Origin of the sequence: Streptomyces lasiicapitis (assembly GCF_014646335.1) — a bacterium.
Lineage (GTDB): Bacteria > Actinomycetota > Actinomycetes > Streptomycetales > Streptomycetaceae > Streptomyces > Streptomyces lasiicapitis.
This window is the reverse complement of record NZ_BMNG01000018.1, coordinates 170,995-225,686: the sequence shown is the minus strand read 5'-3', so window position 1 is coordinate 225,686 and position 54,692 is coordinate 170,995. Positions and strand designations below refer to the sequence as shown.

At 71.5% G+C, this 54,692-nt stretch carries 44 protein-coding genes (1 of these 44 running past the window's edge); 18 read left to right on the top strand and 26 right to left on the bottom strand.

What is annotated here, in order from left to right:
• Window positions 1–264, top strand: a 264-nt coding sequence (locus tag IEY91_RS42125) for a hypothetical protein (RefSeq protein ID WP_229697424.1), incomplete at its 5' end; no start/stop codon positions are given.
• 122 nt (window positions 265–386) lie between these two features.
• Here IEY91_RS42125 and IEY91_RS34700 read toward each other — a convergent pair.
• The gene (locus IEY91_RS34700) at window positions 387–1,394 is read right to left on the bottom strand and encodes a stage II sporulation protein M (protein ID WP_189177007.1); all 1,008 of its coding nucleotides are present in this window, start codon (window positions 1,392–1,394) and stop codon (window positions 387–389) included.
• A gap of 144 nt (window positions 1,395–1,538) precedes the next feature.
• Here IEY91_RS34700 and IEY91_RS34695 point away from each other — a divergent pair, with 144 nt between their 5' ends.
• Window positions 1,539–2,600 (top strand): RDD family protein, encoded by a 1,062-nt coding sequence (locus IEY91_RS34695; RefSeq protein ID WP_189177006.1) that lies wholly within the window; start codon window positions 1,539–1,541, stop codon window positions 2,598–2,600.
• Between the two features lie 158 nt (window positions 2,601–2,758).
• Here IEY91_RS34695 and IEY91_RS34690 read toward each other — a convergent pair whose 3' ends face one another.
• Together IEY91_RS34690 and ahcY are read right to left on the bottom strand one after the other, a co-directional pair.
• Window positions 2,759–3,382 carry a hypothetical protein gene (locus IEY91_RS34690; RefSeq protein ID WP_164324351.1) on the bottom strand — a complete coding sequence of 208 codons (624 nt, stop codon included), beginning with the start codon at window positions 3,380–3,382 and terminating at the stop codon, window positions 2,759–2,761.
• A gap of 263 nt (window positions 3,383–3,645) precedes the next feature.
• Window positions 3,646–5,100, bottom strand: coding sequence for an adenosylhomocysteinase (gene ahcY, locus IEY91_RS34685; RefSeq protein WP_164324349.1), 1,455 nt, complete (start codon window positions 5,098–5,100; stop codon window positions 3,646–3,648).
• Window positions 5,101–5,468: 368 nt separating this feature from the next.
• Here ahcY and IEY91_RS34680 point away from each other — a divergent pair, with 368 nt between their 5' ends.
• A complete protein-coding gene (locus IEY91_RS34680; RefSeq protein WP_189177005.1) occupies window positions 5,469–7,604 on the top strand; it encodes a fructose-specific PTS transporter subunit EIIC in 2,136 nt (711 codons plus the stop codon).
• A 107-nt stretch (window positions 7,605–7,711) separates the two neighbouring features.
• On the opposite strand, the gene IEY91_RS34675 is transcribed toward IEY91_RS34680, so the two are convergent.
• The 7 genes from IEY91_RS34675 to IEY91_RS34645 all read right to left on the bottom strand — a co-directional run bounded on the left by IEY91_RS34675 (window position 7,712) and on the right by IEY91_RS34645 (window position 15,561).
• Window positions 7,712–8,686 (bottom strand): cation diffusion facilitator family transporter, encoded by a 975-nt coding sequence (locus tag IEY91_RS34675; RefSeq protein WP_189177004.1) that lies wholly within the window; start codon window positions 8,684–8,686, stop codon window positions 7,712–7,714.
• A 106-nt stretch (window positions 8,687–8,792) separates the two neighbouring features.
• Complete coding sequence (manA, locus tag IEY91_RS34670) at window positions 8,793–9,944, bottom strand: mannose-6-phosphate isomerase, class I (RefSeq protein ID WP_164324345.1); 1,152 nt, start codon at window positions 9,942–9,944, stop codon at window positions 8,793–8,795.
• A 104-nt stretch (window positions 9,945–10,048) separates the two neighbouring features.
• Window positions 10,049–11,227: an SIS domain-containing protein gene (locus IEY91_RS34665; protein WP_164324343.1), complete on the bottom strand. Its 1,179-nt coding sequence runs from the start codon at window positions 11,225–11,227 to the stop codon at window positions 10,049–10,051.
• Between the two features lie 135 nt (window positions 11,228–11,362).
• On the bottom strand, window positions 11,363–11,539 hold the full coding sequence (locus IEY91_RS34660; RefSeq protein ID WP_189177003.1) for a Trm112 family protein: 177 nt from the start codon (window positions 11,537–11,539) through the stop codon (window positions 11,363–11,365).
• Between the two features lie 296 nt (window positions 11,540–11,835).
• Complete coding sequence (locus IEY91_RS34655; RefSeq protein ID WP_164324341.1) at window positions 11,836–13,200, bottom strand: phosphomannomutase/phosphoglucomutase; 1,365 nt, start codon at window positions 13,198–13,200, stop codon at window positions 11,836–11,838.
• Window positions 13,201–13,332: 132 nt separating this feature from the next.
• Entirely contained in the window at window positions 13,333–14,949 is a 1,617-nt protein-coding gene (locus tag IEY91_RS34650; RefSeq protein WP_164324339.1) for an L-lactate permease, read from the bottom strand.
• Window positions 14,950–15,183: 234 nt separating this feature from the next.
• Complete coding sequence (locus IEY91_RS34645; protein ID WP_164324337.1) at window positions 15,184–15,561, bottom strand: DUF3499 domain-containing protein; 378 nt, start codon at window positions 15,559–15,561, stop codon at window positions 15,184–15,186.
• Between the two features lie 310 nt (window positions 15,562–15,871).
• Between IEY91_RS34645 and IEY91_RS34640 the strand changes: the two genes are divergently transcribed.
• A complete protein-coding gene (locus IEY91_RS34640) occupies window positions 15,872–16,339 on the top strand; it encodes a metallopeptidase family protein (protein WP_189177002.1) in 468 nt (155 codons plus the stop codon).
• A 233-nt stretch (window positions 16,340–16,572) separates the two neighbouring features.
• On the opposite strand, the gene IEY91_RS34635 is transcribed toward IEY91_RS34640, so the two are convergent.
• The 3 genes from IEY91_RS34635 to IEY91_RS34625 all read right to left on the bottom strand — a co-directional run bounded on the left by IEY91_RS34635 (window position 16,573) and on the right by IEY91_RS34625 (window position 22,257).
• Complete coding sequence (locus tag IEY91_RS34635) at window positions 16,573–18,066, bottom strand: DUF5719 family protein (RefSeq protein WP_189177001.1); 1,494 nt, start codon at window positions 18,064–18,066, stop codon at window positions 16,573–16,575.
• Window positions 18,063–21,788 (bottom strand): glycosyltransferase family 2 protein, encoded by a 3,726-nt coding sequence (locus tag IEY91_RS34630; protein WP_189177000.1) that lies wholly within the window; start codon window positions 21,786–21,788, stop codon window positions 18,063–18,065. The genes IEY91_RS34635 and IEY91_RS34630 overlap by 4 nt, the downstream gene beginning before the upstream one ends.
• A 205-nt stretch (window positions 21,789–21,993) precedes the next feature.
• Entirely contained in the window at window positions 21,994–22,257 is a 264-nt protein-coding gene (locus IEY91_RS34625) for a WhiB family transcriptional regulator (RefSeq protein WP_016642094.1), read from the bottom strand.
• Between the two features lie 807 nt (window positions 22,258–23,064).
• Between IEY91_RS34625 and IEY91_RS34620 the strand changes: the two genes are divergently transcribed.
• The 3 genes from IEY91_RS34620 to IEY91_RS34610 all read left to right on the top strand — a co-directional run bounded on the left by IEY91_RS34620 (window position 23,065) and on the right by IEY91_RS34610 (window position 26,105).
• Entirely contained in the window at window positions 23,065–23,568 is a 504-nt protein-coding gene (locus tag IEY91_RS34620; protein ID WP_164324332.1) for a cysteine dioxygenase, read from the top strand.
• A 33-nt stretch (window positions 23,569–23,601) separates the two neighbouring features.
• A complete protein-coding gene (gene cofD / locus IEY91_RS34615; protein ID WP_164324330.1) occupies window positions 23,602–24,558 on the top strand; it encodes a 2-phospho-L-lactate transferase in 957 nt (318 codons plus the stop codon).
• 113 nt (window positions 24,559–24,671) lie between these two features.
• Window positions 24,672–26,105 carry a coenzyme F420-0:L-glutamate ligase gene (locus tag IEY91_RS34610; RefSeq protein ID WP_268240943.1) on the top strand — a complete coding sequence of 478 codons (1,434 nt, stop codon included), beginning with the start codon at window positions 24,672–24,674 and terminating at the stop codon, window positions 26,103–26,105.
• Window positions 26,106–26,182: 77 nt separating this feature from the next.
• On the opposite strand, the gene IEY91_RS34605 is transcribed toward IEY91_RS34610, so the two are convergent.
• The 3 genes from IEY91_RS34605 to IEY91_RS34595 all read right to left on the bottom strand — a co-directional run bounded on the left by IEY91_RS34605 (window position 26,183) and on the right by IEY91_RS34595 (window position 30,080).
• Window positions 26,183–27,193: a DNA-3-methyladenine glycosylase family protein gene (locus IEY91_RS34605; RefSeq protein WP_189176998.1), complete on the bottom strand. Its 1,011-nt coding sequence runs from the start codon at window positions 27,191–27,193 to the stop codon at window positions 26,183–26,185.
• Window positions 27,194–27,401: 208 nt separating this feature from the next.
• The gene (gene manB / locus IEY91_RS34600) at window positions 27,402–28,484 is read right to left on the bottom strand and encodes a mannose-1-phosphate guanylyltransferase (RefSeq protein ID WP_164324285.1); all 1,083 of its coding nucleotides are present in this window, start codon (window positions 28,482–28,484) and stop codon (window positions 27,402–27,404) included.
• Between the two features lie 96 nt (window positions 28,485–28,580).
• Complete coding sequence (locus IEY91_RS34595; protein WP_189176997.1) at window positions 28,581–30,080, bottom strand: peptidoglycan recognition protein family protein; 1,500 nt, start codon at window positions 30,078–30,080, stop codon at window positions 28,581–28,583.
• A 159-nt stretch (window positions 30,081–30,239) separates the two neighbouring features.
• Between IEY91_RS34595 and IEY91_RS34590 the strand changes: the two genes are divergently transcribed.
• The 4 genes from IEY91_RS34590 (at window position 30,240) to IEY91_RS34575 (ending at window position 36,379) form a co-directional block, all read left to right on the top strand.
• Window positions 30,240–30,992, top strand: coding sequence for a TIGR03089 family protein (locus IEY91_RS34590; protein WP_189176996.1), 753 nt, complete (start codon window positions 30,240–30,242; stop codon window positions 30,990–30,992).
• A gap of 181 nt (window positions 30,993–31,173) precedes the next feature.
• On the top strand, window positions 31,174–32,538 hold the full coding sequence (locus IEY91_RS34585; protein WP_373288089.1) for an LCP family protein: 1,365 nt from the start codon (window positions 31,174–31,176) through the stop codon (window positions 32,536–32,538).
• Window positions 32,539–32,774: 236 nt separating this feature from the next.
• Complete coding sequence (locus IEY91_RS34580) at window positions 32,775–34,577, top strand: LCP family protein (protein WP_189176995.1); 1,803 nt, start codon at window positions 32,775–32,777, stop codon at window positions 34,575–34,577.
• Between the two features lie 140 nt (window positions 34,578–34,717).
• A complete protein-coding gene (locus IEY91_RS34575) occupies window positions 34,718–36,379 on the top strand; it encodes an LCP family protein (RefSeq protein ID WP_189176994.1) in 1,662 nt (553 codons plus the stop codon).
• A gap of 65 nt (window positions 36,380–36,444) precedes the next feature.
• Here IEY91_RS34575 and IEY91_RS34570 read toward each other — a convergent pair whose 3' ends face one another.
• A complete protein-coding gene (locus IEY91_RS34570) occupies window positions 36,445–37,515 on the bottom strand; it encodes a glycosyltransferase family 2 protein (protein ID WP_491583874.1) in 1,071 nt (356 codons plus the stop codon).
• 137 nt (window positions 37,516–37,652) lie between these two features.
• Between IEY91_RS34570 and IEY91_RS34565 the strand changes: the two genes are divergently transcribed.
• Window positions 37,653–39,131 (top strand): LCP family protein, encoded by a 1,479-nt coding sequence (locus tag IEY91_RS34565; RefSeq protein ID WP_229697422.1) that lies wholly within the window; start codon window positions 37,653–37,655, stop codon window positions 39,129–39,131.
• 39 nt (window positions 39,132–39,170) lie between these two features.
• Here the strand turns inward: IEY91_RS34565 and IEY91_RS34560 are convergent, their stop codons facing one another.
• Window positions 39,171–39,719, bottom strand: a complete 549-nt coding sequence (locus tag IEY91_RS34560) for an acyl-CoA thioesterase (protein ID WP_164324275.1) — start codon at window positions 39,717–39,719, stop codon at window positions 39,171–39,173.
• A gap of 128 nt (window positions 39,720–39,847) precedes the next feature.
• On the opposite strand from IEY91_RS34560, the gene IEY91_RS34555 reads away from it, so the two are divergent.
• Both IEY91_RS34555 and IEY91_RS34550 read left to right on the top strand, forming a co-directional pair.
• Window positions 39,848–41,206 carry an LCP family protein gene (locus tag IEY91_RS34555; protein WP_164324273.1) on the top strand — a complete coding sequence of 453 codons (1,359 nt, stop codon included), beginning with the start codon at window positions 39,848–39,850 and terminating at the stop codon, window positions 41,204–41,206.
• Window positions 41,207–41,392: 186 nt separating this feature from the next.
• Entirely contained in the window at window positions 41,393–42,574 is a 1,182-nt protein-coding gene (locus IEY91_RS34550; RefSeq protein WP_189176992.1) for a dipeptidase, read from the top strand.
• A 51-nt stretch (window positions 42,575–42,625) separates the two neighbouring features.
• On the opposite strand, the gene IEY91_RS34545 is transcribed toward IEY91_RS34550, so the two are convergent.
• Window positions 42,626–43,024, bottom strand: coding sequence for a VOC family protein (locus IEY91_RS34545; protein ID WP_164324270.1), 399 nt, complete (start codon window positions 43,022–43,024; stop codon window positions 42,626–42,628).
• Between the two features lie 101 nt (window positions 43,025–43,125).
• Here IEY91_RS34545 and IEY91_RS34540 point away from each other — a divergent pair, with 101 nt between their 5' ends.
• Window positions 43,126–43,641, top strand: a complete 516-nt coding sequence (locus IEY91_RS34540) for a CGNR zinc finger domain-containing protein (protein WP_164324268.1) — start codon at window positions 43,126–43,128, stop codon at window positions 43,639–43,641.
• Between the two features lie 113 nt (window positions 43,642–43,754).
• Here the strand turns inward: IEY91_RS34540 and IEY91_RS34535 are convergent, their stop codons facing one another.
• Window positions 43,755–45,080, bottom strand: a complete 1,326-nt coding sequence (locus IEY91_RS34535; RefSeq protein ID WP_189176991.1) for a UDP-glucose dehydrogenase family protein — start codon at window positions 45,078–45,080, stop codon at window positions 43,755–43,757.
• 240 nt (window positions 45,081–45,320) lie between these two features.
• On the opposite strand from IEY91_RS34535, the gene IEY91_RS34530 reads away from it, so the two are divergent.
• Window positions 45,321–46,478, top strand: a complete 1,158-nt coding sequence (locus tag IEY91_RS34530) for an acyl-CoA dehydrogenase family protein (protein ID WP_164324264.1) — start codon at window positions 45,321–45,323, stop codon at window positions 46,476–46,478.
• 61 nt (window positions 46,479–46,539) lie between these two features.
• On the opposite strand, the gene IEY91_RS34525 is transcribed toward IEY91_RS34530, so the two are convergent.
• The 4 genes from IEY91_RS34525 to IEY91_RS34510 all read right to left on the bottom strand — a co-directional run bounded on the left by IEY91_RS34525 (window position 46,540) and on the right by IEY91_RS34510 (window position 50,565).
• Window positions 46,540–47,478 (bottom strand): alpha/beta fold hydrolase, encoded by a 939-nt coding sequence (locus IEY91_RS34525; RefSeq protein WP_189176990.1) that lies wholly within the window; start codon window positions 47,476–47,478, stop codon window positions 46,540–46,542.
• A 174-nt stretch (window positions 47,479–47,652) separates the two neighbouring features.
• Window positions 47,653–48,867, bottom strand: a complete 1,215-nt coding sequence (locus IEY91_RS34520; protein WP_229697421.1) for a dipeptidase — start codon at window positions 48,865–48,867, stop codon at window positions 47,653–47,655.
• Between the two features lie 4 nt (window positions 48,868–48,871).
• The gene (gene purE, locus IEY91_RS34515; protein ID WP_164324261.1) at window positions 48,872–49,405 is read right to left on the bottom strand and encodes a 5-(carboxyamino)imidazole ribonucleotide mutase; all 534 of its coding nucleotides are present in this window, start codon (window positions 49,403–49,405) and stop codon (window positions 48,872–48,874) included.
• Window positions 49,402–50,565: a 5-(carboxyamino)imidazole ribonucleotide synthase gene (locus tag IEY91_RS34510; protein ID WP_164324259.1), complete on the bottom strand. Its 1,164-nt coding sequence runs from the start codon at window positions 50,563–50,565 to the stop codon at window positions 49,402–49,404. Before IEY91_RS34510 ends, purE begins: the two co-directional genes overlap by 4 nt.
• Before the next feature lie 243 nt (window positions 50,566–50,808).
• On the opposite strand from IEY91_RS34510, the gene IEY91_RS34505 reads away from it, so the two are divergent.
• Window positions 50,809–51,357 carry a GtrA family protein gene (locus IEY91_RS34505; protein ID WP_164328471.1) on the top strand — a complete coding sequence of 183 codons (549 nt, stop codon included), beginning with the start codon at window positions 50,809–50,811 and terminating at the stop codon, window positions 51,355–51,357.
• Between the two features lie 52 nt (window positions 51,358–51,409).
• Here IEY91_RS34505 and IEY91_RS34500 read toward each other — a convergent pair whose 3' ends face one another.
• Both IEY91_RS34500 and IEY91_RS34495 read right to left on the bottom strand, forming a co-directional pair.
• Window positions 51,410–52,726, bottom strand: coding sequence for a sensor histidine kinase (locus IEY91_RS34500; RefSeq protein ID WP_189176989.1), 1,317 nt, complete (start codon window positions 52,724–52,726; stop codon window positions 51,410–51,412).
• 106 nt (window positions 52,727–52,832) lie between these two features.
• Complete coding sequence (locus IEY91_RS34495) at window positions 52,833–53,510, bottom strand: response regulator transcription factor (protein WP_164324255.1); 678 nt, start codon at window positions 53,508–53,510, stop codon at window positions 52,833–52,835.
• Window positions 53,511–54,018: 508 nt separating this feature from the next.
• Here IEY91_RS34495 and IEY91_RS34490 point away from each other — a divergent pair.
• Window positions 54,019–54,692, top strand: partial view of a peptide MFS transporter gene (locus IEY91_RS34490; protein WP_164324253.1) — the beginning only. 817 nt of this gene lie beyond the right edge of the window; the window shows 674 of its 1,491 coding nt (coding positions 1–674); the start codon lies at window positions 54,019–54,021; its stop codon lies beyond the right edge, outside the window.

The following is a 54,692-nucleotide window of genomic DNA, read 5'->3' as shown; positions in this document are numbered from 1 at the left end:
AGGAACGGACGCTTCCTTTGTACTCACCCTCTCGGGCTTTCCTCCGGGCGCTTCCCTTCGGTATTTCGTGTTTCCAACTCTACCAGATCCGTTTTCCGTTCCGTTCCCGGTTCGGATTTCATTTCCGGTGGCCGTTGGAGGGCCTTTGCCTTTCGGCTGATCCGACTTTATCAGAAGTTTTCCGCCGGTCTGACCGGCTCAACATTCCGAGTGATCGGGAGTGGCTTCTCGATTAATGAAATTCAAGAAGCAGGCAGATATTAACTGCCGCCGCTGGAGCTGTCCAGCTCTAGGCAACTGTTCGAATCTACCTCCCCGGTCTTGCCATGTCAATGACTTTTCCGGGGCGACGAGGAGACTAGCAGGTCACAGGCGACGTGCGCACATCACGCCGCAGTGGGGACCGCGGCGCTCCGCTCGGCCTCGTCCACGTCGCCCGTCTCGCCCGCGCGCGCGGCGCGGCCGCCGAGGACGTAGACGTACGCGAGAAAGGCGAGTTCGGCGGCTATGCCTATGCCGATGCGGGCCCAGGTGGGGAGGCCGGAGGGGGTGACGAAGCCTTCTATGGCGCCGGAGATCAGGAGGATCAGGGCGAGGCCGATGGCCATGCCCAGGGCGGCGCGGCCTTCTTCGGCCATGGCTGTGCGGCGGGTGCGTGGGCCCGGGTCTATGAGGGTCCAGCCGAGGCGGAGGCCGGTGCCGGCGGCTACGAAGACCGCGGTCAGCTCCAGGAGGCCGTGCGGGAGGACGAGGCCCAGGAAGGTGTCGAGGCGGTCCGCGGAGGACATCAGGCCGATGCCGACGCCCAGGTTGAGCATGTTCTGAAAGAGGATCCAGATGACCGGGACGCAGAGGAACGCGCCCAGGACCAGGCACATCGCCGCTGCTTGCGCGTTGTTCGTCCATACCTGGGCCGCGAAGGACGCGGCCGGATGGCTGGAGTAGTACGTCTCGTACTCCCCTCCGGGGCGGGTGAGGTCCCGCAGTTCGGAGGGGGCGGCTATGGAGGACTGGACTTCGGGGTGGGTGCCTATCCACCAGCCGAGTACGGCCGCCAGGGCGATGGAGAGCAGCGCCGTGGGTACCCACCAGTGACGGGAGCGGTAGACCGCCGCGGGGAAACCGTGGGTCAGGAAGCGGGTGGCATCTCTCCAGGAGGCGCGGCGCGTGCCTGTCACGGCACTACGCGCGCGTGCCACCAGTTGAGTGAGGCGGCCGGTCAGCTGTGGGTCCGGGGCGCTGGACTGGATCAAGGAGAGGTGCGTGGCCGTGCGCTGGTAGAGGACGACCAGTTCGTCGACCTCGGGGCCGGTGAGGCGGCGCTGGCGGCGCAGCAGGGCGTCCAGGCGGTCCCACTCGGCTCGGTGGGCGGACACGAAGACGTCGAGGTCCATCGGGTTGGCTGCTCCTCGGCTTCTTGTACTGCTTCTCGTACTGCGACTAAGGATTGAGACGGCTACGGCGACCACGGCGGCGCGATCCACGGTCAGCTTGGCAGACTGGCGGTTCCTGGGGCGGCGGAGGGAAGGGCGGCAGGCGTGAGTGAGCTGGTGACCGGTGAGGCGGTGGCGCTGGAACTGCGTCCCGCGAAGCTGCCGAGCCGTGCGCTGGCCGTGCTCATCGACATGGTCGTGGCCTGGTCCGTCTATTTGGCGGTGACGCTGGGGCTGCTGGCCGCGGCCGGTTCGCTCGACGACGCGGCTGTCGCCGCGATCGCGGTGGGGACGTTCGTACTCGTGCTTGTCGGGGTGCCGATCGCCGTGGAGACCCTCAGCCACGGGCGGTCGCTCGGGAAGCTGGCGTGCGGGCTGCGTGTGGTGCGGGACGACGGCGGGCCGATCCGGTTCCGGCACGCGCTGGTGCGCGGGGCGGTCGGGGTCGTCGAGATTCTGCTGACGTTCGGGGTCATCGCGTGCATCGCGTCGCTGGTGTCGGAGCGCGGGCGGCGGCTCGGGGACGTGTTCGCGGGGACGCTCGTGGTGCGGGAGCGGGTGCCGACGGGGCGTATGGCGTACGTGCCCGCGCCGCCGCCGTGGCTCGCGGGGCGGTTCGCGGAGCTGGATCTGTCCGCGGTGCCGGACGGGCTGTGGCTGGCCATCCGTCAGTACCTGACGCGGATGGGGCAGTTGGATCCGCAGGTCGGCTGGGCGATGGCGGAGCGGCTCGCGTCCGACGTCGTGGCGCGGACCGGGGCTCCGGCACCGGAGGGTGTGCCGCCGGCGGCGTTCCTTGCCGCTGTGGTGCACGAGCGGCAGGCCCGTGAGACGCGGCGGGCCTTCGGGGCGCAGGGAGTTGGGATGCCGGGTGCGGCACCTGGGGCGCCCTACGCGCCAGGTGCGCCAGGGGTGCCGAGTGGGTCGGGCGCGCCCACGGGCCGGCCCGGTGCGCAGGCGGGACCGTTCGCCCCGCCGGGCGCCGCACCTGTCGGCCCGCCCGTGTACGCGTCCCCGACCCCGCCTGCGACACAGCCCCCGCAGCCGTCGCAGCCCGCCCCCGGATCCGGCACACCCGCCCCAGCGGCTCCCGCCCCGCCGAGGCCCACCACCCCCGCGCCCGAGGAGCCCGCACAGCCCACGACGGGCTTCGTCCCGCCCGCATAAAGCCGCAAGCCCCGCCCTCTCGGCCGACCGACTGGTCACACCCGACAACCGGCCGCCTCGCCGCGCCTCGCAGCCAGCCGCATCGCAGCCAGCCGCATCGGCGCCCCGCTCGACCGGCAGACCCGTCACGCCCCACAACCGGCCGGTCCGCCCGCCTCTCAGCCCTCCGAGCCGAACGCCGACGGTGGCGACTCGAGGTTTTCGAGCTCGATGCCGGGTGCCGCGAGGACCACGTCGCCGGTGAGGTGGACGGTGTGCTGCTCGCCCGTGTCCAGGGCTGTGACCTGGTATTCGTCCACGGTCAGGGGGCCGTTGTCAGTGGCGTGTGCTTCTCTTTTCAGCAGGGCCCAGGACTGGTCGAGGGTGCGGGGGGCGAGGACGGGGTCCGTGAAGGCGACCAGGCGTACGCGGGTCGCGGGGGAAGCGGGGGCGAGCCGCAGCAGCCGGGCGGTGGCGACGAGGAAGGCGGGGGATGTGCCGGTGACGGCGTGAGCGGGGGCATTGTTCTCGGTGGCGTGCGCGCCGGAGGGGTCGGAGCGGACCCAGGTGACGCCATCGAGGGCGGCGGCGCGCACCTGCCAGCCGGAGGCGTGCAGTTCGAGACGGATGGGGCGGCCGAGTTCGTCGAGGGTCAGGTCGACGGAGCCCGAGTGGTCGCCCGAGGGGGTGGTGCGCTGGGCGACATAGCGCCAGCCGGAAGGGCCTGGCGCGCACTGGAAGTGTTCTTCACCGAGGGGGGTGTGATCGTGCGGATCGTGAAGCGAATACCGGCCGCGGGGCATGGTGCGTGGTCCTTGTCGGGGGACGTGGAGCAGGGCTTCCTGACGGGGCGTCGACCGAGGGCGTGACCCGGCGACCGGGCGGGGCGGGGTCACTACCGCGTGACCTGCGCTGGACCGCTGCCGCGCGGCCAGGGCGGGCCACTACGGGGGCAGGCCCCCGCCGCGGTGGGCGAGGGCCTGCTGGAGGCGTACTGCCGGGCGGCCGGCGGGCGTGACCGGGCCCCGTGGCGGGGGCCGGGTCGCGGCGACGGCCGGTGCCGGGGTCAGTAGCGGTAGTGGTCCGGCTTGTACGGGCCCTCCACCTCGACGCCGATGTACGAGGCCTGCTCGGGGCGGAGCGTCGTGAGCTTCACGCCGAGCGAGTCCAGGTGCAGGCGGGCGACCTTCTCGTCGAGGTGCTTGGGGAGCACGTAGACGTCGGTCGGGTACTCGTCGGGCTTGGTGAACAGCTCGATCTGGGCCAGCGTCTGGTCCGCGAACGAGTTGGACATCACGAAGGACGGGTGTCCGGTCGCGTTGCCCAGGTTCAGCAGGCGGCCCTCGGAGAGGACGATGAGGACCTTGCCGTCAGGGTGCTTCCAGGTGTGGACCTGCGGCTTGACCTCGTCCTTGACGATGCCCGGGAGCTTCGCGAGGCCGGCCATGTCGATCTCGTTGTCGAAGTGGCCGATGTTGCCCACGATCGCCTGGTGCTTCATCTTGGCCATGTCGGCGGCCATGATGATGTCCTTGTTGCCGGTCGTGGTGATGAAGATGTCGGCCGTCTCGACGACCTCGTCGAGCGTCGTGACCTGGTAGCCGTCCATCGCGGCCTGCAGGGCGCAGATCGGGTCGATCTCGGTGATGATCACGCGGGCGCCCTGGCCGCGCAGGGACTCCGCGCAGCCCTTGCCCACGTCGCCGTAGCCACAGATGACCGCGGTCTTGCCGCCGATGAGGACGTCCGTGGCGCGGTTGATGCCGTCGACGAGCGAGTGGCGGCAGCCGTACTTGTTGTCGAACTTCGACTTGGTGACGGCGTCGTTGACGTTGATCGCCGGGAACAGGAGCTGCCCGTCGCGGTGCATCTCGTACAGGCGGTGGACGCCGGTCGTGGTCTCCTCGGTGACGCCGCGGATCTCCGAGGCGAGCTGGGTCCACTTCTGCGGGTTCTCGCCCAGGGTGCGGTGCAGGGTCTGGAGGATGACGCGGTGCTCGTCGGACTCGGCGGTCTCGATCGCCGGGACCTTGCCGTCCTTCTCGTACTCGACGCCCTTGTGGACGAGGAGGGTGGCGTCGCCACCGTCGTCCAGGATCATGTTCGGGCCGCCGGTGGGCGAGTTAGGCCAGGTCAGAGCCTGCTCCGTGCACCACCAGTACTCCTCCAGGGTCTCGCCCTTCCAGGCGAAGACCGGGATGCCCTGGGGGTTGTCCGGGGTGCCCTTCGGGCCGACGGCGATGGCGGCCGCGGCGTGGTCCTGGGTGGAGAAGATGTTGCAGGAGACCCAGCGGACCTCGGCGCCGAGGGCGACCAGGGTCTCGATGAGGACGGCGGTCTGCACGGTCATGTGCAGGGAGCCCATGATGCGGGCGCCGGCCAGCGGCTGGGCGGCGGCGAATTCCTTGCGGATCGCCATGAGGCCGGGCATCTCGTGCTCGGCGAGGGTGATCTCCTTGCGCCCGAACTCGGCGAGGGAGAGGTCGGCGACCTTGAAGTCTTGGCCGTTGGCGGCAGTCATTCTGAGCTGCTCCTCGTGGTAGATCGAGGGTGGGCATGGCTGACCTGCGGCGTCGGGGCACAGAGGTGCACCGGCGCGCGCAGTGCAGTCCGTCGGAGGCCCTCTCTCCCTCGGCCGGTCCAGGTACGGACCGCCCGACCGCCATCAGCAGCGACGTCTGGCACTGTCACGAATCTACACCGATTGGCGCAGCGAGCCCCAGCCCGCCCCTGCGCGGACTGTGGCCGAATCGAGCACCGAACAAAGGTCGTGAGACCCGCACGAACCGGGACCTTTGCGCTTTGGAACCTGTCCTCGTCTGTTGCAGGATGCCTGGAGATCGGGAACATATGCGCGATCTTGTTTGGCCAAGGCGTTAGGAGATCCACGTGACCAGTCCGGCCGACCCCCCGGCAGGCGGGGGCCCCAGCGGGCAAAAGCGGCTGAAGCTGCTCGCGGTGACCGCCTGCCCGACGGGCATCGCCCACACGTACATGGCGGCGGAGAAGCTCCAGCAGGCCGCCGACGGTCTCGGCATCGACATGAAGGTGGAGACCCAGGGCTCCATCGGCGCCGAGAACGTACTGACTGACAACGATGTCAGAGATGCCGACGGCGTCATCATCGCGGCTGACAAGGACGTCGATCTGGCCAGGTTCGCGGGCAAGCGCGTGTTGTCCGTCGGGGTGTCCGAGGGCATCAGCAATCCGGAGCGGCTCATCGAGCAGGTGCAGGGCGCGCCGGTGCACGGCGGCAGTGGCGGGGGCGGAGGCGGTGGCGATGCCGCGCAAGCGTCGACCGGTGACGGTGGCCGGGAGCGGAGTGTGGCGTACAAGGCGCTGATGAACGGCGTCTCGTACATGATCCCGTTCGTCGTGGTCGGCGGTCTGCTGATCGCGATCTCGCTGTCGCTTGGCGGGCACACCGACCCCAAGGGCGGGCTCGTCATCCCGGACGACTCGTTCTGGATGCATGTGAACGAGATCGGGGTCATCGGCTTCAAGCTGATGGTGCCGATTCTGTCGGGGTACATCGCGTACGCGATCGGGGACCGGCCGGCGCTGGTGCCGGGCATGATCGGCGGGTGGATCGCCAACACCGGTGAGCTGTACGACTCCGAGGCGGGGGCGGGCTTCATCGGGGCGATCGTGACCGGGTTCCTGGCCGGGTATCTGGTGCTGTGGATCAAGAAGGTCGAGGTCCCGAAGTTCGCCCGGCCGATCATGCCGATCATCGTGATCCCGATCATCGCGACCAGTGCGCTCGGGCTCTTCTTCATCTACGTCATCGGCAAGCCGATCTCGTGGGTCTTCGAGCATCTGACGGACTGGCTCAGCGGGATGACGGGCACGAGCGCGATTCTGCTCGGCGCGATCCTGGGGCTGATGATCGCGTTCGACATGGGCGGGCCGGTCAACAAGACGGCGTTCCTGTTCGGCGCGGGGCTCATCGCGACCGGCAACCAGACGGTCATGGGCATGTGCGCGGCGGCGATTCCTGTGATGCCGCTCGGGCAGGGGCTCGCGACACTCATCCGTAAGCGGCTCTACAGCGAGCAGGAGCGGGAGACCGGGCTCGCGGCCTTGTTCATGGGCATGTTCGGGATCTCGGAGGGTGCGATTCCGTTCGCGGCGGCGCGGCCCGCGCAGGTCATTCCGGCGAACATGCTCGGTGGCGCGGTGGCCGGTGCGGTCGCCGGTCTGGCGGATGTGAAGGACGCGGTGCCGCACGGCGGGCCGATCGTCGCGGTGCTGGGCGCGATCGGCGGCGTACCGATGTTCTTCGTGGCCGTGGCCATTGGCACCGTCGTCACGGCGCTGACCACCGTGACGCTGGTGGACATCAGCGAGCGGCGGCGGCGTGGTGAGCCGCTGGTCGGCGGGGCCGGTGGGCCGGGTGCGGGCGAGCCGGTGCTCGCGGGAGCCGGTGCCGCTGTCGCGGGCGGTGGCGTCGGCTCGGGGGCGGGTTCGACCGCGAAGTCCCCTGCCGCGCCCGCTCCTTCGGCGCCTGCCCCCGCGCCTTCAGCCTCCGTGCCGCAGGCGCCCGCCGACGCGGCGGCTCCCGGTGGCGAGGTCCTCTCCGGCTACCTGACCGAGCAGACCGTCAAGGTCCAGCTCGCGGCCGACGAGAAGGAAGCCGCGATCCGGGAGATGGCGGGGCTGCTCGCGCGGACCGGCAAGGTCGGCGACGTAGAGGAGTTGGTGCGGACCGCGCTGCGGCGCGAGGCGCAGGGCACCACCGGCCTCGGCGAGGAGATCGCGATCCCGCACGCCAAGACGGACGCGGTGACGGCTCCGGTCGTCGGCTTCGCGCGGTCCGCCGAGGGCATCGAGTGGGGGTCGATGGACGGTACGAAGGCCAAGCTGATCTTCATGATCTCCGTGCCGGAGGCTGCCGCGGGCGACGAGCATCTGCGGATTCTGGCGCTGCTGTCGCGCAAGTTGATGGATGTCGGGTTCCGGGAGCGGCTCGTGGCCGCGCCCGACGAGGCGGCGATCCTGGAAGTGCTGCGCGAGGTGCAGTGAGCTCGACGAGTGCGACGCATGCGTACGTATGCGTACGCATGTGAAGGGCCCCGCACCACATAGGTGCGGGGCCCTTCACGTACAAGCGCTTGCGGCGGAAACAGGCCTCAGTGGTCGCCCTCCGTCGAACCGCCGGGCGACTTCGCCGGGTTCGTGCCCGCGGCTGCCGCTTCCTCGCTGTATATGTCCGGCTCGAGGTAGATGACGCGGGCGATGGGGACGGCCGCGCGGATGCGGTCCTCGGCGGCGTTGATCGCGTCGGCGATCTCGCGGGCCGTGTCGTCGTGCCGGACTGCGACCTTGGCGGCGACGAGGAGTTCCTCGGGGCCGAGGTGCAGCGTACGCATGTGGATCAGGCGGGTGACGGTGTCGCCGTCGACCAGGGCCTGCTCGATCTTCTCGACCTCTTCGGTGCCCGCGGCCTCGCCGAGGAGCAGCGACTTGGTCTCGGCCGCGAGGACGATCGCGATGAGGATGAGCAGGACACCGATGCAGAGGGTGCCGATGCCGTCCCAGACGCCGTCGCCGGTGGCGAGGGCGAGGCCGACGCCGCCGAGCGCCAGGACCAGGCCGACGAGCGCGCCGAGGTCCTCCAGGAGCACGACCGGCAGCTCGGGGGCCTTGGCGCGGCGCACGAACTGCGTCCACGTGAGCTTGCCGCGCAGGGCGTTGGACTCCTTGATGGCGGTGCGGAAGGAGAACGACTCCGCGATGATCGCGAAGATCAGGACGCCCACCGGCCAGTACCAGTGCTCGATCTCGTGCGGGTGCTTGATCTTCTCGTAGCCCTCGTAGATGGCGAACATGCCGCCGACCGAGAAGAGCACGATGGAGACCAGGAACGCGTAGATGTAACGCTCGCGGCCGTACCCGAAGGGGTGTTGCGGGGTCGCCTCGCGCTGGGCCTTCTTGCCGCCGACGAGCAGCAGGCCCTGGTTCCCGGAGTCGGCGAGGGAGTGCACGCTCTCGGCGAGCATCGACGACGAGCCACTGAAGAGGAACGCCACGAATTTCGCCACCGCGATCGCGAGATTGGCGACGAGTGCCGCCACGATCGCCTTTGTTCCGCCTGACGCACTCATGTGTGCCCGATGTCCCTTCGCCTTGCGTCACTACTCGTCGCCCGGGCGCTGGTTTGCCCGGCCTTTGCGGTGGGTCATTGTTGCAGCACCTGAGGCATGCGGGGGGTCAGGCCACCACAGTGGCGCGGAAAACAGTGCCGGTCCCGGACACTTCGGCCTTTTCCCCCGCGGGGACGAAGGCGGACTGGCCGGGCGTCAGGGCGATGTCGCCCGCGCGGACCGCGCCCGCAGTGCACAGCAGGATCTGCGGGGTCTCGGCGGTGAGGTCGTGCGCGGCGCCGCTCTCGGGCAGGACGAAGCGGGAGAGGCGGAACTCGTCGATCGGCGTCTCGTAGACCTCTTCGCCGTCGGGCGAGGCCTCCGGGCGCAGCACGCCGGGGTCGGTGGCCTCGAAGCGTACGACGCGCAGGAGTTCGGGTACGTCGACGTGCTTGGGGGTCAGGCCGCAGCGCAGCACGTTGTCCGAGTTGGCCATGATCTCCACGCCCAGGCCCTGGATGTAGGCGTGCGGGACGCCGGCGCCGAGGAACATGGCCTCGCCGGGCTGGAGTTGGACGTAGTTGAGCAGCATGGCGGCGATGACGCCGGGGTCGCCGGGGTAGTGGCGGGCGACGGCGGCGTACGGGGCGTAGTCGCCGCCGAGGCGTTCGGCGGCGGTCGCGGCCTCGGCGACGGTCTTCGCCATGTCGTCGGGGTCGGCGCTGAGGACGGCCGTCAGGACCTCGCGCAGCGCCGCCTCTTCGGGCTTGGCGTGCAGCAGGTCGACGTACGGCTTGAGGGAGTCGACGCCGAGGCCCGCGAGCAGGTCGGCGGCCTCGGCGGGGGCGCGGAAGCCGCAGAGTCCGTCGAAAGGCGTGAGCGCGCAGATCAGTTCGGGCTTGTGGTTGGCGTCCTTGTAGTTGCGGTGCGGGGCGTCGAGGGGGACGCCGCGGCGCTCCTCGTCGTCGTACCCCTCCTTGGCCTCTTCGAGGTTCGGGTGGACCTGGAGGGAGAGGGGGGCGCCGGCGGCGAGGATCTTGAGCAGGAACGGCAGGCGCGGGCCGAACTTGGCGACGGCGCGCGGGCCCAGCTCGTGCGCCGGGTCTTCGTCGATCACCTCGTTGAGCGGGCCGCGCTCGGTGCGCGACGGCGCGCCCGGGTGTGCGCCCATCCACATCTCGGCCTGCGGCTCGCCGGTCGGCTCGACGCCGAGGAGCTGTGCGATGGCGGTGGTGGAGCCCCAGGCGTAGGGGCGGACGGTGTTGGTGAGGCGGTCCACGGAGGGGTCTCCCTTACGGGTAGTGCGCGTGCGGGGGTGCGGTTACCGGCGGGCTGTTGGCCGTGGGGTGGGCAGCGGTCTGTCTGTCGCTGCGGTCGCACCGGTCATGATCGGTCCCCGGAGGCGAGCGCCAGGTAAACGGCCGCGAAATCCGTGATGGCGATCAGCTCGGCGAGGCGCTCCAGGTCGCCGCCGTCCGCCGGTTCCAGCTCGCTGAGCGCGGTGTCGTGGCTGTGGACGAGTTCGCGGGCGGTGGGCGCGGCGGTCAGGCCCCCGGCGTCGGCGGGGTGCTCCCTGAGGAGGACCACGCGGGCGCGCAGCGAGGCCGGTTCCTCGACGCGGTCGCGGAAGAAGTCGTCGCCGTCGCCGCCGCCGACAGGACCGCCCGCGAGGAGCGTGGTGTGCGCGGCGAGCGCCTCGGGCAGTTCGGCGGCGAGGGCTGCGTGGCCCGCGAGTTCGGCGAGGGCGGCGGCGAAGCGGCGGCCCGCCATGCCCGCGCTCTGCCCCTCGGACCAGATCAGCGGCAGCGTCTCGGAGAGTTCGGTGGCGAGGGTCTTCGCGGGATTGCTGTACGTCGCGATGGCCGGGCCGCACCGCTCGGCGACGCTGTCCAGGCGGTCGGCGACCTTCTGGAGGGTGTCGACGGGGGCCGCGATCAGGCCGGTGCGGTCCAGGAGGACGAGCAGCGGTGTGAGCAGGGCCCACAGGGTGCCGGGGGCGGTGGCGGGGGCTTCCCGGGAGAGGTCCTCCTGGGTGAAGGGTTCGCGCTGCGCCGCCTCGTACGCCACGGGCGACGCGGCCATCGGGACCGTCAGGCCGTGCGAGCCCTCGACGCTCTCGGCCAGCGGGGAGCGGGGCGGGGCAACCGCGACGACGGTGCAGCCGCGGCGGTACGCCTGCTCGGCGAGGAGGGTGAGGCCGGGCTCCGAGCCGTCGGGGGTGACGATGAGCAGCAGGTCGACGGGGCCCGTCCAGCCCGGCAGGGCCCAGCGCAGGGCGCCTGCCGCGGGGGCCACGCCGGTGGGGGCGAGGCGGACGACGGGGCAGGCGGTGCCCGCGAGCGTGCCGATGAGGTCGGCCACGCCGGTCGCGGCGGTGCCGGGGCCCGCGATCAGGACGGCGCGGGGGCGGCCGTCCGGCTTGAGCTCCGTGAGGCCGGACTCCGTGGCGTGCCGGACCGCCGTCCGCACGCGGGCGCCCGCTTCGGCGGCGCCGCGCAGCAGATCGTGCAGGTCGGCCCGGGCCAGGGCCTCGGGGGCGTCAAGGAGCGACTCGTCGAGCATGGGGTCGGCCTCCGATCGCCGCGACCGCGCGCGGCGGGTGGCGGGCTGGGTGGTCGTACGGTGCGGCGGTCTTGGTGCGGCGTACGGTGCGCGTCTTCGATCGTCGCTCGGGCGGCGGGCCGCGTCGACCCGTCGTTACGCGGGGCGGCGGGCCTCGTCGACCAGGAGGACGGGGATGCCGTCGCGGACGGGGTAGGCCAGGCCGCACTCCGTGCTCTCCGCGGTGCAGACCAGCTCGGTGTCCGTCTCCTTGAGGGGGTCGTGGCAGGCCGGGCAGGCGAGGATCTCCAGGAGGCCGGCTTCGAGCGGCATGTGCGGGGTCCCTTCGGGGTGGGGCGGGTGGGGTTTGTGGCCTGGTCAGCGTACCGCTGGCCGGGGGCCTTGGGCTGTGCTCGGGCCGGGGCTTCGCCCCGGATGCCCCGGGGTGGGGCGGGGCGCTTCTTCCTTCGGGTGCTGGCCGGTGGGCGTTTGTGCCCACCCGTTCCGCCGTGCGGAACGCCTGCCCACAAACGCAGCGGACGGGCGTCCGGCCCCCCTCCCAGAACGCCTGCCCACAAACGCGGCAGCTGGGTGCGCAGGTCTCCTCTGAACACCCAGCCGGTAGGTATTCAGCCCCTGATGATCGCCAGTGCCTCGTCCCGTACCCCTGTCATCGTCTTTTCGTCGCGGGCCTCCACGTTCAGGCGGAGCAGGGGTTCCGTGTTGGAGGCGCGGACGTTGAACCACCAGTCGGTGGAGGTGATGGTGAGGCCGTCGAGTTCGTCGATAGTGATGTCTTCGCGGGATTCGTACGTGGTGCGGATCGCCGCGAGGCGGGCCTTCTGGTCGTCGACCGTGGAGTTGATCTCGCCGGAGCCCGCGTAGCGGTCGTACTGCGCGACGAGGCCGGACAGCGGGCCGTCCTGGCCGCCGAGGGCCGCGAGGACGTGCAGCGCGGCCAGCATGCCGGTGTCGGCGTTCCAGAAGTCGCGGAAGTAGTAGTGCGCGGAGTGCTCGCCGCCGAAGATCGCGCCGGTCTTGGCCATCTCCTCCTTGATGAAGGAGTGGCCCACGCGCGTGCGCACGGGCGTGCCGCCGTTCTCGCGGACGACCTCGGGGACGGACCAGGAGGTGATCAGGTTGTGGATGACCGTGCCCGAGCCGCCGTGCTTGGCGAGTTCGCGCGAGGCGACGAGCGCGGTGATCGCGGACGGGGAGACGGGCGCGCCGCTCTCGTCGACCACGAAGCAGCGGTCCGCGTCGCCGTCGAAGGCGATGCCGAGGTCGGCGCCCTCCTCGCGGACGCGCTTCTGGAGGTCGACGATGTTCGCCGGGTCCAGCGGGTTCGCCTCGTGGTTGGGGAAGGTGCCGTCGAGCTCGAAGTACATCGGTACGAGGGTGAGGGGCAGGCCTTCGAAGACGGTGGGGACGGTGTGGCCGCCCATGCCGTTGCCCGCGTCGACGACGACCTTCAGGGGGCGGATCGAGGTGAGGTCGACCAGGGAGCGCAGGTACGCGGCGTAGTCGGTGAGGGTGTCGCGCCGCGTGAGGGTGCCCGGGGTCGCCGCGCTCTCGGGGGCACCGGACTCGCTCCAGCCCTCCACCAGCGCGCGGATCTCCGCGAGACCGGTGTCCTGGCCGACCGGTGCGGCGCCCGCGCGGCACATCTTGATGCCGTTGTACTGCGCCGGGTTGTGCGAGGCCGTGAACATCGCGCCCGGCAGGTTCAGCGCGCCCGAGGCGTAGTAGAGCTGGTCCGTCGAGCACAGGCCGATCTCGGTGACGTCGACGCCGAGCGCCGCCGCCCCGCGCGCGAAGGCGCCGGACAGACCGGGCGACGAGGGCCGCATGTCGTGCCCGATGACGATGGCCGTCGCCTCCGTCACCCGCGCGAAGGCGGCGCCGAACAGCTCGGCGAGCGACTCGTCCCACTGGTCCGGGACCACCCCGCGCACGTCGTACGCCTTCACGAGCTGGGACAGATCAGCAGTCACGGCCAACCCTCTCTGCAAGGTTCTGGGAGCTCGGCAAGCCCTCGTCGGTGGCAACAAACTACCCGCAACACCGAACCGGAAGTCGCCTCAGGGGAGCATCTCAGGGCAACTTCAGGGAGGCTCAGGGAAGCCTCAGGGCAGCATCCAACCCAGCACCGGCGTGCTCTGGCCGACCACGATGAGACACATCACCAGAAGCAGCCCGAGGCTCCAGGGCAGCACCTTGCGCAGCAGGTCGCCCTCCTTGCCCGCGAGGCCGACGGCCGCGCACGCGATCGTCAGGTTCTGCGGGGAGATCATCTTGCCGAGGACGCCGCCCGAACTGTTGGCGGCGGCGAGGAGTTCGGGCGAGAGCCCCGACTGTTCGGCGGCCGTCACCTGGAGCGAGCCGAACAGCGCGTTGGCGGAGGTGTCCGAGCCGGTGACGGCGACGCCGAACCAGCCGAGCACCGGCGACAGGAAGGCGAGGCCCGCTCCCGCGTCGGCCACGAAGTGCCCGATGGTGGCGGCCTGTCCGGACAGATTCATGACGTACGCGAGCGCCAGGACGCTGGTGACGGTGAGGATCGCGAACCGCAGTTCGCGCACGGTCGCCACCCACTCGCGCACCGCCACGCGCGCGTGGACACCGAGAACGGCCGCCGTGCCGACGCCCGCGAGCAGCACGAGGGTGCCGCCGGTGGACACCAGCGGCAGCGAGAAGACGTTGCCGCCGACGGGGTCGCCCGCCGGGTCGCCGACGTTCAGGAAGGGCCAGTCGAAGGCGCGGGTCGCCTCGGCGAGGAAGTCCTTCACGGGCGGGATCTGCGCGATCGAGAAGATCGCGACGATGAGGGCGTACGGGGCGTAGGCGCGCAGCACGTCCGCGCGCGGATCGTCGTGGTCCAGGTCTTCGCTGCGTACGCCGGTCAGGACCGCGGCCCGGACGGGCTCGGCGGCCGGTTTGCGGGCGCCCGGCACCGCGACGAGCGCGCCCGCGCCCGCCAACGCGGCACCGATGTCGGCCAGTTGCGCGGAGACGTAGTTGGAGGCCGCGAACTGCGCGGCGGCGAAGGCGAATCCGCAGGCCGCGGCGGGCATCCAGGTCTCGCGCAGGCCGCGGCGGCCGTCCACGAGGACGACCAGGAGCAGCGGTACGACGAGGGCGAGCAGCGGTGTCTGACGGCCGACGACGGTGGCGACGGTGTCCAGCGGGATCCCGGTGACCTGGGCGAGCGTCACCACGGGGGTGCCCATGGCGCCGAAGGCCACGGGCGCGGTGTTGGCGACGAGGGCGACGACGGCCGCGCGCACCGGGTCGAAGCCGAGCGCGACCAGCATCACCGAGCAGATCGCGACCGGCGCGCCGAAGCCCGCGAGCGCTTCCAGGAGCGCGCCGAAGCAGAAGGCGACGACGAGTGCCTGGATGCGCGGGTCGTCGGAGAGGCGCCCGAAGGAGCGGCGCAGGATGTCGAAGTGCCGGGTGCGGACGGTCATCCGGTACACCCACAGGGCGTTGACGACGATCCACAGGATGGGGAAGAGCCCGAAGACGGCGCCCTGGGCGGCGCTGGAGGCGGTCTGGCCGAGCGGCATGCCGTACGCGAGCCAGGCGACGGCCGCGGCGACCGCGAGGCCGATGAGCCCCGCGCGGTGGGCCTTCATGCGGACGGCGCCGAGGAGCACGAGGACGGTGAGCAGGGGCAGGGTGGCGACCAGCGCGGACAGGCCGAGTGAGTCGGCTACGGGTTCGAGTTCCTGGACGTACACCAAGCCTCCCCGGACGTTCCGTTCCGTGACGCGGCAGCACAGAGCTCTTCCGCGATGCGGAAAGCGATCTCTCGCGACTGGGGGAATGGTCGTGTCCGCGCCAACGGCCCGTCAATGGGGCGTGCGGGGCGGGTTGTTCAAGGGTGAATAACGGGTCTCTACGGAGACATCGTTCGGCATCTACGGAGGCGCCTTCAGGCCTACGGAGACTTCAGGCCTCTACTGAGACGTCGTTCAGGACTCCGGCGAGCGCAGCACCCGCAGGTGCCCGCGGCGCGCGACCTCCATCGGGTCCGCTCCCCGCGCCCCGCTCCCGCCGGCCTCCGCCGCCCGCTCCTGCGGCCGTGCGGCCTCCCGCACGGCGTTGGCGAGCGCTTCCAGGTCGTCGCCGCTGGGGCGGGACGGGCCCGAGCCGTCGGCGAGGCGGACGACCTCCCAGCCGCGCGGGGCGGTGAGGCGCTCGGAGTGCTCTGCGCACAGGTCGTAGCAGTGGGGTTCGGCGTAGGTGGCGAGGGGGCCGAGGACCGCGGTCGAGTCGGCGTAGACGTACGTCAGCGTCGCGACGGCGGGACGGCCGCAAGCGGTGCGCGAACAGCGACGTACAGGGCTCACGACGTTGGACGGTACCGCACTCTTGAGCGGGCCGCGACGACTCTCCCCGAGGTCACTCCCCCGTGTCGTGCCGTGATCCCACGCGCGGAGCCGTCCGTGAGCGCGGCGCTGACCTGCGGTGACGCGTGGGACCAGGGGGGTCGGTGGTGTTGAACGCGGTCACCACTCGGTACAAATCCGGCCAATCGTCGCGAGATCGGCGGTCCCGGAGAGACGCGCAATCGAGCCCAAGCTTGGCTGGAATGGTCAGGAAGCGACATGCCGTGCTCCGTGCGGAAAGGGCGATCTCGAGGACTACGCTTCCCCAGTGATGGACGACCCCGTACAGCCCCGCTCCACCGATCCGAGGCCCCGCCGCCGCGACCGCCACGGCAGGGGCATGCGTGGCCCTGTGGCGCCTCCGCAGGTGCCGCTCTCCGCCAGCCGCGCGGAGGCCTTCACCGACCTCGTGCAGGACTCCGTGGAGCGGCTTGAGCGGCGCTGGCCGCAGCTCACCGAGATCGACTTTCTCGTGCTCGACGTTCCGCCCACTTCCGGTGGGGTCGGTGAGGGCGGTACGGACGACGACTGGGGGGCCGGGACTGTGCCGCTCGGGGGGACGATCAGTGCCTCCGAGGGGCGGCCCGCGCGTGTCGTCATCTACCGGCGGCCGGTCGAGATCCGCACCAAGGGGCGGGATGAGCGGGCCGCGCTCGTCCACGAAGTGGTCGTGGAGCAGGTTGCGGAGTTGCTCGGGCTTTCGCCGGAGTCTGTGGATCCGCGGTACGGGGAGGAGTAGGGGGCCCTGCGGGGCTTTCCCCAATCCCGCCCCTTCCCGAAACCGGGGGCTCCGCCCCCGGACCCCCGTATCGGCCTGAACGGCCTCGTCCTCAAACGCCGGACGGGCTGAAAAGAGCCGGGGCGGGGTGAAGGTCCGGGGTGGGTGGGACAGACCCCCGCCGAATCGCCGCTCCGCGCCTCGTCCTCAAACGCCGGACGGGCTGGAACGTCGCCGGAACAGGCCGTCACCGTCTACTTCTGCAGGACCTCCAAGTCCTGCTCCGCCTCCGGCACCGAAACCGTCCCCCTGTCGTCCGGCAGCGTCTGGATCGTGAACATGGGGATGCCGTTCTCGGGGAGTTCCAGGGTGCGGGCCGCGTGCACCGGGCCGCCCGACTCGGGTTCCACGGTGAGGGCGTAGGGGCCCTTGAGGCCGGAGGGGACCGGTGGGGCCACGGAGAGCGTCGTGCCGCCCTTGACCGTGTACGTCTTCGTGACGGGGTCCCCCGCCTCCGCGCCGGGGGACGCGGTGACCTTGACGCGGGCCGTCTTCCCGGGGGCCACCAGGGAGAGCGTGGAGCCCTTCGCGCGGTTGTCGGCGGCGGTGGCGCGGTCGCCCACCGGGGCGGTCGCCGGGATGAACGCCGTCTCCTGCTTGTCGCCCTTGCCTCGCGTGACGCGCAGTGCGGCCACGACGGGAACCGCCTTCTCCGTAGGAGTCAGGAGCAGTGAGCCCGCCTCGCCCTTGGTGACGTCGCCGAGGTCGATGGCGGCCGTCATGCCGGCCTTGACGTGCAGCGTCTCGTGGCCGGCCGGGGTGATGGGGCCCGTGGGCGAGGCGAGCCGGACCTTCAGGTCGGCGTCGTCGGCGCCGGGTGCGAAGGCGACCAGACGGACCGACGTGGCGTCCTCGGGAATGCCGGGCAGGACCAAGCTGGGGGCGGGATCGGTGGACGCGGGCAGCCAGTCGCCGCCGAGCTTGTCGTCCGAGGAGTGCACGGCGGCGGCCACGCGCCCGCTGCGGGCGACGACGTGCATCGCGAGGTTGGTGTGCGGCTTGCCGGTGAGCGTGGACAGCAGCACGGGGACGCTGGAGTGCGGCTGGATCTGGATGGACTGGCCGACGTCGGCCTTGATGCCGCCGTCGGGGCCGTACAGCTCGACGTCCACGACGGCCGCCGAGTCGTCCGGGTTGGTCAGGTGGATGTAGTCGCTGCGGCCCTTGGCGGTGCTGGCGCCCGGGAACCAGAACTCGGTGTCCGGGGCGACGCAGTTGGCGCCCTGGACGCCGCGCCCGGAGCCCGCGCTGACCGTGGTGGTCTGCTGGACGGTCCAGCCGGGCGCGAGGGTGCCGTCCGCCCTGCCGACGAGCGCGGGCGCCTCGGCACCCGACTCCTCCCCGGTCACGGGCTTGCCCGGTGCCTTCTGGGACAGGAACGGCTTGGTGTCCTTGTGCTTGCCCTTGCCGCCCTGGGGCGCGTCCGTCAGCTCCTTGGGCGCGGGCAGCAGCTCGGCCTTGCCGCCGCTCCCGGCGCCGCCCGAGGAGGGCGTGAACGCCGTGTAGCTCGTCTCGGCGAGGTCGGAGGTGCTGGGCTCCGGGCACAGCAGGCTGGTGCGCTCCACGGGCAGCCGCTTCGCCGCCTTCGCGCCGTCGTCGTCGCCGTCGGGGGCGTTGACCGAGGCGAAGCCGGTGACGGCGGCCAGGGCGGCCGCGACGGCGATCAGGGACACGGTGGTGCGGTTCACTGCTGGCTCCCGTCGGGGCGCTCACTGTCGGTACCGGGCGGAGGCTGCCGCGGCATCGGCGGGGGCTGCTGGGGCTGCTGGGTGTAGGACGCGGCGTCCTGCTGGGCGTAGGCGGGGTCCGTCGGGTCGTACGTCTGCCCGTAGCCCTGCTGCTCGCCGCCGTACGCCCCTCCGTAGGCGTACGGGTCGTACTGACCGCTCTGGGGAGCGCCCGCCTGGTACGGATCGGCCTGGTACGGCTGCTCGTAGGAGCCGTACTGGCCGCCCTGGTAGGGCTGTTCGCCGCCGTACGTGCCGTAGTCGGCGCCGCCCGCCGGGGCGGGGGTCTGCCACTCGTCGTACGCGGGCGCCTGGGCCGGGACGGCGCCCAGGCCCTCCTCGTCCGGTGCGGCCGCCCGGCCGTCCTCCCCGGCCTGTTCGCTCTGCGCGCGCAGCCTGCGGGCCCTGCGGCCCTCGCCGGTGACCGGCTGTGCGGGCACCACGGGCTCCTCGGGCAGGTCGTCGTCGACGTCGCGGCGCCGGCCCGGCAGCGCGAGGACGACGAGGACCACGGCGAGCGCGCCCTGCGTCCACAGCCAGGCCGTGTGGGCCGCCGGCGACTCGTACGTGACGTCGAGGCGCCCGCCGGACGCGGGCAGTTCGAAGCCCTGCGCCCAGCCGTCCACGGTGGTGCGGGTCAGCGCGTGGCCGTCCAGGGTGGCCGTCCAGCCCGGGTCGGCCGAGTCGGCCAGGCGCAGGACGCGGCCCTCCTGGCCGTCCGCGATCTTCGTGTGCAGCTCGACCGGGCCCGCGGCGACCGGCTCGGGGTCGCCGGTCTTCGGGACCACGGCCGCGCGCGCGACCTGCCGGTCCACGCGCCACAGGGCGCTGCCGTCCTCCTGGCTGAGCCGGGTCAGGCCGGGGGTCGCGTCCAGGGTGCGGCTCAGTTGGCGGGGGGCTCCGTCGCGTACGAGGACGTAGCGCACCGCGTAGCCGCCGAGCTGGTCGGCCTGGTCGGCGCCGGAGCCCGCGAGGAGCCGGGCCACGATCCGGTCGAGCCGTCCGTCCGTGCCGTCCGCCGCGGCGAGTTCGGCGTCTCCTAGGCGGGCGCCCGCGCCGCGGACGAGCGTGTACGACACCTCGGCGGCCGATGCGCTGTCCAGGACGAGCGTGCGGGCCTGGTCCTGGGTGCCGCTCTCCTCGGCGACGAACGCGGGCACCTGCACCGGGTCGCGCCGCTCCACGGGCCCGTCGGCGCCGCCGATCATCCACCCGGCGGCGGCCAGCAGCGGGCCCGCGGCCGCGGTGAACGCGATCAGCGCGGCCACCGGCTGGCGCCAGCCGAAGCTCTGTTCGGCGACACGCGCGCGTGCCCCGTCGGCGCCGAGCGCGGCGGCGGACAGGAGCGCGATGCCGTACGCGAGCGTGGCCGGGCCCGCCCACGCCGAGCCGTTCGACAGGGCCGCGAAGACCAGCGCCACGAGGGCGACGGCCCAGGCGGTGCGGACCGCGGCCTGCCGCTCGCCGCGCAGGAGCGCGCCGAGGGCCGCGAGGACGATGCCGATGAGCAGCAGCCCGCTGACCGTGCCGGGCCCGCCGGGGCTGGCACCGAGCAGGTCGAGGGCCGACGCGGCCCCCGTGCCGTACTCGAGACCGGCCTCCTTGAAGAAGCCGAACGGCAGCAGCGAGAGCGACCACGGCGCCAGGAGCAGCAGCGGTGTGCCGAGTGCCGCGAGGAAGCGCAGCCCGTACGCGGTGATGTCGCCGCGGCGCACCGCGAGCAGCGCGAGGCCGAGCACGAGCGCGATGGGCCACACGATCGGCGTGAAGGCCGTCGTGACCGTCAGCAGCAACGCGTACGCCCACGTGGCGCGCCAGCTTCCGCGCGCGCCGTCCGCAGCGGCCAGGCCGCTCGCCGAGACGCCCGCGCGCGCGATGAGCGGCAGCAGGATCGCGAGGACGGCGGTGCCGACGCGCCCGCCCGCGAGCGCGCCCGTGGCGGCGGGCAGGAAGGCGTACGCGACCGACGCCCACGCGCGCAGCAGGCGCGACGCGACGAGCGGCCGGGACGCGAAGTACGCGGCGAAGCCCGCGAGCGGCACCGCGCCGACGAGCAGCACGGTGACGGCGAGCCCGGTGGAGCCGAACAGCAGGGACGACAGGAAGCCGAGGATCGCCAGGTACGGAGGCGCCGCCTCGGTGCCGCCGATGCCCACGGGATGCCAGCCGTCGAGATAGCGCGACCAGAGCCCGGAGGCGTCGGCGGGCGCGGGCAGCAGCGCCCCGCCCGCGAGGGCGCCACCGCCGAGCAGCGCCCTGCAGGCGATCAGGGAGGCGAACAGCAGCACTACGAAGAGCACCGGTCCGGGCTTGCGGGCGACGCGCTTGAGGCGGGCGAACTGCTCGATCTCCAGGAAGTCGGCGTCGTCGCCGCCCGGTCCCGACTCGACGACGCCGTGCCGTCCGGCCGCGGAGACCTCGGGGTCGGAGCGGCCGACGAGGTTGCTCGCGACCTGTTCGACGGTGGCGCGCACCGTGGCGCCGGGCGGCGGGAACAGCGGCCGCATCTCGCCCGCGTCGACGACGGGCCTGCCGCGCCTCTTGCGGCCCGCGAGGATCCGCTCGGGCCGCAGCAACGTACCGAAGAGACCGGCGACTTCGTCGAGGGCCTGTCCGGGGGCCTTGCCGACGAGGTAGGCGAGCGTACGCAGGACCGTGCCGAGGACGAGCCGCACGAAGACCCAGGGCAGCACGGCCGTGCGGGAGTTGACGAGGAGGGTGTAGGCCGCGCCCGCCTTGTCCACGCGGTGCGGCGAGGTGGCCGTGCGGCCCACGCAGTCGACGGTGCGGCGCTCGCGCGAGGACGCCTCGGCGTGCCGCACGACGGCGTCCGGGGCGACCAGGACGCGGTGTCCGGCCGCGTGCGCGCGCCAGCACAGGTCGACGTCGTCACGCATCAGGGGCAGGCGCCGGTCGAAGCCGCCGAGCCGCTCGAAGACCTCGCGCCGGATCAGCATGCCCGCGGTGGACACGCACAGGACGGGCCGCACGTGGTCGTGCTGGCCCTGGTCCTGCTCACGGCGGTCGAGGCCGGTCCAGCGGCGTCCGGAGTGGGCGATGGAGGTGCCGACTTCGAGGAGCTGCCTGCGGTCGTACCACCCGCGGAGCTTGGGGCCGACGATCGCGACCTCGTTGCCCGCCTCGCGCTCCGTCTCGACGGCGCGCAGCAGTTCGGCGAGGGCGCCGGGCTCGGGCGCGCAGTCGTCGTGCAGGAGCCACAGCCACTGCTCGGGCTCGCCGTGCGGGAGCTCCGGCATGTCGTACGTCTCGTCGCGCCAGGTGCGGCTCACGGGGTCCCAGCCGCTGGGGCGCTTGAGGTAGGGCAGGTCCTCGGGGGTGAGCACGGCCGCCGTGCGGACGGCCTCCTCGACGGCGGTGCCGAAGCCGGAGCGGCGGGCCAGGTGCAGCACGCGGTCGGGGCCGAGGGCCTCGGTGAGCAGCCGGGCGGAGTCGTCGGCGCTGCCGGTGTCGGCGGCGACCGCGTTCTGTACGGGGCGGTCCTGGCCGAGCAGCCCCGCGACGGCGTCGGGCAGCCAGCGGGCACCGTCGTGGGAGACGAGCACGGCGGTCACGACATGCCGCGGGAACTCGGGTGGGCTTGCCGGGTCGAACCCGGCCGCGCGGGACGGATCGAACCCGGCGGCAGCGCCTTCGTGGCCTGCCTGGTGGCTGTGCACGGACATCGAGGTACGGGCCCCGGTTCGCTGGACTGCGGTGGACGCCCGCGCCCCCCTGGGGACGCTGTGGCATCTCGGACGGGGCCCCACACTAACGGCTGGCACCACAACAGCCCGCCGCCTGTGGATAACCCTTGGGCGACGGGCTGTTCGTTGCGCAGTGTTAAGGGGGGTGTGTGCCGTGTGTGCCGTTTGACGGGCCGGCCGGGGCTCAGACGGCGGCCTTCTTCAAGCGGCGCCGTTCACGCTCCGACAGGCCGCCCCAGATGCCGAAGCGTTCGTCGTTCGCAAGCGCGTACTCAAGGCATTCGGAGCGGACCTCGCAGGCGAGGCAGACCTTCTTGGCCTCGCGCGTGGAGCCGCCCTTCTCGGGGAAGAAGGACTCGGGGTCGGTCTGGGCGCACAGTGCGCGCTCCTGCCAGCCGAGTTCCTCGTCCGCGTCCTCGACCAGCAGTTCCTGAACCAGCTCGGTCATGTGCGCCCCTCGTCTGTCTTTGCGTCCCCGTGATGCTGCCGTTACCGATTTCGGCTGAACGACACGAGTGAAATTACAAGTGCGCCGATCCGGGCCAGTCAAGCCGAGATCTGCTATTGGGCCCCTTATTCACTCTGCGGAACCAAGGCTTTGCGGAAAGTGTTCAAATCTACCTAAATCGTGACACTCTCCAGCGGCCCATCCGGCACCCGCTGCGTCATGAGCACGCGATGACACCCGATGGCACTCGATGACACCCATTGACAGGGACGCCACGGCACTCACTCCCGTTGCATCGGACGTCACCGAAGCGAACCGGATCACATTCGGATCACAGGATCACAACGGAGGTCGAGCGCCGGTTGACGCGCCGGTTGACACTCCCGCGAGCGCCGGTTGGGACGGCATGTGTCCCAGGAGACGACTGCACAAACCTTTCGCCGGACAGGGGAACCGGATGGGGTGAACATGGTCCACATTTCGGACATAGAGTTGACACCAGAGGTGTGAGCCGCTGTCCTGGTGGGCATGCTCGCGAACTTGGCGCTTTCCGTGACCCGCACTGGCGGGTCTTCCGGTGCTGCCCCCGCGCGCTGTCGCTGTACGTGTACGGGTGCCTGTATGCGCGCCTGTTCCAGCTGTTGAGGCGTCCCGCCTCCGGCTGCTGAGCCACACCCTCCGTACAGCTCGTTCTCTCCTTCGTACGACTCCGACTCCGTAGGACTCGTATCCACAGGACGCGTACGACCCCTTCTCTTCTCTGTCCTGCGACACCCCAGCACTCATACGTTGAGGAACCACCGCACCATGAACAGCGACAGCGACCTCCAGATCGCCGGCGACATCCTCGAAGTGCCGCACCTGCTCCAGCCCGCGCGCGAGCACCCCGTCACCGTGGCCGAGTTCGCGGGCCTCGCCCGCGCCATCGCCGCCGACCGCTCCCAGTGGGAACACCTCGTCGAGTACGACGCGGCCAGCCGCTGGTACCACCGCCTGCGCACCGGACCCGGCTACGAGGTGTGGCTCCTGTCGTGGGTGCCCGGGCAGAGCAGCGGGCTGCACGACCACGGGCGCTCCAGCGGCGTACTCACGCTCCTGGAGGGCGAGCTGACGGAACGTACGGAGCGCGGCACGCGCGCCCTCGGCTCCGGCGCGCAGCGCGTCTTCGCGCCCGGGTACGTCCACGAAGTCGTCAACGACTCGCTCGAACCGGCCGTGAGCCTGCACGTGTACTACCCCGGCCTGACCGAAATGCCGATGCACACCGCCCGTTGCGAGGCCCGCGCGCCGCAGGATCCCGTGACCGCCTGACACGATGTCGTACCCGCCTGCGATGCTGGGCGCATGCGCATTGTGGTTCTGGCCGGCGGCATCGGCGGCGCCCGTTTCCTCCGCGGCCTCAAGAAGGCCGCGCCCGACGCGGCGATCACGGTCATCGGCAACACCGGTGACGACATCCACCTGTTCGGCCTGAAGGTCTGCCCTGACCTCGACACGGTGATGTACACGCTCGGCGGTGGCATCAACGAGGAACAGGGCTGGGGCAGGACCGACGAGACCTTCAAGGTCAAGGAGGAGCTCGCGGCGTACGGCGTCGGGCCCGGCTGGTTCGGGCTCGGCGACCGGGACTTCGCCACGCACATCGTCCGCACGCAGATGCTCGCCGCGGGCTATCCGCTCAGCGCCGTCACCGAGGCACTGTGCGAGCGCTGGCAGCCCGGCGTGCGGCTCATCCCCATGTCGGACGACCGCGTCGAGACGCATGTCGCCGTCGAGGTCGACGGCGAGCGCAAGGCCGTGCACTTCCAGGAGTACTGGGTGCGGCTGCGGGCCTCCGTCGACGCGCACGCGATCGTGCCCGTCGGCGCCGAGCAGGCCAAGCCCGCGCCCGGCGTCCTGGAGGCCATCGCCGACGCGGACGTCGTGCTCTTCCCGCCGTCCAACCCCGTCGTGAGCGTCGGCACGATCCTCGCCGTGCCCGGCATCCGCGAGGCCATCGCCGAGGCCGGGGTGCCCGTCGTCGGCCTCTCCCCCATCGTCGGCGACGCGCCCGTGCGCGGCATGGCCGACAAGGTCCTCGCCGCCGTCGGCGTCGAGACGACCGCCGCCGCCGTCGCCGAGCACTACGGCAGCGGGCTTCTCGACGGCTGGCTCGTCGACACCGTGGACGCGGGCGTCGTCGAGCGCGTCGAATCGGCCGGCATCCGGTGCCGGGCCATCCCGCTCCTGATGACGGACGAGGACGCCGCCGCGACCATGGCGCGCGAGGCGCTGACGCTGGCGGAGGAGGTACGGGCGTGAGTCGGGCCGAGGGCGGTTTCGGATCGGGATCCGGTTCGGGTGAGGTCGAGGGCTCGGGTGAGGTCGAGGGCTCGGGTTCGGGTTCGGTCTTCGGGGCGGGGGTGCCCTCGGGAGTGGAACGGCCCGGCGGGGTGCCGGCGTTCCGGGTCTGGGCCATGGGCGGGGTGCCCGAGGTGCGGCCCGGGGACGACCTCGCCAAGCTGATCGCCGCCGCCGAGCCGGGGCTCGCCGACGGGGACGTCGTGCTCGTCACCTCGAAGATCGTCAGCAAGGCCGAGGGGCGCGTCGTCGCCGCGGCCGACCGGGAAGCGGCGATCGACGCGGAGACGGTACGGGTCGTGGCCCGGCGCGGCACGCTGCGCATCGTCGAGAACCGGCAGGGGCTCGTGATGGCCGCCGCCGGGGTCGACGCCTCCAACACCCCCGCCGGAACGGTCCTGTTGCTGCCCGAGGACCCCGACGCGTCCGCCCGCGCCGTCCGCGCGGGCCTGCGGGCCGCGCTCGGCGTCGACGTCGGCGTGATCGTCACCGACACCTTCGGGCGGCCCTGGCGCGAAGGGCTCACCGACGTCGCCATCGGCGCGGCGGGCGTCCGGGTCCTCGACGATCTGCGCGGCGGCGTGGACGCGTACGGCAATCCGCTGAGCGCGACCGTGGTCGCCACCGCCGATGAGCTCGCTGCCGCGGGGGACCTCGTGAAGGGGAAGGCCGCGGGGCTGCCGGTGGCGGTGGTGCGGGGGCTTGGGCATGTTGTTGTCTCGCGGAGCGCTGAGGGGCCGGACGCTCCGGGGGCACTCGGCGGCACCGAACTCGGTGCGAAGCAGGGCAAGTTGGACACCGACGAGGAGGGCACCCAAGAGGCGGACGCCCACGAGGCGGGGGCCGAGGACCGTGGGGCCCGGGATCTCGTACGGAGCGCTCGGAACGACATGTTCCGGCTCGGTACGTCCGAGGCGGTGCGGGAAGCGTTGTCGCTGCGGCGGACCGTGCGGGAGTTCACCGACGAGCCCGTCGACCCCGGCGCCGTGCGGCGGGCCGTCGCGGCCGCCGTCACCGCGCCCGCGCCGCACCACACGACTCCCTGGCGGTTCGTGCTGCTCGAGTCGGCCGACTCGCGGGTGCGGCTGCTCGACGCCATGCGGGACGCGTGGGTCGCGGACCTGCGGCGGGACGGGAAGTCCGAGGAGTCGATCGCTCGGCGGGTGCGGCGCGGTGACGTGCTGCGCAACGCTCCCTGTCTCGTGGTGCCTTGCCTGGTGATGGACGGGGCTCATACGTACGGGGACGCGCGGCGGGACGGGGCCGAGCGCGAGATGTTCGTCGTCGCCGCCGGGGCCGGGGTGCAGAACTTCCTTGTGGCGTTGGCCGGGGAGCGGCTGGGGTCCGCGTGGGTTTCGTCGACGATGTTCTGCCGGGATGTGGTGCGGGGCGTTCTTGGGCTGCCGGAGGGGTGGGATCCGATGGGGGCTGTCGCGGTGGGGCATGCGGCTTCGCCGCCGGTTGGGCGGGTGGGTCGTGTGGTGGAGGACTACGTAGAGGTGCGGTAGTTCCCTGCGTCGACGGGCTGAGATGTGCGGGCTGAGCGGCTCGGCTGCGCGTCAAGGCTGCGTTGCCGCCTTCGGCGTCACAGGGCCGCGATGTTGCCCCTCGGCATGCGTGGTTCGCGGCGGGGTGGGGTGTGGCCGCTCAGGAGGATCAGGCGGGCTGCTCGGTGGCGTTGGCCCTTGTAGGGGGTGAGGAGTTCCAGCATGCGGGTGTCGTCGGCTGTGCGGTCGCCTGCGAGGGCGTAGCCGATGATGCCGGGGAGGTGGAGGTCGCCGACCGTCACCTCGTCGGGGGCGCCGTTGCTGCGCTGGACCGTTTCCGCGGAGGTCCAGGGGCCGATGCCGGGGATCAGTTCCAGGCGGGTGCGGGCCGCCACCGGGTCCATCGCCGCCGCCTCCTCCAGGCGGGGGGCCACCCGGGCCGCGCGCAGGATCGTGGACGCGCGCTTGTCGTCCACGCCCGCCTTGTGCCACTCCCAGGACGGGATGCGTGACCAGGTGCGCGGGTCCGGCATGACGTGCATGCGGGCCTGCGCGGGGGTCGGTCCTGGAGCCGGTTCGCCGTACTTGCGGACCAGGAGGCGCCAGGCGCGGTACGCCTCGTCCGTCGTGACCTTCTGCTCCAGGATCGACGGGATCAGGGTCTCCATGACCAGGCCCGTGCGGAGCAGGCGCAGGCCCTGGCGGCGGCGTTCGGTGTGGGCGAGGAGGCGGTGGCGGGGTACGAACGCCGTCGGGTCGTCCTGCGCGCCGAGGAGGTCCGGGAGGCCGTCCAGGAGCCAGTCCGCGCCCTCGCCCCAGGCCTCCGCTTCCGCCTCCGCCGTGCCCGCGCGCAGGGCCACGCGGAGGGTGGCCGGGCCCTGGGGGGTGCGGGTCGCTCGCCAGACGGAGCCGTCGGGGGTGGTGCGGAAGGTGGGGTCCGCGGGGCCCCTGCGGAGGGGGCCGAGGGTGAGGCTCAGGTTCAGGGGGGCGGGGGGTTTCCAGGTGCGGGTTGCCGCTGCGGTGTTCTGGCGGGGGACGCCCCGTGGGATCGCCGTTTCGCCGCCGCGCACGGTGGTGCGTGTGGGGCGCGGTGCGAAACGGGACGACATCCGTCGAGGGTACGGGGTGGGGCCTCGCGGTGCGCCCCAGTCCCGCCCCTTCTCCGAAACCAGGGGCTGCCGCCCCTGGACCCCGCCATGCATGGGGCTGCGCCCCTCTCCCCGCAATCGCTCGCTTCGCGGCTCGTCCTCAAACTCCCCCAAGCTCTTAAAGAGCAGGGGGGACCCCCTCGACGGGCTGAAATGCGGGAGGACTCCCCTACTGGTCGGAGGAGAAGCGGACCGCTCCCGCAGGGAGTCTGGCTTCGCACCACACGCGTACGCCGTCCCGCAGCTCGTTGTCGGCGCCGACGTACGCGCCGTCGCCGATCACCGCGCCGGTGAGGACCGAGCGGGCCCCCACGGAGGCGCGGGCGCCGATGAGGGAGTCGGTGATGACGGCGCCGGGCTCGATGACCGCGCCGGAGAGCACCGTGCTGCCGACGAGTCGCGCCCCCTCGCCGACGACGGCGTCCTCGCCGACCACCGTGCCCCCGGTGAGCTTCGCGTCCGCGGCGACCTGGGCGGAGGGCAGGATCAGGCGGTCGCCGCAGCGGCCCGGGACCGCGGGCGACGGGGCCCGGCCTAGGACCAGGTCGGCGGAGCCGCGGACGAAGGCCTGGGGGGTGCCGAGGTCCAGCCAGTACGTGGAGTCGACCATGCCCTGGAGATGGGCGCCGGAGGCCAGGAGGTCGGGGAAGGTCTCGCGTTCGACGGAGACCGGCCGACCGGCGGGGATCGTGTCGATGACCGAGCGCCGGAAGACGTACGCACCCGCGTTGATCTGGTCGGTGACGATCTCCTGGGGGGTCTGGGGCTTCTCCAGGAAGGCGGTGACGCGGCCGGTCGGGTCCGTGGGGACCAGGCCGTACGCCCTCGGGTCGGACACCTTGGTGAGGTGCAGGGACACGTCCGCGTCGACGCGCTCGTGCTCGGCGACCAGGGCGCGGATGTCCAGGCCCGTGAGGATGTCGCCGTTGAAGATCAGGACGGGGTCCCCGGGGGCCGAGCGCAGCCGCGGGGCGACGTTGCGGATGGCGCCGCCGGTGCCGAGCGGCTCCTCCTCCGTGACGTACTCGATGTGCAGGCCGAGCGCCGAGCCGTCGCCGAAGTACGGCTCGAAGACCTCCGCGAGATAGGAGGTGGCGAGGACGATGTGGTCGACGCCCGCCGCGCGGGCCCGCGCCAGCTGGTGGGTGAGGAAGGGGACGCCCGCCGCGGGGACCATCGGCTTGGGCGTGTGCACCGTGAGCGGCCGCAGCCGGGTGCCCTTGCCGCCGACCAGGAGGATCGCTTCTGTCACCTGTCGTCTCTGCTTCCTGCTGGGGCCGGCCGACGTTGCGTGTCGGCCGGCCAGTGTATGCAGACGTACGTACGGACCGTGCGGGGCGACCGGACCTCAGCGGCCCTGGTAGCGGGCCGAAGCGGACCGAGCCGTTCCGAGCTTGGAGTACAGGCGGCGGCCAGGGCACTCGGTGGCGAATCCGTCCCGGTGGCCGGAGATCACCTTGAGCCTGACGGTGCTGCCCTTCTTGTAGAGGTTCCCACCGCCCGACGTGAGGTATGTGGCTCCGCGTGGATTCGCGCCGAACAGGCCGAGCTTCCACGCGGTGAGCTTCGCGACGCCCGTCACCGCGGCCTTGGGTGGGCTGGCGTTGGTGAACGATCCGAGGACGGCGATGCCCATGCTGTTGGTGTTGAAACCGAGAGTGTGCGCGCCGAGGACCGCCTTGGCCACACCCCCCGCACGGCCTTCGTAGATGTTCCCGCACTTGTCGACGGCGAAGTTGTAGCCGAAGTCCCGCCAGCCGCTGCTCCTGACGTGGTAGCGGTAGATACTGCGCAGGACGGAGGGCGACTGCGAGCAGCTGTAGTTGTTGCCGGTCGCGCTGTGGTGCACGAAGGCCGCCTTGACGGTCCTGGTGTACGCGAAGTTCCGCTCGCGCAGGCCCTCGTCGGCGCCCCAGCCGCGCCGCGTGACGATCCGCGGGCGCGGGCCGATGTACGGCTTGGCCCTGGCGGCGTCGCCGCCCTGCGCGGCGATCAGGTCCGCCTCCGTCTCGGCCTTGCTGAGCGCGGGGACGGCGTCGGCGCCCAGCGGCGCGAGGTCGGCGTTCACGGCGGAGGCGGCCGCGGCCTCGGCGGTCATGCGGGCGGCCGCCGCGGTGTCCGTCTGGCCGGGCTGGTCGCGGCCGGGGACCTGGAGGGCGCCGTCGGCCTTCGCGGGGGCGCCCTGCGCGGTGTCGGCCCGGGGGTCGGCCGGCGGTGCCGGATGCTCACCGGGGTCGACGAGTTCGAGGCGCAGCCCGGCGGGGAGGGCGAGCGTCTGGTCCTGGGGCCGCGCGTGCTCGGGCTGCGCGTGCTCGCCCGATCCCGACTCGGGCCGCCCCTGCTCACCCGCCCCCGTCCCGGCCCGTGCCCGCTCGGCCGGCCCCGCCTCCGGCCGCACCCGCACCTCCACCCCGTCCGAGTCCCCGACCCACAGCGGCGCCGTCGACCCGCGCACCCGGCCCGAGTCGCTCTCGGGCGTGCCGGGGTCGGCCGCGTGCTCGTGGTTGTGCGTCTCGACCTCCTGCCAGGAGGACCAGGTGGCGGTGCCGGTCCCGCGGGTGCGCACCTGGACGCTGCCGCGCAGTTCGACGGCCGGGTCGTCCCAGACGACACCCACCAGGGAGAACGGGCGTACGTCGCGCCGGGCCAGGCCCTGATCGCGGAGCGCGGAAGGACCGCCCGCGCGGTCGCCGCCGAGTGGTCCGAGCGGCAGCGACTGGGTGGAGCCGGGCAGCGAGTCCGCGGCGGGCCGCGTCACGGCCGCGGTCGGGGAGGACGTCAGGGCGAGGGGCAGGGCCAGTGCCGCGGCGCAGGTGACACCGATCGAGGAAGCAAGGAATCGACGCATACAGACGATAGTTGGCATACCAGGTCATATCTGTCCATCGGGGGCATCTGCTGACACCTGCCCACCTGACGGACCGTCGGCCCGCGAGCCGCCGAACCGGTGTCCCCAACTGGGCCGCCCACAGGGGCGGCACGCGGCCGCCCGCGTACCCTTGCGGCCGTGAACGCCAACGACCGCACCCCTGCCGACCTGCTGCGATCCGCGCTCGCCGCGGACCCGGCCCGCCCGCTGGTCACGTACTACGACGACGCCACCGGCGAGCGCGTCGAATTGTCCGTGGCCACCTTCGCCAATTGGGTGGCCAAGACCGCCAATCTGCTCCAGGGCGAGCTGTCCGCCGAGCCCGGCGACCGGCTCGCGCTGCTGCTGCCCGCGCACTGGCAGACGGCGGTGTGGCTGCTCGCCTGTTCGTCCGTGGGCGTGGTCGCGGACGTCGGCGGCGACCCGGCGACGGCCGACCTCGTGGTCAGCGGCCCGGACACGCTGGACGCGGCGCGCGCCTGCTCCGGCGAGCGGGTGGCCCTCGCCCTGCGCCCCCTCGGCGGCCGCTTCCCGCAGCCTCCCGAGGGCTTCGCCGACTACGCGGTGGAGGTGCCGAGCCAGGGGGACCGGTTCGCCGCGTACGCACCCGTGGACCCGGACGAGCCCGCGCTCGCCGTCGCGGGCCTTGAGCCGACCGGCGCCGAGCTGGTGGAGCGCGCCCGCGCCGACGCCGCCGAGCTCGGCCTCGCACCCGGCTCCCGGCTGCTCTCCGCCCTCCCCTACGACACCTGGGACGGCCTCAGCGCCGGGCTGTACGCGCCGCTGGCCGCGGGCGCTTCCGTGGTCCTGTGCCGCCACCTCGACCGGCTCGGCGAGGGCGGCCTGGAGAAGCGGATCGAGAGCGAGCGGGTGACGGCGACGGCGCGGTAACCGCTGCCGGCGGGGCCCGCGGCCCTCTCGGCCGGGCACCGGGCCCCACCCGCCCGATGTCCCCCGTTCGGCCCAGCGGAGCCCCTGGCCCGCAGGCCCCCCGGCGCGCGCAGGTCCATGGTCGTAGGAGCGAGCAGAGCGACCAGCGCACCGACCGCAGCCACGAGGGGTGGACCGACCCGTGACCGACACCGCGCGCACGCCGTCCGAGCCGGGCGAGGGACCGGCCGAGGCCGTGTCCGCGCCCCGCGAGGCGACGTACGCGCCGGGCACGGGCGCGAGTCCCACCGGGCGCGGCTCGCGCCGCCGCAGGCTGCGCTGGCTGCGGTACGCCGCGGTCGTCACCGCCGTCCTCGTGCTCGCCGCGGGCGGCCTCGGCTGGGCCGCGTACAACAAGCTCAACGGGAACATCACCAAGGACACCACCGCCGCCGCCGAGCTGGAGCGCTACGAGAAGGAGCGGCCGACGCCGCTCGTGCACGACGCACAGAACATCCTGCTCATCGGCTCCGACAGCCGCTCGGGACCGGACAACCGCAAGTACGGCCGCGATCCCGGCACTCAGCGCTCGGACACCACGATCCTGCTGCACCTGGCCGCCGACCGGCAGAGCGCGACCGCCGTGTCGCTGCCGCGCGACCTGATGGTGGACATCCCCAGTTGCCGCCGCCCGGACGGCTCCCGCACCCGTGCCCAATTCGCCCAGTTCAACTGGGCGTTCGAGTTCGGCGGCACCGCGTGCACGATCCGTACGGTGGAGAAGCTCACCGACATCCGCGTCGACCACCACATGGTCGTGGACTTCGCCGGGTTCAAGGACATGGTCGACGCGGTCGACGGCGTACAGGTCTGCCTGAAGAACCCCATCGACGACCGCGGCGCGAAACTGCGCCTCCCGGCCGGCGCGCAGATGCTCAACGGCGAGCAGGCGCTGGGTTACGTACGCGCCCGCAAGTCCCTCGGCAACGGCAGCGACACCGAGCGCATGGACCGTCAGCAGGAGTTCCTCGCCGCGCTCGTCAACAAGGTGCGCAGCAATGACGTCCTGCTGAATCCGACGAAGCTCTATCCCGTTCTCGACGCGGCCACGTCGTCCCTGACGACGGACCCCGGACTCGCGAGTCTGCGCGGTTTGTACGAACTGGTGCGCGGGGTGCGCAATATCCCCACAGAACGGGTGCAATTCCTCACTGTGCCGCGCCGTTCATACACCTATGACGCGAATCGCGACGAGTTGGTCGAGCCCGCCGCGGAGGCGCTCTTCACCCGGCTCCGGATGGACGAGCCGGTCCAGGTGGCACGCGCGGCGACGGCGGAGACGTACGAACGTGCCGCCTCCAAGTCGTACGAGGACGCCGCCGACAACAGCGCCGACGGCGCCGAAGACGCGTACGAAGAAGGGGAGTCGGAGGACTACGAGGACGCCGCGTACGACGAGGACGACGGGGATTCCTGGAGCGACGAGAAGCCCGACGACCCGACGCACACCCCGAGCCCGGCACCCACATTCCGCGGCAACACGGCCGACCGGACGGCCTGCGAGTAAAAGGCAGGACAACTCCCGGACGCCGCTTCCCAAAGAAATTGGGTGGATTGCCCAGTTGTAGGGGCCCTGATGGGGAGTGGAATTTGTCACCGGCGTCGTTCGACGCTGAACTGGGCGGATAGTGTGAGCCGATCCGGTGTCCGGTCTTCGCGACCGCGCACCGCTGTACGACTGACCGAGCGCCTTCTTGAGGGGGGTAAGGCGCCGCGTGGCCCTGACGGAGGACGCAAACAACCGTGGACGCGCAAGGCCGTGGGCGGGCGGATGACATCGATCCCGCAGACCAGTGGGTACTGAACCCGCAGACCGGTGACTACGAATTGCGACTGAGCCCTTCCGCAGGGCAGTCGGCGCAGCCCGGAGTTCCCGGACCCCGGGGCACCGCGCCTCGGCCCGGTGCGCGCGGAGCCGGGCAGCCCGGCGGTCGGCGCGGCCGCGAGCCGGGACGTGAGCCGGGCCGCGACCAGGGCCGTGAGCACGGCAGCCGCGAGCACGGGCGCGACCAAGGGCGCGAGCAGGTGCCCGGTCAGCGCAGGCGGCGCGCGCAGCCGGAGGCGGCCGCGGGCGGCCGGCGCAAGCAGCGGCCCAAGAAGAAGAGCACCGGCAAGAAGATCGCGATCTGGTCGAGCGGCACGGTGGCCTTCGTGGTCGTCGCCGCAGCGGTGGGCGGCTATCTGTACTACCAGCACCTCAACGACAACATCACGTCCGTCTCCGACGACGGCGCCGGCACCGGCGGGTTCAGCAAGGACCGCGCCATCAACATCCTGCTCGTCGGCACGGACAAGCGCAGCGGCAAGGGCAACGACGGCTACGGCGACGAGGGCAGCGCCGGGCACGCGGACACCACGCTCCTGCTGCACGTCTCCAAGGACCGCTCCAACGCGACCGCGCTGAGCATCCCGCGCGACATGATCACCGACATCCCGGACTGCCCCACCAAGCAGGACGACGGCTCCACCAAGGACATCCCGGGCTCGCAGCAGGTCCGCTTCAACGAGAGCCTCGGCCAGAGCGGCCGCACGCCGAGCTGCGTCATGCGCACCGTCACCCAGATCACCGGCATAAAGCTCGACCACTTCATGGTGGCCGACTTCAACGCGGTCAAGACGCTGTCCAGCGCGGTCGACGGCGTGGACGTGTGCCTCGCCAAGGACATCGACGACCCCAAGTCGCACCTGAAGCTGTCCAAGGGCAAGCACAAGATCGAGGGCGAGGAGGCCCTCGCGTTCGTGCGCACCCGGCACACCGTGGGCAACGGCGGCGACCTCAGCCGGATCGAGCTGCAGCAGCAGTTCCTCAGTTCCCTGATGCGCAAGCTCAAGTCCGGGGGCACGCTGACCAGCCCGAAGAAGATGATAAGTCTGGCGGAAGCGGGCACGAAGGCGCTCACCGTCGACTCCAAGATCGCCGACATAATGAAACTCCGTGACCTGGGCATGGAGCTCGGCAAGCTCGACATGAAGAACCTGACCTTCGCGACGATGCCCGTGGACGACAACCCCGCCGAGAAGACACCCATCACGGTCGTCCCGAAGCAGCCGCAGGCCGACGAGCTGTTCTCGATGATGCGCGAGGACGTGTCGCTCACCGAGGTCAAGAAGAAGGAAAAGAAGGAGAAGGCCGCGGTGGCCGCCCGCCTCAAGGGCCCCAAGGCCGACCCCGCCGACGTACGCGTCGACATCTACAACGGCAGCGGCAAGACCGGCGCCGCTCAGGCGACTCTCAGCTGGCTGCAGAACAATGAAGGCGTGTCGAAGTCCAGCCAGCAGGGCAACGCGCCGAAGAACCTGCCCAAGACGACCCTCGAGTACGGCAAGGACCAGGCCGACCAGGCCCGGCGGCTCGCCCAGCTCATGGGGCTGCCCGGGGCCGCGCTGAAGCAGGGCGAGAGCGAGAAGAACGCGCAGGGGCTGCCCGCGATGGTGCTGACGCTCGGCGCCGACTTCAAGGGCGCGGGTCAGCCCATAACGGCTCCGTCGAAGGCGCCGGACGGCGTCCAGAAGGTTGAAGCCGACAAAACTGTGTGTGCCAAGTGACCTGAGGCGGTTGTTTCACGTCTCACAGAACGCCACACGTGGCGGCGGGCCGGCGACCGCCGCCACGTGTGCGGGCGGCGACACGCCGCAAGTCGCCATGGGGCGACCGCACTTGGGAAGCAGGGCGGGGAGGGGCTGGGATGGGGCAGAACAGTGTCCGTGGGGAGGGAGCGTCCGGCGGGGCGGGGACGCGGGACGGTTCGCCTGAGGAGGACTCCGGCGGGCGGGGCGGCTCCGAGGGGGCGGGTTCTCGTACGGACGGATCGGGTTCCCGTACGGAGGAGAAGCCCGGCAAAGGGGGGCGCGGCAGGCCCCCGAGACGCCGCAAGCGGCGCGTGCTGCGGTGGTCGGCGACGATCCTGTCGGTGCTGATACTCGGGACGGCCGGCGCCGGTTACCTGTACTACCAGCACCTGAACAACAACCTGGAGACGGACGACCTGAACCTGGGCGACCACCGGGCCCCCGAGCCCACGCCCAACTCCGCGGGCCAGACGCCTCTGAACATCCTCCTGATCGGCTCGGACGCCCGCGACTCCAAGGAGAACCAGAAGCTCGGCGGCGCCAAGGACACCTTCGGCGGCCCGCCGCTCGCGGACGTACAGATGCTCCTGCACCTCTCGGCGGACCGCAGCAACATGTCCGTGATCAGCATGCCGCGCGACACCCTCCTGACCATCCCCAAGTGCACCGACCCGGACGACGGCAAGGTGTACGAGGAGACGGGGCCGCGCTCGATGACCAACGAGTCCCTGGGCCGCGGCGGCCCCGGTTGCACGGTGGCCACCTGGGAGAAGCTGACCAACATCCACATCGACCACTTCATGACGGTCGACTTCTCGGGTGTGGTGTCGATGGCCGACGCGATCGGCGGTGTGCCCGTCTGCGTGGACAAGAACATCCACTCGCGCACCAGCCAGGGCAAGGGCTCGGGCCTGAAGCTGGAGAAGGGCACCACGAACATCAAGGGCGAGCAGGCCCTGCAGTGGCTGCGCACCCGCTACGGCTTCGAGGGCGGCACCGACATAGCGCGCGCCAAGGCCCAGCACATGTACATGAACTCGCTGGTCCGCACGCTCCGCGAGAACACAGGGCTGACCAGCCCCAACCGGCTGCGCAAGCTCGCCGAGAACGCCACGAGCGCGCTGAAGGTCGACCCGGGCCTCGGCTCCGTCATGAAGCTCTACGGCCTCGGCAACGAGCTGAAGAAGGTCTCGCCGGAGCGCACGACGATGACGACGATGCCGTTCGAGTACTCCGGTTCGCGGGTCGTGCCGAAGCCCGGCGACGCGGAGCAGCTCTTCCGTCTCGTACGCGACGACATCGCCCTCGACGGCAAGGACAAGCGCAAGCCGCCGAAGGAGAAGCTGTCGGACGACCCGGCGGCGCCGGACGGCGAGATCGCGCTCCAGGTGCAGAACGGCACCCGCACGGCCACGGAGCCCGCCGTCAGCGGCCGCGCGAGCGCCGTCGCGCAACTGCTCGCGGGCAAGGGCTTCGTGAAGGCGGCCCCGGACACCGCGACGTCGCTCACCGAGGGCAAGACGGTCATCCGCTACCCGAGCGTGGACCTGGAGGGCGACGCGCAGCGCGTCGCCAAGTCCCTCGGTCTTCCGCTGAGTTCGGTGAAGAAGTCGACGGACGTCTCCGGCATCACGCTGGTCGTCGGCGCCGACTGGCGCGACGGCGCGAAGCCGGAGAAGGCCGAGAAGCAGGACGACTCGACGCCCGACTCGGCGGACGCCCTGAACGGCTCCGACAAGCGGGCCTGCATGAAGGTGGACCCGAACTTCACCTGGTAGGGCGGGAGTTCGGGTCCACGCGAGCGCTGTGGTTGATTCTGGCGCAGCCCAGGAGGTCGGCCGGTTCAGGCCTCCTGGGTCTCCCCCAGGACCGCCGGGCGGCGCGAGGCGATGACCTTCTTGGCGAGCGAGCGCGGGCTGGTGAGGAAGCCCCAGCCCCACGACATGTGCATCGTCGCGAGTGCCACCGGGATCTGCAGCCGCGCCTTCAGCGGCAGGCCCTTGCCCGCCGGGACCGATCCCGCCACGATCGCGGCGAGATAGCCGCCGGGCACGACGAGGGCCCACGGCGTCACGAGCGCGCCCACGACCAGGCCCGCGGCGATCGCGCAGACGGCGACCGGCGGCGCGAGGTAGCGCAGGTTGATGGAGCCCTGGTGGTAGCGGGCGACGACGTGGCGCCAGCGGCCGTAGTCCTTGTACTGCTTGGAGAGGGCCTTGACGCTCGGCCGCGGGCGGTACGAGACCTTCAGCTCGGGCGAGAACCAGATGAGGCCGCCGGCCTCCCTGATGCGGAAGTTCAGCTCCCAGTCCTGGGCGCGGATGAACTCCACGTTGTAGCCGCCCTGCCGCTCCAGGGCCTCGCGCCGGAACACGCCCAGGTAGACCGTCTCGGCCTGCTGCGCGTCGCCGCCCGTGTGGAAGGCCGCGTTGCCGACGCCGATCTTCGACGTCATGGCGGCGGCGACCGCGTGCTCCCAGTCGTTCTGCCCCTCGGCGTGCATGATGCCGCCGACGTTCATCGCGCCCGTCTCCTCCAGGAGGCGGACGGCGGTGGTGATGTAGCCCGGCGAGAGCGCGGCGTGGCCGTCGACGCGTACCACGATCGGGTGGCGTGAGGCCTTGATCGCGGCGTTCAGGGCGGCGGGCGTACGACCCGTGGGGTTGGGGACCGTGTGCACCCGCGGGTCTTCCTTCACCAGCTCCGCGGCGATCTCGTCGGTGCGGTCGGTGGAGGGGCCGAGCGCGACGACGACCTCCATCTCGCCCGCGTACTCCTGCTGGAGGATCGCGTGCACGGCTTCACGCAGGTGCCGCTCCTCGTTGAGGACCGGCATGATCACGGATACGGCGGGGGGATGCACGTCGGACTTCAACTGCGCGGGATCCTTTTCTTGGCTCGGCCAGGGGTGCAGCGTCGGGCGTCACGTTACCGCGAATGGGGGACACGGGCGCGCGCCGACGGGGGCGCTGCCCCGGTCCGCAGATCGTATGGGCCTACGGTTCTGGGGTGCCCGGCCCAGGACCCTGAACCGCGGAGGTGTCCCCGCACGTGCCCACGCCGCCCCGCTCCCCCGCAAGACAGCCGCGTCCCCCGCGCCCGCCGCGCCCCCCGGCGGCGAGACCGGCCGCGCGGGCACGGCGGCCCCGCTGGGCCAAGCGGGTCGCGACCACCCTGTCCGTCGGGGTGCTCGCCGCGGCCGGCATCGGGCACTCGGTCGTCTCGGGCCTGGAGACCGGCATCGGCCGCGTCGACGCCTTCAGCAACATGAAGAACAGGCCCGAGTCCGGCAACGGCATGAACGTGCTGCTCGTGGGCACCGACGGGCGCGAGAAGATCAGCCGCGCCGAGCGCAAGAAGTACCGTCTGGGCGGCGCCCCGTGCCACTGCACGGACACGATCATGATCGTGCACATCTCGGAGGACCGGGACCGGGCGAGCGTCGTCAGCCTCCCCCGGGATTCGTACGCCGAGATGCCCGAGCACGTCGACCAGAACTCCCGCAAGCACCACCGGGCGCACCCGGTGAAGCTCAACGCGGCGTACGCGGAGGGCGGCCCGAACCTGACCGTGCGCACGGTCGAGAACATGACCAAGGTGAAGATCGACCACTATCTGGAGGTCGACTTCACCAGCTTCATGCGGACCGTGGACGTACTCGGCGGCGTCGAGATCTGCACCACCATCCCGCTGAAGGACTCCTACACGGGCCTGAACCTGCCGGTGGGCACCCACCAGCTGAACGGCGGGCAGGCGCTGCAGTACGTGCGCTCGCGGCACATCGACGGGGCCGCCGACCTCGGCCGGATGCAGCGCCAGCAGCGGTTCCTCGCGGCGCTCATCGCGAAGGCGACGAGCAGCGGCGTACTGCTGAATCCGGTCAAGTTCAACGACGTCACCGGGACCCTGTTGAAGTCCGTGCGGGCCGACAAGGGCTTCGGGACGACCGAGATGCTGACGCTGGGGCGGGCGATGCGGAACTTCTCGCCCAAGTCGTCGGAGTTCACGACGGTGCCGATCGGCAAGATGGGCTTCAAGGTGCCGGGCATCGGCTCGACCCTGAAGTGGGACCCCGTGAAGTCCAAGAAGCTGTTCCAGGCGCTGCGCGACGACAAGCCGCTCGCCCCGCACCGCGTGAAGCGCAAGGCCGCGCTTGTGCCGGTCTCACCGCAGCAGATCCGGGTGCAGGTGGACAACGGCACGGCGACGCCGGGCCTCGGCAAGCAGGTCGACGCGGAGCTGCGGCGCACCGGTTTCCGCACCACCAAGGTGCCGGGGACGGTGAAGCCGGCGCCGGGCGCCAGGTCCGTCGCCCGCACCGTCGTCGCCTTCGACCCGCGCTGGGACCGCTCGGCGAAGTCCCTGGCCACAGCCCTGCCGGGGTGCGAGATGCGCCCCGTCCGGGGGCAGGGGCCGCTCTTGAAGGTCATCGCGGGGACGGACTTCCGCGGCGTGCGGGCCGTACGCGCGGAGGACGCGTACCAGGGCGAGTTCGGCGCGGTGACCGGGGACCAGGTGGTGTGCTCGTAGCGAGGCGGTGGGGCCGTTGGCCTTGGCGGGCGCCTCGGGTCAGTCGTCGTAACCCTTCGCCGCGCGGGCCTCGCGCAGTTCCTTGATGGCGCGGCGGCGGGCCAGGCGGTGGGTGCGGCGGATCTGGGCCTCCTGGTAGCGGCGCCGGTCGCGGTCGGTCTCGGTGAGGACCGGCGGTACGAGGCGGGGCTTGCCGTCGGCGTCGACGGCCGCGAAGACCAGGTACGCGGAGCCGACCTGCTGAGCGGGCGTCGACTCGTTCCAGCGCTCGGCGAGGACCCGCACGCCGACCTCCATGGAGCTCCGCCCGGTCCAGTTGACCTGGGCCTTCACATGCACCAGGTCGCCGACGCGGACCGGCTCCAGGAACGCCATCTCGTCCATGGAGGCGGTCACGGCGGGCCCGCCGGAGTGCCGTCCGGCGACGGCGCCGGCCGCGTCGTCCACGAGCTTCATGATCACGCCACCGTGCACCGTGCCGAGGAGGTTGGTGTCGGCGTGCGTCATGATGTGGCTCAGGGTGGTACGGGACGCCGAGGTCGGCTTGCCCTGAATCGTCGATTCCGAGCCGGTGGCCAGATCTGTCATGCACTCCACCCTATGTCGGGACGCGCCCGAACCTGTGTCGGGCACATTGCATCAGCTCTGCAACAGCACTGACCCGAATCAATGCCCTCCCTGTGAGGCGCACGGTGCGGCACTGCACACTAAGCCACATGAGCGATTGGCCAGACGCGCGGAACAGCAACGGTGACCGCCACGGGTACGGCAGCGGCAGTGCACAGCCCGAGGGCGCCCGTTCGATGCGCCATGTCCAGCGCGGCGGCCCCTCCGCCCCTGGTCAGCCCGGCTCGGTCCCGCGCCAGCCTTCGTACGACGACGACGTGTACGACGACCTGTACCGCGACCAGCGCGCGCAGAACCCCCAGGGCCAGGGCGGCCCCCAGGGCGACTACGACAGCGGCTACAACACCGGCCAGGTCTACGGCTCCCCCGCCGGGCGCGGCAACGGCCCGCAGGGCCCCGGCGGACCGGACGGCCCGCCCGCCCCGCCGCGCGCGCCGAAGCCCCCGGTCAACTGGAAGAAGCGCATCACCTGGGGCCTGGTCACGTTCCTCGCCCTGCTGCTCATCGTCTCCGTGAGCACGTACTTCTGGGCCGACTCCAAGCTCAAGCGCGAGGTCGACCTGTCGAAGGTCATCGAGCGGCCCGACGGCGGCAAGGGCACGAACTACCTGATCGTCGGCTCCGACAGCCGCGCGGGCATGTCCGACGAGGAGAAGAAGAAGCTCCACACCGGCTCCGCCGCGGGCAAGCGCACGGACTCGATGATGATCCTGCACGTCGCGGACGACGGCGGGAACACGATGATCTCGCTGCCGCGCGACTCGAACGTCATGATCCCCTCCTTCAAGGGCTCGGACTCCGGCAAGCTCTACCCGGCGCGGAACTGCGACACGACGACTCAGGTCTGCAAGAAGCTGAACGCCGCGTACGGGGAGGACGGCCCCGAGCTGCTCGTGCGCACCGTCGAGGCCAACATGGGCCTGCGCATCGACCACTACGCCGAGATCGGCTTCGGCGGCTTCGCCAAGATCGTGGACGCGGTCGGCGGCGTCGAGCTGGACATCCCCAAGGGCTTCAAGGACAAGAAGTCCGGCGCCGACTTCGAGGCGGGCAAGCAGACCCTGAACGGCGAGGAGGCCCTGGCCTTCGTCCGCACCCGCTACGCCCTGCCGGGCAGCGACCTGGACCGCACCAAGAACCAGCAGAAGTTCCTGGCCGCGCTCGCCAACCAGGCGGCGACGCCCGGCACGGTCATGAACCCGTTCAAGCTCTACCCCACGATGGGCGCGGGCCTGGACACGCTGATCGTCGACAAGGACATGGACCTGATGGACGTGGCCTCCATGTTCTGGGCCATGAAGGGCGTCACCGGCGGCGACGGCAAGTCGATGAACATGCCGATCTCGGGGTTCTCGGGCGGCAACGTCGTCTGGGACAAGGCCAAGGTCAAGCAGCTGGTGTCGCAGCTCAACAACGACGAGAAGGTGACGGTGTCCAGCACCAACTAGGACGGGCACCGACGCGGGCAACAGCTCGACGGCCCCGGTTTCGCGCGCAGGCGCGGGCCGGGGACGTCGGCGTACCCCGAACGCCCCGTCCGCCGCGAAGCCGGGCGGGCGCCGTGGCACGGTGGTTCGACCACCACTGAAGCGCCACCACCGAGAAGTGCCACCACCGACCCGCGGAGCCCTGCCATGGCGGACCTGCAGGACGAACTCGACTCCCCCGCCGAAGCCGGGGAGAACGACGACCGGCGTACCGCGCCGACCCCCACGGACGACACCTTCACGGACGACACCTGGGTACCCGCGCCGGAGACCGCGCCGGAGCCGGAACCCGAGCCGGAGCCCCTGGAGCCCGACCTCCGCGACGCCCTGGAGCGCGCCCGGGACCTCCTCACCGCGCACCCCGTCGCCGACGGCTACAGCGGACTGCCCTCGGCGCTGTGGGAACTCCCTTGGTACGACCTGGAGTTGGGCGACAGCGGCCTGGAGACCGACCTGCCGCGGCTGCGGGCGGGCCGCGTCGGCATGCAGTTCTGGTCGCTCCAGGTGCCCGACGGGCAGCCCGAGGGCGACCGCGCGGTCAGCTCGGCGCTGGAGCAGCTCGACCTCGTACGGCACGTCGTCGGCCGCTACGCGAACGGTCTGCGGGTGGCCCGCGACGCCTCCGAGACCACCGACGCCCGCAACTGCGGCCGCATCGCCACGCTGATCGGCCCGGCGAGCGGCCGCGCCATCGGCGACTCGCTCGGCGCCCTGCGCCAGCTCCACACGCTCGGCCTGAGCTCGCTGACGCTGTCCGGTACGTCGTGGGCGGGCGAGAGCGGTCTCACCCCGTTCGGCGAGGAGGTGGTGCGGGAGATGAACCGGCTCGGCGTCCTCGCCGACCTCTCCGGTTCGTCCCCGGCGACCGCGCGCCGGGTGCTCGCCGTCTCCAAGGCGCCGGTCCTGTGGACGCGCTCCGGGGCCCGCGCGCTGCGCGAGCACCCCGCCAACCTGGACGACGAGATGCTCGCGGCGGTGGGCCGCATGAAGGGCCTGTGCCTGGTGCCGTTCGCGGCGGACCGGACGGGGCCCGCGCTCGGCGACGTCGCGGACCACATGGAGCACGTGCGCCGCGTCGCGGGGGCCGACTGCGTCGGGATCTCCGGCATGTACGACACCCGGTCCGCGCACCCCGGCGAGCTGACCGACGCCTCCCGCTACCCGCGGCTGGTCGCCGAGCTGCTCCGCCGCGGCTGGCCCGAGGCCGATGTCGCGGCGCTGACCTGGGGCAACGTACAGCGTGTGCTGCGCGGCGCGGACTTCACGGCGCGGGCGGCGCGGGAACGCCGTGGGGCGTCGACGGCGACGATCGGGAGGCTGGACAGCTGAGGCCGCCGGGTCTCAGCAGCTCCCCCGGGGCCCAGCAGCTCCTCCGGCCCCTCAGGGGATCATGCACAGGCAGAACGGGTGGCCCGCCGGGTCCGCGTACACGCGGAAGTCGCGCTTGCCGTCGCCGTCGTCGAGGTCCAGCGGGCGCGCGCCGAGGGCGAGTACGCGCTTCTCGGCGGCGTCGACGTCCGCCCATGTCGGGCCCGCGTCCAGGTCCAGGTGGAGCTGCTGGGCGTTCTTGTCGGAGCGGGGCCACTCGGCCGTGGCGAGGTCGGCGACGCGCTGGAAGGAGACCTTCACGCGGCCGGGGGCGACCAGGTCGACCCACTGGCCGTCGCCGTCCTCGTCGTGGATCGTGCCGCCGATGATCTCGGCGTAGAACTCGGCGAGGCCGCGCGGGTCGGGACAGTCGAGGACGACGTTGTGCAGGCGGGCGACTGGGGCAGCCATGACCTCTCCTCGGTTCGGTTGTCTCGGTTACCGGCAGATGCTCTTCTCCGGTAACCGCTCTGGTTACCCCATAGTGGCCTCGTACGGGTAACGTCGCAACCATGAATGCAAGAGTGCCCGCGCCCGGCGGCCTCGCGCTGATCCAGGACCTGGTGAACACGCTCGACATCGAGACGGGTGCCGATCAGCTCGACACCGAGGCGGGGCGGGCCCGGCTCGGCCTCGCGGCGGCGGAGGTGGAGGCGGCGCGGGAGCTGCGGGAGTCGCTGCGGGCCGTGTGCCTCGCCCACGCCGGGCACGCGCCGCATCAGGAGGTACGTCCCCTCGGTGAACTCCTCGCCGCCGCGCCCCTGTTGGTGCGGGTCAGCGCCGCCGACGGGTCCGCGACGCTCGGCCCCGCGGATCCGCGCCCGCTCGCCTCACGCGTGGCGGCGGCCGTCGCGGAGAGCCTCGCTGCGGGCACCTGGGCCCGCCTCAAGGCGTGCGAGGCCGTGACGTGCCGCTGGGCGTACTACGACCGCAGCCCCGGCGGGCGGGGCCGCTGGTGCGACATGGGGGTGTGCGGGGCGCGGGCGAAGATGCGGGCGTACCGCGCGCGAAGGGCTGCGCCCCGCTGACCGGGTAGCGCCGTTGGACCCCGGGTCCGTGGCGCGTGCGGGTGCGTCGTGGCTGGTCGCGCCCACGCGGCGGAGCCGCAGATCGACGCGGCCCCGCGCCCCTTACGGGGCGTCTACGCGCCCGGGCGCCCCATGGCCCGGTAGGTCCAACCAGCCGCACGCCACACCACGGGGTCGAGCGCGTTGCGGCCGTCCAGGATGACCCGGCGCCCGACCACCTCGCCGAGCGCATCGACGTCCAGCTCGCGGAACTCGCGCCACTCCGTGAGGTGCAGTACGACGTCGGCGCCGCGCACGGCCTCCTCGGCGGAGTCGGCGTACCCGAGGGTCGGGAAGAGGCGGCGGGCGTTGGCCATGCCCTTGGGGTCGTACACGGTGACCTGGCCGCCCTGGAGGTGGATCTGGCCGGCCACGTTGAGGGCGGGCGAGTCGCGCACGTCGTCCGAGTCCGGCTTGAAGGCCGCCCCGAGGACCGCGACCCGCTTGCCCAGGAAGGACCCGCCGCCCACGGCCTCGCGCGCCAGCTCCACCATGTGCCCGCGGCGCCGCATGTTGATCGAGTCGACCTCGCGCAGGAAGGTCAGCGCCTGGTCGGCGCCCAGCTCACCGGCGCGCGCCATGAACGCGCGGATGTCCTTGGGCAGACAGCCGCCGCCGAAGCCGATGCCGGCGCGCAGGAACTTCTTCCCGATGCGGTCGTCGTAGCCGAGGGCCTCGGCGAGCTTCACCACGTCGCCGTCGGCGGCCTCGCACACCTCGGCCATGGCGTTGATGAAGGAGATCTTCGTGGCCAGGAAGGAGTTCGCGGAGGTCTTCACCAGCTCGGCGGTCGGGAAGTCCGTGACGACGAACGGGGACCCTTCGGCGACCGGCGTCGCGTACACCTCGCGCAGCAGCTTCTCGGCGCGCTCGCTGCGTACGCCGACGACGATGCGGTCGGGGTGCAGGGTGTCGTTGACGGCGAGGCCCTCGCGCAGGAACTCCGGGTTCCAGGCCAGCTCGACCCCGTCGGGCAGCAGCCGCGCGAGCCGGTCGGCCGAGCCCACCGGCACCGTGGACTTGCCGACCACGAGCGCGCCCGACCTCACGTGCGGGGCGAGGGAGGCGAAGGCGGAGTCGACGTAGGTCATGTCGCAGGCGTACTCGCCGTGCTTCTGCGGGGTGTTCACGCAGACGAAGTGCACGTCCCCGAAGGCGCCCGCCTCGGCGAAGTCCATGGTGAAGCGGAGCCGGCCGCTGGCGCCCTCGATGCCCGCGACGTGCTTGCGGAGCAGCTCCTCGAGGCCCGGCTCGTACATCGGGACCTCGCCGCGCTGGAGCATCTCGATCTTCTCGGGCACGACGTCGAGGCCGAGCACCTCGAAGCCGAGCTCGGCCATGGCCGCGGCGTGGGTGGCGCCGAGATAACCGGTGCCGATCACGGTGATCTTGAGGGCCATGCGGTGCTCCAGTGAATCGGGGTTCCTGCGTACGTCTGCCTCTGTGTACCCACGCGCGTGTGCCGCGCGAGCGCGTCGCCCGAGCATAGTCCTGGCGTAACGGGGGCCTTCACCGGGCACGTCTTCCCCTGTCGTCAAGCTCACGTATCCCTGACGTGGGCAGACCCCTAAAATTCGGGTTACCCAACGTGTTACTTAACGGTAATTAGCATCCGCAGCATCCTTGGAGCGTGAGAGACCTTGGCCGGATCGGCTGACTTCGACCTGTACCGCCCGTCCGAGGAGCACGACATGCTCCGGGACGCGATCCGTTCGCTCGCCGAGGCGAAGATCGCGCCGTTCGCCGCCGCGGTGGACGAGGAGGCCCGCTTCCCGCAGGAGGCGCTCGACGCGCTGACCGCGAACGACCTGCACGCCGTGCACGTGCCGGAGGAGTTCGGCGGCGCCGGCGCCGACGCGCTCGCCACCGTCATCGTGATCGAGGAGGTGGCGCGCGTCTGCGCGTCCTCGTCCCTGATCCCGGCCGTGAACAAGCTGGGCTCGCTCCCCGTGATCCTCTCGGGCTCCGAGGACCTGAAGAAGAAGTACATGACGCCGCTCGCCAAGGGCGACGCGATGTTCTCGTACTGTCTCTCCGAGCCGGACGCGGGCTCGGACGCGGCGGGCATGAAGACCCGCGCGGTGCGCGACGGCGACTTCTACGTGCTGAACGGCGTGAAGCGCTGGATCACCAACGCGGGCGTCTCCGAGTACTACACGGTGATGGCCGTCACCGACCCCGAGAAGCGCTCCAAGGGCATCTCGGCGTTCGTCGTCGAGAAGTCCGACGAGGGCGTCTCCTTCGGCGCCCCGGAGAAGAAGCTCGGCATCAAGGGCTCCCCGACCCGCGAGGTCTACCTCGACAACGTCCGCATCCCCGCCGACCGCATGATCGGCGAGGAGGGCACCGGCTTCGCCACCGCCATGAAGACCCTGGACCACACCCGCATCACCATCGCGGCCCAGGCCCTCGGCATCGCCCAGGGCGCCCTCGACTACGCCAAGGGCTACGTCCAGGAGCGCAAGCAGTTCGGCAAGCCGATCGGCGACTTCCAGGGCGTGCAGTTCATGCTCGCCGACATGGCCATGAAGATCTCCGCGGCCCGCGCCCTGACGTACCAGGCCGCCGCGGCCTCGGAGCGCGGCGACGCCGACCTCACCTACCTCGGCGCCGCAGCCAAGTGCTTCGCCTCCGACGTCGCCATGGAAGCCACCACGGACGCCGTCCAGCTCCTCGGCGGCTACGGCTACACGCGCGACTACCCGGTCGAGCGCATGATGCGCGACGCCAAGATCACGCAGATTTATGAGGGCACGAACCAGGTCCAGCGCATCGTGATGGCGCGGAACCTGCCGTAGTCCGGAGTCCGGGGTCCTCGGCTGGGCCGAGGACCCCGGGATTCGCTGGGGACCCCGGAGTTCAGCCGAGGAACTCGGTCAGCTTCTCGATGACGAAGTCCGGCTGCTCCTCCGGCAGGTAGTGGCCGCTGTCCGGCACCGCGAGCACGCGGACGTCGGTGCCGTGGGCCGCGAGGCGGTCCTGGAGGTAGGCGTAGTTGGTCTCGCCGCCGAGGCCGAGTATCGGCGCCCGCACTCGTTCGTACGTCGCGAAGTCGGCGATGTCCTGGGTGAAGGCCTGGTACCAGCCGTTGCCCGCGCGGATCGCGGCCGCGGTGGAGTAGGCGCGTGTGTAGACGGCGCGCGCGTGCTCGCCGATCGAGGCGGGGTCCTTGAGCTGGTAGGTGAAGAGCCAGTCGTTCAAGAGGTCCGCGCGGCCTTCGAGCAGCCGCTCCGGGAGCCCCTTGACCTGGTTGAAGGCGAACCACCAGAGGTAGATGCCGGGCCCCTCGCGCCAGTCCGCACCGTTCTCGGGGAGCAGCGGGAGCTTGCGCATCCACTCGTCGGGGTGCGCGACGTCCAGCACGGCGAGCTTCCGGGTGGCCTCGGGGTGGTTGGCGGCGTAGGCGTACGCGACCATGGCGCCGATGTCGTGCCCGGCGAGGTGCACGCTGTCGTGGCCGAGGTGGCGGATGAGTTCGTGGACGTCTCGCGCCATCGTCTTCTTGTCGTAGCCGCCCGCCGGCTTCGCCGAGCCGCCCATGCCGCGCAGGTCCACGGCGATCACGCGGTAGTGGCGGGCCAGCTCAGGCATGATCTTGTGGAACTGCCACCAGGTCTGCGGCCAGCCGCCGAGCAGGACCAGGGGCTCGCCGCTGCCGCCGGAGACGTAGTGCAGCGTGGTGCCGTTCACGTCGGCGTGCGCGCTGGTGAAGTCGCCTTCCAGGGAACGGGCCAGCTCCGGGTCCGTCAGCCGTACGTCCGTCAGCCGTGCGTCAGTCACATCTGCCTCGTCGGTCATGTTGGTCTCCCCCACTCACAGTTATGGACCATTCGTTTCATTACCCGGACAGGCGGGTGCTTGCACCCCTCCGGTACGAGAACGCTAACCCATTTGGATCGATCAGTCCATAACTCGGCACGAAAGCGGGGCGCGGCCCCAACAGCCGCGCCCCGCAAGCAAGCTGAGTCGGCGTCAGCCGTCCAGTTGCTCCAGTGTCGCGATCGACGGGCCGCGGGTCGCGGTGAGCTCGCGGGACACGTCCTCCGCCGCGGCCAGGACGCGTACGGCGTTGTGCCACGTCAGTTTGGCGAGGTCCGGCTTGGACCAGCCGCGGGTGTGGAGTTCCGCGATCAGGTTGGGGTAGCCGGCGACGTCGTCCAGGCCGGACGGTGTGAACGCCGTGCCGTCGTAGTCGCCGCCGATGCCGATGTGGTCGATGCCGGCGACCTCGCGCATGTGGTCGAGGTGGTCGGCGACCGTGGCGGCGGTGGCGATCGGGCGCGGGGTCGACTCCTCGAAGGCCGCGTGCACCTTCATCGCCTCGGGGGTGGTGTCGAGGTGGTGGAAGCCGTAGGCGCGCATGTTCTCGTCGGCCGCAAGGGTCCAGTCGACCGCCGCCTGGAGCACGAACTTCGGTACGAAGGTGGCCATGGCGACGCCGCCGTTCGCGGGCAGGCGTTCCAGGACGTCGTCCGGGATGTTGCGCGGGTGGTCGCACACCGCGCGGGCGGAGGAGTGGGAGAAGATCACCGGGGCGACGGAGGTGTCCAGCGCCGCCCGCATCGTCGTCGCCGCCACGTGCGAGAGGTCCACCAGCATGCCCAGGCGGTTCATCTCCCGGACCACCTCGTGGCCGAACGGGGAGAGCCCGCCGACGCCGGGCTCGTCCGTCGCCGAGTCGGCCCAGGCGATGTTGTCGTTGTGCGTGAGCGTCATGTAGCGCACGCCGAGCGTGTGCAGCGCCCTCAGGGTGGCCAGGGAGTTGTTGATCGAGTGGCCGCCCTCGGCGCCCATCAGGGAGGCGATGCGGCCCTCGCTCCTGGCCGCCTCCATGTCGGCCGCGGTGTGCGCGGCGCGCAGGTCCGCGGGGTAGCGGGCCAGCAACTGACGTACGCAGTCGATCTGTTCGAGCGTCGCGCTGACCGCGGTGTCGCCCGCCATGTCCGCGCGGACGTACACCGACCAGAACTGCGCACCGACACCGCCCGCGCGCAGCCGCGCGATGTCCGTGTGCAGGCTGCCGGTCTGGTCGGCGGCGATGTCCAGGCGGTCGATGTCGTACCCGGCCTTCTCGCGCAGCGCCCACGGCAGGTCGTTGTGACCGTCCACGACGGGGAACTCGGCGAGCAGGGAGCGGGCTTCGGCGAGGGACTCGGGCGATGCGGTCACCGCGGGCTCGTTGGTCATGCGATCACTTTCCCGAGCCGAAGCCGAAACCGGAACCCGCGCCTTCGACCTTGGCGCGAAGGCGCTTGCCCTTCTCCGTGGCCTGGTCGTTCAGCTCCTGCTGGAACTCCCGCATCCGGGAGGCGAGTTCGTCGTCGTGCGCCGCGAGCATGCGCGCGGCGAGCAGCCCCGCGTTACGCGCGCCGCCCACAGAGACGGTCGCGACGGGCACGCCCGCGGGCATCTGCACGATGGACAGGAGGCTGTCCATGCCGTCGAGGTACTTGAGCGGGACGGGGACGCCGATCACCGGCAGCGTGGTGACCGAGGCGAGCATGCCGGGCAGATGGGCCGCGCCGCCCGCGCCCGCGATGATCGCCTTCAGGCCGCGCTCCTCGGCGTGCTCGCCGTACGCGATCATCTCGCGCGGCATGCGGTGCGCGGAGACGACGTCGACCTCGTAGGGGATCTCGAACTCGTCGAGGGCCTTCGCGGCCGCTTCCATGACGGGCCAGTCCGAGTCGGAGCCCATGACGATGCCAACAACGGGAGAAGTCATTCGGTGATCGTCCCTCTGAGGTAGCCGGCCGCGTGACGGGCGCGCTCGAGCACGTCGTCAAGGTCGTCGCCGTAGGTGTTGACGTGGCCGACCTTGCGGCCGGGCTTCACGTCCTTGCCGTACATGTGGATCTTCAACTGCGGGTCGCGCGCCATGCAGTGCAGGTACGCGGCGTACATGTCGGGGTAGTCACCGCCGAGGACGTTCGCCATGACCGTCCACTTCGCGCGCGGGCGCGGGTCGCCGAGCGGCAGATCGAGGACCGCGCGGACGTGGTTGGCGAACTGTGAGGTGATCGCCCCGTCCTGGCTCCAGTGGCCGGAATTGTGCGGTCGCATCGCCAGTTCGTTGACCAGGACGCGGCCGTCGGGGGTCTCGAACAGCTCGACGGCGAGGTGCCCGACGACACCCAGCTCCTTGGCCACGCGCAGCGCCAGCTCCTGCGCCCGACCGGCAAGGTCCTCGGAGAGGCCGGGGGCGGGCGCGATCACCGTGTCGCAGACGCCGTCGACCTGGCGGGACTCCACGACGGGATACGCCACGGCCTGGCCGTGCGGCGAGCGGACGACGTTCGCCGCCAGCTCCCGTACGAAGCCGACCATCTCCTCGGCGAGCACCGGGACGCCCGCGCGGAACGGCTCGGCGGCCTGTTCGGGCGAGCGCACGACCCATACGCCCTTGCCGTCGTACCCGCCGCGCACGGTCTTGAGGACGACGGGGAAACCGTCGCTCTCCGTGTCACCGGCCGCGACCCCCTCGGCCGCGAAGGCGGCCACGTCGGCCGGGTCCTTCACGATCCGATGGCGCGGGCAGGGCACGCCGAGCTCGTCGAGCTTCGCGCGCATCACGCCCTTGTCCTGGGCGTTCACCAATGCGTCGGGCCCCGGGCGCACGGGGATGCCGTCCGCCTCCAGGGCCCGTAGATGCTCGGTGGGTACATGTTCGTGATCGAAAGTGATCACATCGCAGCCCCGCGCGAAGTCACGCAGCGTATCCAGGTCGCGGTAGTCGCCGATGACGACATCGCTGACGACCTGCGCCGCGGAATCCTGCGGGGTGTCACTGAGGAGCTTGAACCTGATGCCGAGCGGGATGCCCGCCTCGTGTGTCATACGAGCGAGCTGCCCCCCGCCGACCATGCCGACTACCGGGAACGTCACACCCACAGGGTATCGGCCATCCGGGAGCGGCCCGATCCGTGCACTGGCGTCACAGCGGTGCCACAGAGTGGCAGCGCCCACGAGCGCCGACGGAGGTCGCTGGTTAGCATGGCTGGGTTGACGCGACCGAAACGGCGGACCACCGAGTACATCGAAGGCGGCGACAGCACACCACCGCACGACATCGACTCGACATCGATCCCGTCGGCGGGACCATTCACATCGACGGGGGCTGGGGCGACCATGACGGAGCGCGGCGCACTGAGGGTGCGTTTCGACCAACTCGCACGCGAAGTAGCCAAGTTCGGGGCCGTGGGGGCGGTCGGAACGCTGGTCAACTTCGCCGTGTTCAACCTCGTACGCCACCTCACGGATCTGCAGGTGGTGCGCGCGAGCGTCATCGCCACCGTCGTCGCGATCGCCTTCAACTACGTGGGGTTCCGGTACTTCACCTACCGTGACCGCGACAAGAGCGGCCGCACCAAGGAGCTGACGCTCTTCCTGCTGTTCAGCGCGGTCGGCCTGGTCATCGAGAACGGCGTTCTGTACGTCGCCACGTACGGGTTCGACTGGGACAGCCGGCTGCAGTCCAACGTCTTCAAGTTCGTCGGCATGGGCATCGCGACCCTGTTCCGCTTCTGGTCCTACCGGACCTGGGTGTTCCGTACGCTGCCGGCCCGCGAGGCCGTGGCACATGCGGAATCGTTCCTGGAGGGGCCGGAGGGCGAGCGGGAGCGCGGGCGGGACGAGGAGCGGTCGGGCAGCGGCTCGGGGGCTCGGCGAGCGGGCTGAGGCGGCTCAGCGGACTGTGCTGAGGAAGCTCAGCGGACTGTACTGAGGCGGCTCAGCGGATCGTCTCGTCCGTCACGTCTGTGTCTTCGCGGGACTCGTGGGACTCGTAGGACTCGTGGGACCGGCCTTCCCGGTACGACGGCGTACGTGACAGGAACAGTCCGAACACCGGCGGCTTGCCCTGGAGCATCTCCAGGCGGCCCCCGTCCGCTTCGGCCAGATCCCGGGCCACCGCCAGGCCGATCCCGGTCGAATTGCGGCCGCTGATGGCGCGCTCGAAGATCCGCGCGCCGAGGTCTGCGGGCACGCCCGGACCGCTGTCGGTGACCTCCACGACGGCCTGGTTGCCGGTGACGCGGGTGCGCAGGGCGACGGTGCCGCCGCCGTGCATGAGGGAGTTCTCGATCAGCGCCGCGAGGACCTGGGCGACCGCGCCCGGGGTGCCGACCGCGTGCAGATGGCGCTTGCCGGAGCTGACGATGGCGCGGCCCGCGCTGCGGTAGGCCGGGCGCCACTCCTCCAGCTGCTGCTTGATCACCTCGTCCAGGTCGAAGGTGACGGCGGAGCCCGTGCTGGGGTCGCGGGAGTTGGTGAGCAGCCGCTCGACGACGTCCGTGAGGCGCTCGACCTGCGTGAGGGCGACCGTGGCCTCCTCCTTCACCTGGTCCAGGTCGTCGGTGAGGGTGATCTCCTCCAGGCGCATGGACAGGGCCGTCAGCGGGGTGCGGAGCTGGTGGGACGCGTCGGCCGCGAGGCGGCGCTCGGCGGTGAGCATGCGGGCGATCCGCTCGGCGCTGCCGTCCAGGACGTCGGCGACGCGGTCCAGCTCCGGGACGCCGTAGCGGCGGTGGCGGGGGCGGGGGTCGCCCGAGCCGAGGCGTTCGGCGGTCTCCGCGAGGTCGGTGAGGGGGGAGGTCAGGCGGTTGGCCTGGCGTACGGCGAGCAGGACCGCGGCGACGATCGCGAGGAGGGCAACGCCGCCGATGATCAGCAGGGTGCGGCCGACCTCCTGGGTGACCGCGGTGCGGGGCTCCTCGACCGTGACGATCTCGCCCTCCTCGCCGTCCCGGGTGGCGCGGATCACGTCGCCCGTGGGGCGGGTGCCGACCTCGATGGGGGCGCGGCCGGGGATCTCGATGCGGGCGTAGCGGTCGGTGTCGACCTGCTTGCGCAGCACCTCACCGCTGACGCGTTCGTCGCTGAGCAGACGGCTGTCGACGATGCCCGCCAGACGCAACGCCTCGGAGTCCACGCGCTCCTGGGCGCTGTTGCTGATCGTGCGGGTCTCGACGATCACCAGCGAGACGCCGAAGACGGCGATCACTACGAGTACGACGGCGAGGGTCGAGTTGATGAGACGACGACGCACAGGGCCCTCCGGCCGGGCGGGGTGACGGACCCCCTCAGTGTCCCCCGGGGCGGGGACGACAGCCGCCCCCGCCGCTGCGCGGAGCCCTCCGGGTGGGCCGCGGGGGCTAGCTCTTCTCGAAGCGGAAGCCGACGCCGCGGACCGTGGCGATGTACCGCGGGTTCGCCGCGTCGTCGCCGAGCTTCTTGCGGAGCCAGGAGATGTGCATGTCGAGGGTCTTGGTGGAGGACCACCAGGTCGTGTCCCAGACCTCGCGCATGAGCTGGTCGCGGGTCACGACGCGGCCCGCGTCGCGGACGAGGACCCGCAGCAGGTCGAACTCCTTTGCCGTGAGCTGGAGTTCCTCCTCGCCCATCCAGGCCCGGTGCGACTCGACGTCGATGCGGACGCCGTGCGTGGCGGGCGGCTGCGCGGGCTCGCTGGCGCCGCGCCGCAGCAGGGCCCGGACGCGGGCGAGCAGTTCGGCGAGGCGGAAGGGCTTGGTCACGTAGTCGTCGGCGCCGGCGTCGAGCCCGACCACCGTGTCCACCTCGTCGGCGCGGGCGGTCAGGATGAGGATCGGCACCGTATGACCCTCGGCGCGCAGCCGGCGTGCGACCTCCAGGCCGTCCATGCCGGGCAGGCCCAGGTCGAGCACGACCAGGTCCACGCTGCCCTGCAGCCCCGCGTCGAGGGCGGTGGGACCGTCCTCGCGCACTTCGACCTCGTAGCCCTCGCGGCGCAGGGCGCGGGCCAGTGGCTCCGAGATGGAAGCGTCGTCCTCGGCGAGCAGTACACGGGTCATGGGGTGATGGTAGTCCGCGCCGGACGAGCGTCGAGGGGTGATCGCCGCACGCCCGGGCAGGGGCGGGGCCCAGGGAGCGGAGTCAACCCCTCCGGCATGTGATCCTTGGGGTGGTCTCGTAGACACCTTGGAATGTGTGCCGTTGGTTCCTGCGTCACCTGTGATCCATCTCTCAAGTCCTTCCAAATGCCGAAGTGTCGTGGCGTATGGTGACGAGAAGCCTGTAGCAGCACTCGAAGACCTTCGGCCGCACGCGCTGAAGGTCTCTTCTGTGTGCGGGCTGGTGTTCACCAGCCCGGAAGGAATGACCTGTGGTCGGGCCCCGCACGCGACGATGCGTCCCGGGGTGTGGATCTCGGTGTCTCCGCCCCTCGGCTCCGCGCAGCGGAACGAAACCCCCGTCAGGCGAGGGGGCGGGCGGAACGGCGCCGGTGCCGACCGCCCCCCACCGGGCGCGCCCGCGGCTTCTGCCGCCATCAGGCGCGTCCCGAACCACGAGGATCGACCCATGGCGTCCAGCCTGACGAAGGACTCGGCCAGCACTCCTGGTTCCGAGAAGACCTTCTTCGGCCACCCCCGCGGCCTGGCCACTCTCTTCATGACCGAGATGTGGGAGCGCTTCAGCTTCTACGGCATGAAGGCCCTGCTCCCCCTGTATCTGGTCGCCCCCGGCGGCATGGACATGGATGCCGCCAGCGCGACGGCGATCTTCTCGATCTACATGGCGATGGTGTACCTGCTCGCCATGCCGGGCGGCTGGTTCGCGGACCGCCTGTGGGGCCCGCGCAAGACGATCACGATCGCCGCCCTGGTGATCATGGCGGGGCACGTCACGCTGGCGCTGCCCGGCCAGGGGATGTTCTACCTCGGCCTGGTCCTCGTGGCGATCGGCTCGGGTCTGCTGAAGGCCAACATCTCCACGATGGTGGGCCACCTCTACGACGGCCCGGACGACCCGCGCCGCGACGGCGGCTTCACGCTCTTCTACATCGGCATCAACATGGGCGCCTTCGTCGCCCCGCTGGCCATCGGCACCGTCGGTGAGAAGGTCAACTGGCACCTGGGCTTCGCCCTCGCCGCGTTCGGCATGGGCCTCGGCCTGATCCAGTTCCTGCTCGGCGGCCGCCACCTGAGCGAGCGCAGCAGCGTCGTGCCGAAGCCGGTGGAGAAGCCGGAGCTGAT

Bases quoted from the DNA above. Each gene is read 5' to 3' on its own strand.
- IEY91_RS34700 (WP_189177007.1), bottom strand. From the start codon at position 1,394: ATGGACCTCGACGTCTTCGTGTCCGCCCACCGAGCCGAGTGGGACCGC.
- IEY91_RS34690 (WP_164324351.1), bottom strand. From the start codon at position 3,382: ATGCCCCGCGGCCGGTATTCGCTTCACGATCCGCACGATCACACCCCC.
- ahcY (WP_164324349.1), bottom strand. From the start codon at position 5,100: ATGACTGCCGCCAACGGCCAAGACTTCAAGGTCGCCGACCTCTCCCTC.
- IEY91_RS34675 (WP_189177004.1), bottom strand. From the start codon at position 8,686: ATGAGTGCGTCAGGCGGAACAAAGGCGATCGTGGCGGCACTCGTCGCC.
- IEY91_RS34665 (WP_164324343.1), bottom strand. From the start codon at position 11,227: ATGCTCGACGAGTCGCTCCTTGACGCCCCCGAGGCCCTGGCCCGGGCC.
- IEY91_RS34660 (WP_189177003.1), bottom strand. From the start codon at position 11,539: ATGCCGCTCGAAGCCGGCCTCCTGGAGATCCTCGCCTGCCCGGCCTGC.
- IEY91_RS34640 (WP_189177002.1), top strand. From the start codon at position 15,872: ATGGACGACCCCGTACAGCCCCGCTCCACCGATCCGAGGCCCCGCCGC.
- IEY91_RS34630 (WP_189177000.1), bottom strand. From the start codon at position 21,788: ATGTCCGTGCACAGCCACCAGGCAGGCCACGAAGGCGCTGCCGCCGGG.
- IEY91_RS34625 (WP_016642094.1), bottom strand. From the start codon at position 22,257: ATGACCGAGCTGGTTCAGGAACTGCTGGTCGAGGACGCGGACGAGGAA.
- IEY91_RS34620 (WP_164324332.1), top strand. From the start codon at position 23,065: ATGAACAGCGACAGCGACCTCCAGATCGCCGGCGACATCCTCGAAGTG.
- cofD (WP_164324330.1), top strand. From the start codon at position 23,602: ATGCGCATTGTGGTTCTGGCCGGCGGCATCGGCGGCGCCCGTTTCCTC.
- IEY91_RS34605 (WP_189176998.1), bottom strand. From the start codon at position 27,193: ATGTCGTCCCGTTTCGCACCGCGCCCCACACGCACCACCGTGCGCGGC.
- IEY91_RS34595 (WP_189176997.1), bottom strand. From the start codon at position 30,080: ATGCGTCGATTCCTTGCTTCCTCGATCGGTGTCACCTGCGCCGCGGCA.
- IEY91_RS34575 (WP_189176994.1), top strand. From the start codon at position 34,718: ATGGGGCAGAACAGTGTCCGTGGGGAGGGAGCGTCCGGCGGGGCGGGG.
- IEY91_RS34560 (WP_164324275.1), bottom strand. From the start codon at position 39,719: ATGACAGATCTGGCCACCGGCTCGGAATCGACGATTCAGGGCAAGCCG.
- IEY91_RS34555 (WP_164324273.1), top strand. From the start codon at position 39,848: ATGAGCGATTGGCCAGACGCGCGGAACAGCAACGGTGACCGCCACGGG.
- IEY91_RS34550 (WP_189176992.1), top strand. From the start codon at position 41,393: ATGGCGGACCTGCAGGACGAACTCGACTCCCCCGCCGAAGCCGGGGAG.
- IEY91_RS34545 (WP_164324270.1), bottom strand. From the start codon at position 43,024: ATGGCTGCCCCAGTCGCCCGCCTGCACAACGTCGTCCTCGACTGTCCC.
- IEY91_RS34540 (WP_164324268.1), top strand. From the start codon at position 43,126: ATGAATGCAAGAGTGCCCGCGCCCGGCGGCCTCGCGCTGATCCAGGAC.
- IEY91_RS34535 (WP_189176991.1), bottom strand. From the start codon at position 45,080: ATGGCCCTCAAGATCACCGTGATCGGCACCGGTTATCTCGGCGCCACC.
- IEY91_RS34525 (WP_189176990.1), bottom strand. From the start codon at position 47,478: ATGACCGACGAGGCAGATGTGACTGACGCACGGCTGACGGACGTACGG.
- IEY91_RS34520 (WP_229697421.1), bottom strand. From the start codon at position 48,867: ATGACCAACGAGCCCGCGGTGACCGCATCGCCCGAGTCCCTCGCCGAA.
- purE (WP_164324261.1), bottom strand. From the start codon at position 49,405: ATGACTTCTCCCGTTGTTGGCATCGTCATGGGCTCCGACTCGGACTGG.
- IEY91_RS34505 (WP_164328471.1), top strand. From the start codon at position 50,809: ATGACGGAGCGCGGCGCACTGAGGGTGCGTTTCGACCAACTCGCACGC.
- IEY91_RS34495 (WP_164324255.1), bottom strand. From the start codon at position 53,510: ATGACCCGTGTACTGCTCGCCGAGGACGACGCTTCCATCTCGGAGCCA.